We start from the raw sequence: 56506 nt of genomic DNA on the forward strand, positions 1-56506 counted from the left end.
CCGGGACCCGCCGGCTGCGCCGTACGTCTCTTCCGTACGCCCCACGGCAGCCGCACCGCCGTCGGCTTCTCCACCCGGCGGCGGCTCGCCGCGGTCCTCGGTGCCCGGCAGCCGTGGATCCGGCTCGGCGAATCCGCGCTGCGCGCCCTCGCCGAGCCGCTCGGCGCCACCTCGCTCACCGTGGACCCGCGCCTCGCGGTCCGCGACATCGCACCGCCGGCGTCGGAGCTCCGCCACGCCGCCACACCCGCAGTCGCGCCCCCGGCGCCACCGCACCGCCGCGACGCCACGCTCGGAGGGGCCTTCGGCGCCGTACCGGTGGCGGGGGCCGCCACCCCCGTCGGGCTCCTCAGCCCATCGCTCGGCTGAGGGAGGACGCCATGGCCACGCTACTGATCCCGGGCACCGCACACCCCGCACCCCACACACCCCACACCCCACCCCGCGACGGCGCCCTGTCCGTCTGGCCCGCCTCCACCGTCCCGCTCGCCGACGGCGACCTGGCCGTCGGCGGAGTGTCGCTCACCGAGCTCGCGGACCGCTTCGGCACCCCGGTGTACCTCCTCGACGAGGCCGAGGTGCGGGCCCGCTGCCGCGCCTACCGTGAGGCGTTCCCGGAGGCCGCCGTCCTCTACGCCGCCAAGGCGTTCCTGTGCCGCGCGATGGCGCACTGGGCGGCGGAGGAGGGCCTGGGCCTGGACGTGTGCTCGGCCGGCGAGCTGGAGCTCGCGGTCACCACCGGTTTCCCGCCCGAGCACATCGTGCTGCACGGCAACGCCAAGAGCCCGTACGACCTCCAGGCCGCCCTGCGCCTCGGGGTCGGGCGCATCGTCATCGACAGCCCCTCGGAGATCGCCCGGCTGGCCGTCGCCGTGCCCGAGGGCAGCCGTCAGAAGGTCATGGTCCGGGTCGCGCCGGGCATCGCCGCGGGCGGCCACGCCAAGGTCCGTACCGGCACCGACGACCAGAAGTTCGGCCTGTCGCTCACCGACGGCTCGGCGCACCACGCCATCGCCCGGATCCTCGACCAGCCGCACCTGGAACTGGTGGGCCTGCACTGCCACCTGGGCTCCCAGATCACCTCCGCCAAGCCCTATCTGGCGGCGGTACGGCGCATGGTCGGGCTGTTGGCCAGGGTCCGGGAGCAGCACGGGGTCACCCTCCCCGAGCTGGATCTGGGCGGTGGGCACGGCATCGCCTACCGCCCCGGCGAGCCCGTCCTCGACATCGCCGCGCTCGGCCCCCGGCTGCGCGCCGAACTGGCCGACAGCTGCGCCGCGGCCGGGCTGCCCGTGCCACGGCTGATCGTCGAACCGGGCCGCGCCGTCGTCGGACCGGCCGGAGTCGCGCTCTACCGGGTCCTGGCCATCAAGCGCACCGGACACCGCACCTTCGTGGCCGTGGACGGCGGGATGAGCGACAACCCCCGCCCGGCGCTGTACGGAGTGCGCTACGCGCCCCGGCTCGTGGGCCGCGCCACCACCGCGCCGCCGACCACCACCACCGTGGCCGGACGCCACTGCGAGGCCGGGGACGTGCTGGCGGGCGAGGCGGAGCTGCCGGGCGACATCCGCCCCGGCGATCTGCTCGCGGTGCCGGTGGCGGGCGCGTACCACCTGTCCATGGCGTCCGGCTACAACCTGGTCGGCCGCCCACCGGTGGTCGCCGTGGCGGACGGCAGGGCGCGGCTGCTGATCCGGCGTGAGTCGCTGGACGACATCCGCGGCCGCGACGTCGGTCTGTAGCCGGCGCAGCGCCCGGGGAGGGGCGGCGATCCCGTCGCCCCTCCCCCGGGCCGGGCGCGGCTGACCGCCGAGGGGCGCGCCCTGTTGCGGCACGCCGTGGTCGCGCTGGACGCGCTCGACGCGGCCGACCGGGAGTTGCGCGGGGGCGAGGCGGCGGACGGCCCGGTCCGGCTCGGCTTCTTCCCCACCGCCGGAGCGGTGATCGTGGCCCGCGCCCTGGCGACCCTGCGCCGGGAGCACCCCCGGATCCGGGTGAGCACACGCGAAGGCACCACCCCGTCGCTGGTACGGGCGCTACGCACCGGCACGCTCGATGTCGCCCTGCTGTCCTCCAGGCCACCCCACCGCTCCCCCCGACACCGACGCCCCGCCGCTGCGCGTGGAGCCGCTGTTCGAGACCCGGCTGACCGTGGCGGTGGCGGCGAGCGGCCGGTTCGCCGGGCGCGACAGCGTCACGGCCGAGGAGATCGCGGGCGAGCCGTGGATCGCCGGCCCGGCCGCCGCGGAGGAGCCACTGCTCGGCGTCTGGCCGGGGCTGCCGGGACGGCCCCGGGTCCGCCACACCGTCCGTGACTGGCTGACGAAGCTTCACCTGGTGGCGGCCGGGGCGGGCATCACCACGGCCCCACCCGCACTGCTTCCCGCCGTCCCGCCAGGTGTGCGTCTGATCGCCGTCGAGGGCGTGGCGGAGGAGTGGCGGCGCGTCAGCCTCGTACACGCGCCGAGCCCCGCCACGGCGTCGGCGAACGCGGTGGCGCACGCCCTGCGACAGGAAGCCGCCGAACTGGTCGACGACTCCGGCTGACGGCCTCGGCCGACGGCGCGCGGCTTACGGCTTACGGCTTACGGCTTACGGCGGCCCAGGCTTACGGCGGCTCAACCTCACGACGGCCTTGACCGCGCGAGCTCCATACGCAGGACCTTCGAGCGGCGCGCACGGCCGTCCGGAGGCGGGGCGGTGGTCCCGCCGTCGGTGATCAGGTAGGCCACGCGTCCGTACTCACCGGGGCCGCGGCCCCAGGCGATGCTCGACGGCCCCAGGAGCCGCAGGTCCAGGGGGTCGCCGAGGACGATGTCCCGGGGCTGGTCCGGCGGCCCGTCCAGCCGGACGCGGTCGAGGGTGTTCTGACGGTGCGTCGTGACGTAGGCGACGCCCGCGTCCTCGTCGAGGCAGAAGTCGTCGGCCATCGTGCCACCGCCGACATGCTCCGGCGCCCCGGCCGGATCGAAGGTGTCGGGGTCGACCGGCACCCGCATGAACAACCGCTGCGCCGTGGAGGTGTAGTACAGGTGATGGGTCCGCTCCGCGTAGCGCACCCCGTTGACGCCCGGCTGCGGCGGCCTCATGGTGCTGCGCGGGTCGTGCTCCATGCTCGGGTGGGCGAGCCAGACGTCGGCGGTCGCCGGGCCACCGGTGGCGGAGAGATCGACCCGCCAGACGAAGCCGCCGAAGCAGTCGGCCAGCAGCAGGACGCCCGGGGCGATCCGACAGCCCCCGTTCAGGGCCCGCACCCGGGAGTCGAAGGTGAGGACCGTCTCGATCGCGGGGGCGGCGCCGGGTGACCGGCCACGCAGATCGACCCGGCTCAGATACGACGCGTGTGTGGTGTAGCCGTCGCTGAGGGCCACGTGGAACACATCCGGCTCGGTCTCCACGACCGCCGAGACGAGGTGGTCGTAGGTGTGCAGGAGGATCGGCTCGACCGGGGTGTCCGTCGTACCGGCAGCCGGGATCAGCCACAGCTGCTTGTGGTTGAGCGACGTCACGACGATCGAGTTGTCGCTGCGCACCGCGAGATTCTCCAGGAAGGAGTGCTCGGGGAACTCGGCGACGGTGTGCAGGGTTGCGGATTCCATGGTCGTCCTTCCTCCGGTTCTCACTGGTCCAGGCCGACCGCGTTCGACGGCACGTCGAAGGCGGCGAGGGTCAGCGACACACCGGTGAACCAGCCCATCAGCACGGTGACGTCGACGATGCCCGTGTCGCCGATCGTCTCCTTGGCCCGGCGGTACAGCCCGACGGGAATGACACGCCGCCCCACCAGCGATGACGCGAGTTCGTACACGAGTTGCTGTCGTGGGTCGTCGAAGGAGGCGGGAAGGCCCGCGACGATGGCCGCCGCCTTCCGCGGGTCGAGACCGCCCAGCGCCACGCCGATCTTCTCGTGCTCATAGGCGGCGTAGGCCGAGCGCCAGTGGCCGGTGACGACGTTCGTGACGATCTCGATCTCCGCCTTGGACAGCGACGAGTCCGTCTGGAAGTACGCACCGGTGGGCACGATCGCCGTCAGCAGCCGGGGGTTGGCCAGCCAGATCTTGTGCGGGCCGGGCACCAGGCCGCGCAGCCGCCGCGTGTACGCGTACGCGCGGCGCATCTCCGGTGGCATGGCGTCGACCGGTGTCTCCACGTAGCGGCCGAACGTCCCGAAGTCCCCGGGATCCTCGAACGTGGGATTTCTCCTCCTTACGGGTTACGGGTTACGGGGTCACGGGGTCACGGGGTTGCTTCCGTGGGACCGGGGCTTCCCGCCGGTACGTCGTACGCGTTGAGGACGACTCCCGGGGCTCCCCCGCCCGCCACGCGCAACGCCTGGGCGACGAGCTCCCCGGCACGGTCCGCCCGTGTGACCCGTGCCTGCCATTTCGTCACCGACTGGAACATGGGCGGCTGGTCGAGCTCCTGGTACTCGTACTTGTACTCGACCCGCGTCGAGACGGTGCTGGTGAGTGCCACGAGCGGGCTGTGGGCCCATCGGGCGTCCGCGAGCGCGGCGGCGACGTTCGCCGCTCCCGGCCCCCACTGCCCGTATACGACGGCGGGCCTGCCGGTGACCCGGGCGTAGGCGTCGGCCATCACCACGGACGCGGCCTCGCTGCGGGCCAGGCACATCTCGATGCCGTGATCGCGCAGGGCGCGCCAGAGCCACAGATCGCCACCGGTGATCAGGAAGACCCGGTCGACGCCGCTGTCCTTCAGCGCGCGAGCAACGTCATGCGCAACCCGGGGCACGACTCCACTGGCTGTCGCCACAAGCGTTCTCCTGCCAAAAAAACGAATGACCGTTCTCTTATTTCTCCACACTGCCTCGCTCGTCACCCACCGTCAAGGAGAAGATGAACGATCGATCGCTTTTGATGTAGCCTGGCGCCATGCCGAAGGTGAGCCAGGAGTACCTCGACGCCCGCAGAGCGGAGATCCTGACCGCGGCGCGGCGCTGCTTCGTCCGGGACGGCTTCCATGAGACGTCGATGCAGGATCTGCTCGCCGAGGCCGGGGTGTCCTCGGGGTCGCTCTACCGGTATTTCTCCAGCAAGCAGGACATGATCATCGCAATCGCCGAGGAGAACCTGGCCGAGGTGGTGCAACAGGCCCGCCGCCAGGCCGAGCGCAGGCCCGCCGCCGGAGTCGGCGAGGCGATCGCCGATCTCTTCGAGGTCATCAGGGCGAAGCACACGGAGAGCGGCTTCGCCGCCATCGCGCTGCTGACCTGGTCCGAATCCCTGCGCAACCCGACGCTCGCCGACCGGCTCAAGACCGCGCTCACCGAGGCGACGGCGGACCTCGCCGCCATCGTGCGGGAGCATCAGGACGTCCGCCAGCTGCCCGCGGACGCCGCGACGGACTCACTCGCCCAACTGATCACTTCCACGGTGCCCGGCTACATCCTCCAGCTCGCCACGCTCGGCCCGGACGCGGTCGACGGCCTGCCCGACGCCGCCCGGGCGCTCTGGCCGGCACCCGAAATGCAATAGACTGGACCAGTCAGTCCAGTCGAGAGGGGCGCACCATGCGCAAGGAGCTGACGGCGAAGGGGAAGGCCACCCGGAGCCGGATCGTCGAGGGCGCGGCCGCGGTGCTGCGCGAGAAGGACGTGTCGGTGGCCACGCTCGACGACGTCATGGCGCGCACACGCACCAGCAAGAGCCAGCTGTTCCACTACTTCCCCGAGGGGAAGGACGAGCTGCTGCTGGCGGTCGCGCGCCACGAGGCAGACCAGGTCCTGGCGGACCAGCAGCCGTATCTGGGCTGCCTGGACTCCTGGGAGGCGTGGCAGCGGTGGCGCGATCAGGTGGTCAAGCGCTATGCGGAGCAGGGCGAGGAGTGCCCGCTGGGCTCGCTCGTCCTCCATCTGGGCCGCTCCACCCCGGGGGCCCGGGATGTCGTCGTGACGTTGATGCGGCAGTGGCAGGAGTCCCTGGCCACCGGCATCCGGGCCCTCCAGAAGGCCGGGCAGCTGCCCGCGGAGCTGGATGTCGAGCACCGCGCGGCCGCGCTGCTGGCGGGCATCCAGGGTGGTGTGCTGATTCTCCAGTCGACCGGCCGAGCCGACCATCTGCGGGCCGCGCTCGATCAGGGCATCGGGGATCTGCGGCGCGCCGCGGCGGCCTGAGCGCCACGGACAAGCGCGCCGCGGCGGCCTGAGCGCCACGGGACGGAAAGGCGCGCCACCGCGGCCCTGAGCGACCCCGGATAGTGGACTTGCAAGTCCATTTTTTTCTTCGCACAGTGGCATGGCCCCGGCGGACCCGCGGGGCATCCACGGTGCGGAGAACGAGCGTGCGGGAGTGCGTGATGAGTGGACGGTTGCAGGACAAGAGGGCGCTGGTCACCGGTGCGACGAGCAACATCGGGCGGGCGATCGCGGAGCGGTTCGCCGCCGAGGGCGCGCATGTGGTGGTGTCCGGGCGCAGCGCCGAGCGGGGCACGGAGGTGGTCGCCGCCATCCGTGCGCGGGGCGGCCGGGCCGACTTCGTACGGGCGGATCTGGACGGAAGCGCGGAGGCCTCACGCGCCCTGGCCGATGAGGCGGCGTCCGTTCTGGGCGGAGGCATCGACGTCCTGGTCAACAACGCCGGGGTCTACCCCGGTGACAGCACCGCGGACACCGACGAGAAGTCCTTCGACCACGTCTACGCGGTGAATGTGAAGGCGCCGTTCTTCCTGACCGCCGCGATCGCTCCGGCGATGGCCGAGGCCGGCGGCGGGGCGATCGTCAACCTGGGGTCGTGGATCGCCCGGCTGGGCATTCCCATCGGCGCGCTCTACAGCTCCAGCAAGGGCGCGATGGAGACCCTGACACGGGCCTGGGCCGCCGAGTTCGGCCCGCGGGGTGTGCGAGTGAACGCGATCTCTCCGGGAGTGGTCCACACACCCGTACCCGGCGAGGTGCACCCGGGCGAGGCCATGATGAACGGCACCCCGGCCGGGGGCGTCGGAAGTCCGGAGGCCATCGCGCACGCGGCGGTCTATCTCGCGGGCGACGAGGCCGCGTTCGTCCACGGCATCGTGCTGGACGTCGACGGCGGCCGCACCACGGCGGCCGTCATCGCGGCGTAGCGATCATGTGGCGGGGCAGCCGTGGACATGGCCGTCCACCAAGCCCCCCGCGACGCGCTCTTCAGCCGGTGCCGAACGTGCCGGGCATAACCTCGGCCGCGTCCGGCAGATGCCATGAGTAGGGTGCGATCAGTTCGCTGACGGCCGGTTCGGGGCCCCAGGAGCCGGGGGCGTAAGGGCGGACCGGCGGGGGGTTCTCCAGGAGGGGGGTCGACGCGGCCCAGATGCGTTCGATGCCACCTGCCCGGGTGAACAGCGACTGGTCGCCCAGCATGGCGTCCAGGATGAGGCGTTCATAGCCCTCGAGCCCGTTCTCCTCGCAGAACGACCCGGCGTAGCCGAAGGTCATCGTGGCCGGTTCGAGCCGCATGGCGGGGCCGGGCTCCTTGGCGAGGAAGCGGGCGGCGATCCACCCGGGGTCCCCGAAGTCGATCACGATCTTGTTGGCCCGGTTCCGCTCCTGGTCGGCGAGGTCGGCCGGGAACATCCGCAGGGGCGGCTCGCGCAGTCCGAGGGTGATCACCTGGCGGCCCTGTGCGAGGTTCTTGCCGGAGCGCAGATGGAACGGGACCCCGGCCCACCGCCAGTTGTCCACCTCCACCCGCAGCGCGGCGAACGTCTCGGTCGTCGAGTCGGGGGCCACCCCGGGTTCGTCGCGGTAGCCCTCGTACTGGCCGCGCACGACGTCCTCGGGCCCGATGGGGCGCAGCGCCTCGAAGACCTTGTCCTTCTCGTCGCGCAACGGCCCGGCGGCGAGCGAGACCGGTGGTTCCATCGCCACGATGCCGAGCACCTGGATCAGATGGGTGACGATCATGTCCCGGAAGGCCCCGGTGCCCTCGTAGAAGTGGGCACGGCCCTCCAGGCCGAGCGTCTCGGGCACATCGATCTGCACATATCTGATGTGGTCCCGGTTCCAGTTGGGCTCGAACATGCCGTTGGCGAAGCGGAGGGCGAGGATGTTGTCCACCGACTCCTTGCCGAGGAAGTGGTCGATGCGGAAGACCCGGGACTCGTCGAAGACGGCGTTGATCGTCTCGTTGAGCGCCCGCGCCGACGCCAGATCGGTGCCGAACGGCTTCTCCACGATCACCTTCGCGTTCTCCGCCGCCAGGCCCGTGTCGCCGAGCATGCCGATGGTGGACGCGAACGCCGAGGGCGGAATGGCCAGGTGGAACAGTCTGCGGGACGGCCCGCCGAGGGAGTCCTCCGCCGCCCGTACGGCCGCGAGCAGCGCCCCGGGGTCCTGGGGGTCGGCCGCGCCGAAGGACAGCGACTCCTCGAAGGACTTCCACACCGGCCCGGTCGGCTTGGACCGTCCGAAGGTGGCGACCGCGTCATGGGCGTGGGTGCGGAACGCGTCGTCGCTCATCGCGGAGCGGGTCGGGGCCGAGCCCACGACGCGGTAGCCGTCGGGGAGGAGTCCCGCGGCGGCGAGGTGGAACAGCCCGGGGAGCAGCTTGCGCCTGGCGAGGTCGCCGGTGGCGCCGAAGAGCACGATCACATGGTCGTCCGGCGCCGTCATCGCCCGCTCCTCTTCTCGGCGTGTCCGCCGAACTCGCTGCGCATGGCGGACAGCACCCGGTCGGCGAACTCGCCGAGGCCCCGGGACTGGAAGCGGTCGGTGAGCGCCGTGCTGATCACGGCGGCCGGCACGCCTTCGTCGATCGCGGCCCGTACCGTCCAGCGCCCTTCGCCGGAGTCCGAGACGCGCCCGGTGAACTCGTCCAGCTTCGGCGACCGGGCCAGCGCGTCGGCGGTGAGATCGACGAGCCAGGAGCCCACGACCGAGCCGCGGCGCCACACCTCGGCCACCTCGCCGACGTCGATCTCGTACTGGTACGCCTCCGGTTCGCGCAGCGGAGTGGTCTCCGCGTCCGCGGCGCGCTTGCGCAAGCCGGCGTCCGCGTGGTGGATGATGCTGAGCCCCTCGGCGATCGCGGCCATCATGCCGTACTCGACCCCGTTGTGGACCATCTTCACGAAGTGGCCGGCTCCGCTGGGGCCGCAGTGGAGATAGCCCTCCGGTGCCGTTCCGTCGGCGTGTCTGTTCGGTGTCGGCTCGGCGGAGCCGGTGCCGGGCGCGATGGTGCGGAAGATGGGGTCGAGCCGGGTGACGGGCCCGTCCTCACCGCCGATCATCAGGCAGTAGCCGCGCTCAAGACCCCAGACCCCGCCGGAGGTTCCGCAGTCCAGGTAGTGGACGCGGTGCGGGGCGAGCTGTGCCGCGCGGGTGATGTCGTCGCGGTAGTAGGAGTTGCCACCGTCGATGACCGCGTCGTCCGGGTCGAGGAGCCCGGTGAGCTGGTCGAGGGTGGGCTGTACGACGGCGGCGGGCAGCATGAGCCAGACGGCCCGTGGCCGCTCCAGCTTCGCCACCAGGTCGCCGAGCGAGCGGGCGGCGACGGCGCCCTCGCCCTCCATCTCCTGTACGGCGCTTTCGCTGACGTCGTAGACCACACAGCGGTGGCCGTCGCGCATCAGCCGGCGCACGAGGTTCGCGCCCATCCGGCCGAGCCCGATCATGCCGAGCTGCATAGGGGTGTCGGTAGCCATGTGCTCTCCTGTCGCGTCATCGTCCGCTCAGCCCGGGGCCACCAGCTCGCGCGCCACCTGCGCGACGCGCTCGGGGGTGAATCCGAACTTCGTGAGCAGCTGTTTGAGGGGTGCGGAGGCGCCGAAGGTGTGCATGCCGACGACGGCCCCGTCCGCGCCGACATACCGGTCCCAGCCGAACGTGGAGCCCTCCTCCACCGCGACCCTGCGCGTGACCGAGGGCGGCAGCACCTGGTCGCGGTACTCGCGCGGCTGACGGTCGAACAGCTCCCAGCACGGCATGCTCACCACGCGGGACGCGATGCCCTCGGCGGTGAGCTCCTCGTGCGCGGCCAGGGCCAGTGCCACCTCGGAGCCGGTGGCGAGCAGGATCACCTCGGGCTCGCCCCGGTCCGCGTCCGCCAGGACGTAGGCGCCCCACGCGACACCGGTGGCCGCGCCGAGCCGGGTGCGGTCGAAGGTGGGCAGCGGCTGGCGGGAGAGGACCAGCGCGGCCGGGGCCCGGCGGAGACCGGCGACCACCCGCCACGTCTCGGCGACCTCGTTCGCGTCGGCGGGGCGGAACACCAGCAGCCCGGGCGTGGCGCGCAACCCCGCGAGCTGCTCGACGGGCTGGTGGGTGGGTCCGTCCTCGCCGACCCCGATGGAGTCGTGGGTGAAGATGTGCACGGTGGGGATCTCCATCAGCGCGGAGAGGCGAATGGCCGCCTTGGCGTAGTCGGAGAAGATCAGGAACCCGGACCAGTACGGACGGAGCTTCGTCAGCGCCATTCCGTTGGCCACCGCGGCAGCCGCGTGCTCCCGTACGCCGAAGTGCAGATTGCGCCCGGCGTGGTCATACGGCTGGAAGTCGCCCGCACCGCCGAAGGTGAGGCGGGTCTTGGTCGACGGCGCCAGGTCGGCGGAGCCGCCGAGCACCCAGGGCACCGCCTTGGCCACCGCGTTCAGCACCTGGCCCGAGGAGTCGCGGCTGGCCAGGCCCTGCGGATCGGCCGGGAAGGCGGGCAGCGCGGTCTCCCAGCCGTCCGGCAGCTCACGGCGCTGGATCCGCTCCAACTCGTCGGCGAGCTCGGGATACGCGCCGCGGTAGGCGTCGAACGTCTTCTCCCAGTGGCTGCGCAACTGCCCGCCACGCGCGCCGATCCCCCGTGCGAACCAGTCGGGCACACCGTCGGGGATGTGGAAGTCGGCGTCGGGCGGCAGGCCGAGGGCGCGCTTGGTGGCCTTGACCCCCTCCGGCCCGAAGGGCGCCCCGTGTGCCCTCGGTGAGTCCTCGACCGGCGAGCCGTACCCGATGTGGCTGTGGACGAGGATCAGGGTCGGACGCGCGCTCTCGGCGCGGAAGGAGTGGAAGGCGCGGCCGATCCGGCCGAGGTCGTTGGCGTCGGCCACGGTGGTCACGTTCCAGCCGTAGGCCAGGAAGCGCGCGGCGAGTTCCTCGGTGAAGGTGATGTCGGTGTGGCCCTCGATGGTGACCCGGTTGGAGTCGTAGATCCAGCACAGATTGGACAGCCGCAGGTGTCCGGCGAGCGAGGCGGCCTCGGAGGAGACGCCCTCCATCATGCAGCCGTCCCCGGCGAGCGCGTACACATCGAAGTCGAAGAGCGTGAAGTCGTCGCGGTTGTACCTGGCCGCCAGCCACTGGCCGGCGATCGCCATGCCGACGGAGGTGGCGACGCCCTGGCCGAGCGGTCCTGTGGTCGTCTCGACGCCGCTCGTCCAGCGGTACTCGGGGTGGCCGGGGCAGCGCGAGTCGAGCTGCCGGAAGGACTTCAGATCGTCGAGGGTCACCGCCGGACGCCCCAGCACCTCGTACTCGGGGTCGACCGTGCGCACACCGGTCAGATGCAGCAGCGACCAGAGCAGGGCGGAGGCATGGCCCTCGGAGAGCACGAAGCGGTCGCGGTTCGGCCAGATGGGATCGGCGGGGTCGAAGCGCAGAAACCGCTGCCACAGTGTGTACGCGACGGGCGCCATCCCCATGGGCGTTCCGGGGTGCCCCGAATGCGCCTTCTGGACCGCGTCCATGCACAGTCCGCGGATCGTGTTCACCGACAGCGTGTCCAGGTCGGTCATGGCGACGCCGCCCTCCGTGCGCTCGATGGTTGTCTGTTGCGCCCTGCTAGGTGTCGGCTCTGACGATCGTCGCGAGGACGTCGTTGAAGGCCTCGGTGGAGGTGGGGTGGGTGTAGACGGCGTTGCGGAGCTCGGCCGCCCGGATGCCGTGGCGCATGGCGAGCGCGACGGTGTTGATGATTTCCTGCGCGTCCACGCTGAGCAGCGCGGCGCCCAGGATCTCGTCGGTCTCGGCGTCGAGCACGAACTTCATCACCCCACGGGTGTCCTCGACGATGTACGCACGCGGCATGGCGACGATCTCGGCGACCGGCTGGCTCGCGATCCTCACCCGGTGCCCGGCCGCCCGGGCCTGCTTCTCGGTGAGCCCGACGGTGGCCAGCGGCGGGGTGATGAAGACGGTGTGCGGGATGGCGACCCGGTCGTCGGTGGAGCGCTTGCCCTCGCCGAGCAGCTGATCGAGGACGATACGGCTGTCGTCGAGGGATATGTAGGTGAACTGCGGCCCGCCGTTGACGTCTCCGAGGGCGAAGATATGCGGCCGGCTGGTGCGCAGATGCTCATCGACCTCGACCGCGCCGCGCTCATTGGTGCGCACACCGGCGGCGTCCAGCCCCAGACCGCGGGTGGCCGGTGCGCGGCCGGTGGCGGCGAGGACGGCGTCGGCCTCCAGCGTGTGCTGCCGGCCGTCCGTCTCGTAGACGACGGTCGCGGAGGTCTCGCCGTCCCGGATCTCCGTGACGGCGGCCCCCGTGACGATCTGGATGCGCTCCTCCACCAGGATGTTCTCGGCGACGGCGGCAACGTCGTCGTCCACCAGGCCGAACACCTTCGGGGCCGCCTCGAGCACGGTGACCTCGGAGCCGAACTGCCCGTAGATGGAGGCGAATTCGAGGCCGAGATAGCCGCCGCCGATGATCGCCAGCCGTTCCGGGAGGATGGTGGTGTCGATCAGTTCGGTGCTGGTGACAGTGTACTGGCTGGTCCGCAGGCCGGGGATGTCGAGGACGATCGGCTCCGATCCGGTGTTGATGAGGATCGTCTCGGCGGTGACCGTCAGGGGGCCGTCGGCGGTCTCGACGCGCACGGTGTGCGGATCGGTGAACGCGGCGGTCCCGGTGATCACCGAGACGGTGTCCATGTCGTTCAGCCCGTCGTAGTTGCCACCGCGGAACAGCTTCGTCAGCGCCTGCACCTCGCCCACCGAGCGCTCGTACCACTCCTGGGGCACATCCTCCGGCCGGCGCTTGCGGGAGTGGTGGACCAGTGCCTTGGTCGGCACACAGCCGACGTTCGGGCAGGTGCCGCCGTACATCCGCGCCGACCGCTCGACCAGCACCACGCGCTTGCCGAGCCCGCCCATCGTGGCGGCCACCGTCTTGCCGCCCTTGCCGAAACCGAGCACGAGCAGGTCGGCTCGCAGGCCGCGGTCGGTGGTGCCCATGGTCGCTCCCCTCCTCAGTCCTCCAGGGGGTGCTGCCTCCGTCATTTCCACCGCACCACCAACACCGCGGCCCCGCAACTGGCCGCCCCCGGTCCCACCACGCACCCTGGAAGCAGGCGGAACCGGAGGAGAACGTGTGATGGCCGGACCGATAGCGGCACTCTTCGACATCGACGAAACCCTGATCCACACCGGAGGCTCGGGAGCCCGGAGTTGGGCCTGGGCCTTCGACCGGCTGCACGGCGTGGCCGCCGACATCGGAGAACACACCTCGGCCGGGGAGACGGATCCGCAGGTCGGCCGGGAGACGTTCCGGGCCGTGCTCGGCCGCGAGCCCAGTCACGATGAGATGGCCCGCCTGTACGCGGCGTATCTGTGGCATCTCGCGGAGGACATCCGGACCTCGGAGGGGTATCGCGTCATGGACGGCGTCGAAGACACCCTGCGACGGATCACGGACGCGGGGATCATCCTCGGGCTCATCTCCGGCGCGATGGAGGGCGCGGCCCGGATCAAGATGGAACCGGGCGGGCTGGGCCGCTATTTCGTGTTCGGCGCCTACGGCTCGGACTCCCCGGACCGGGCGGAGATCACCCGGCTGGCGATGGCGAAGGCCGCCCGGCTGCACGGGCACGAGCTGGGCCGCTCCGATGTCTACGTGGTCGGGGACACCCCTCGCGACATCGAGGCCGCACGCGCGGCGAACGCGACGGCGGTGGGGGTCGCGAGCGGCCACTACTCCGCGGAGGAGCTGCGTGCCGCCGAGGCCGACCATGTGCTGACATCGCTGACCGAGCCGTTCCCGCACACCTGAGAACGGCCGGGGGCCGAGTCAGCCCTGTGCGGCGGCGTCCCGCTCCCGGTCGTAGGCGGCCCGCGCCTCCAGCACCTCGTCCATGTGCCGCATCGACCAGTTCTTCAGCGCCACCAACGGCTCGCGCAGCGTGGCGCCCAGTTCGGTGATCTCGTACTCGACCCGGGGCGGGATCTCCGGATGGACGGTCCGCCGGACCAGCCCGTCCCGCTCCAGCGCGCGCAGCGTCTGCGTGAGCATCTTCTCGCTCACCCCGTCCAGCTTCCGGCGCAGCGCCGTGTAGCGCTTGGTGCCGGATTCCGCGAGTTCGCCGAGGACGAGGACGGTCCACTTGTCGCCGATGCGGTCCAGGACCTCACGGGACGGACAGCCGCCGGCGTACGGGTCCCAGTCGGTGCGCGATGCCTTCGCCATGCCCGTGCTCTCCCTACTCTCCATTGGAGAGTAGCCTAACCGAAAAGTGGTCACTTCCCAACGGGGAGTCACTCCGGTGTACTTCTGACGGGGCGTTCGAGCCCCCCGCGAACCATGTGAAGCACGTGAAACACGTACCAGAAGCAGGAGTACAGACATGTCCATCGCCGTTACCGGAGCCACCGGCCAGCTCGGCCGCCTCGTCGTGGAGGACCTGCTGCGCCGCGGAGTGGCGGCACCCGACATCATCGCCACCGGGCGGAGCGCCGACCGGCTGGCCGAGCTGGCCGAGCGCGGCGTCCAGGTGCGGCAGGCCGACTTCACCGACGCCACCGGCCTCACCGAGGCGTTCAAGGGGGCGCGGAAGGTCCTGCTGGTGTCGACGACCACCGTCAGTGAGCGGTTCGACAACCACGCCCGCGCCATCGACGCGGCCGCGCGGGCCGGTGCCGAGCTGATCGCCTACACCAGCACCCTCAACGCGCACACCGCGAGCATGATCCTCGCCGACGCCCATGCGAAGACCGAGCGGTATCTGCGCGACAGCGGGGTGCCCGGGGTCGTCCTGCGCAACGGCTGGTACCTGGAGAACTACACCTCGCAGATCCCGCTCTATCTGCGGTCCGGAGTCGTGCCCGGCAGTGCCGGTGCCGGGCGGGTCAGCGCGGCGTCGCGACGCGACTACGCGGAGGCCGCGGCCACCGTCCTGACCACCGAAGGGCATGCGGGCTCCGTGTACGAGCTGGGCGGGGACACCGCCTTCTCCCTCGCGGAGCTGGCCACCGCGCTGTCCGCCGCCACCGGCCAGGAGGTGGTCTACGGCGACCTCCCCGCCGAGCGGTTCCGCGATGCGCTGCTCGACGCCGGGCTGCCCGCCGAACTGGCCGAGGTGCTCGCCGACTCGGACCTCGGGCTCAAGCGCGGTGAGCTCTTCACCGACTCCTCGGATCTGAGCCGTCTGATCGGCCGGCCCACGACCACCCTCACCGACGCGCTCACCGACGCGCTCACCGGGGATCTCGGCTCCTGACCGCGGTGCCACCGCGGCGGCGGTCGCCGGTGCCGCGCCGGTCCGGTGTGGAGACACGGGCCATGTCGATGCTTTGATCTGTTCCTCGAACGGACGCGTTCGACCACCGCGGAACAGAGGTACGCATGGTAGGCAACGACGGACTGTCCGGGGAAACGCCATCCGGGGAGGCGCCATGAGGCTGTCCACCCGCATCGCGCTCGCGGTCGGCGTGAGCGTGCCGCTGCTGGTGCTGGCCTCCGGCTGGCTGCTGCTGCATCTGGTCGGCGACGATCTGCGCGCCCACCAGAACTCCCAGTTGCGCGCTCGCGCCACGGTCGTCGCCAAGAACGCCAAGTCGTTCCTCGATGTCGCCGGGACCGACCGCCCGGTCATGGAGCAGGCCCGGAAGCGACGGCTGGTCAACTCCGCGCGGGACGTGGGCGTCCGGCTGACCGCGCCCGGGGACACGATCTCGGCCGGACCGCAGCCCGATCCGTTGCCCTCGCTGCCCCGCGACGCCCAGAAGCCGGTCACCGTGACCTCCGGTGACACGGACTGGCTGGTCCTGTCGCTGCGTGTCGGGGCCGCGAAAGGGGGCACCACGCCGAATCTGTGGCTGTTCTCGCCGGACACCGCCGAGGAGGAGCTGGCGCTGGTGCGCCAACGGGTGCTGTTCGGGGCGCTGGTGGCCGCGCCCCTGGCCGGGGCCACCACCTGGGCCATCGCGGCCCGGGCGGTCCTGCCGCTGCGGCGGTTGCAGCGGCGCACCAGCGGCCTGGACCCCAGGACCAGCGCCGTACGCCTGGAGCACACGCCGACGCGTATCGGCGAGGTCGACGACCTCGCGTACACGGTGCAGACCGTGCTCGCCCGCTACGACGAGCAGGTCGAACGCACCGGGGAGGCGCTGGCCACCGCCCGCGCGTTCGCCGCGACCGCGTCCCACGAGCTGCGCACCCCGCTGATGAGCATGCGCACCAATATCGACATCCTCGCCGACCACCCCGACCTGGACCCGGTGGACCGCGCGGAAGTGCTCGACGACCTGGGCCGCGAACACACCCGGTTGCTGGGGCTGCTGGTGATGCTCAGGGCGCTCGCGCAGGGCGATCTGGTCGAGGCGGACGCGTTCACGTCGCTGGATCTCGCCGAGGTGCTGGACGCGTCCGTCTCCGACCTGCGGCGCACCCATCCGGACGCCGAGGTGTCGGTGCGCACCACCCCGGGGCTGCTGGTGCACGGCTGGGAGGAGGGGCTGCGCTCGGCGGTGGACAACCTGCTGACCAACGCCTGGACCCATGGCCGCGCCACCGACGGCACGGCCCATGTCGAGGTGACCCTGCGCCACTCCGGCGACCCGGGGCAGCCGCTCGCCGTGCTCACCGTGGACGACCACGGCCCCGGCATCCCGCCCGAGCGCCGCGAGGAGGTCTTCCAGCGCTTCCGGCGCGGCCCGGACAGCCCCGGCTCCGGCCTCGGCCTGACCCTGGTCGCCCAGCAGATCACCCTGCACCGAGGCCGGATCACCGTACTGGACCGGCCCGACGGACGCCCCGGCACCCGCTTCGAGGTGCGGCTGCCGGTCACCGGCGTCCGGGACGTGGAGAGCACCCTGCCGCTGATGCGCCGGGACTGGCTGACCGGCCGCCACGCACTGCCTCGCTGAACGACCGCGCCTCGCGGCACTTCTCGCGGAACGCTCAGGCCGCGCGGACGGTGGCCAACGCGGTGCTCCAGCTGACGACCTGGTCGAGCAGGGTGTTCACGGCCTCCGTCTGGTGCTCGGCGGGGGTGAACGCGCTGAAGTTCTCGAAGTCGGTGAACAGGGACAGGGCGACCTGCGCGCGCACATCGGCCACTTGGAGCTCGGCCATGACCAGGCGCAGATGCTCGACCGCGCGGGTGCCACCGGCGCTGCCGTAGCCGACGAAGCCGGCGGCCTTGTTGTTCCACTCGGCGTACAGGAAGTCGATGGCGTTCTTCAGGGCGCCGGAGGTGGAGTGGTTGTACTCGGGGGTGATGAACACATAGCCGTCGAAGGAAGCGATCTTCTCCGCCCAGCTCCTGGTGTGCGGCTGCGAGTACTGGCCGAGCGACGGCGGGACCGCCTCGTCCAGGAGCGGGAGCCGGTAGTCGTCGATGTCGACGAGCTCGTACTCCGCGTCGGTGCGCCGCCGGGCGATGTCGAAGACCCACTGGGCGACGGCCGCGCCGTTGCGGCCGGGGCGGGTGCTGCCGAGGATGATGGCGATCTTGGGCATTGCGTAGTCCTTTCCGTTCCGTGGCGCGTTCCCAGAGTCGGGCCGGTAACTCGTCCGGTCGGACCGCCGTCCCCCGTCGCCCGCCCCCGCACACGGCTCAACGGCACCGGTCGGGTCATCGGGACTCGTCTGGTGGTTCGGTCGTCCTCGATGCGCCGGTCCCGTCGGCAGGCGTCGTGAGGGCGGGGCGGCCCGATCCCGTCGGCCGCGTCAGGCTTCCGTGGGCGCGATGTCCAGCGCCGTGAGGAAGGCGGTCGCCGCCGGTGTGCGGCTGAAGCGGCTCCAGATGACGTACTCGACGCGGGCCGGTGCGTCGGCGACCTCGATGGTGACGACGCCCGCGAGCTGGGGCGCGTAGGCGGTGGGGAGCATCGCCACGCCGAGGCCCGGTCCGACGAGCCGGGCGATGAAGTCCGCGCTGGTCACTTCGAAGGCCACGTCACGGGTGAGTCCGGCGGCCTCGAAGGCCAGGTCGGACTGGGCGCGTCCGGCGGTCCCTGCCGGGAGGTCCACGAACACCTCGGAGGAGAGCCTGCGCAGGTCGACCCGTGACTCCCCGGCGAGGGGATGGTCCGGCGCGACCACGGCGACGAGCCGGTCCCGCGCGAGTTCATGGGCGGCGACACCCCGTGGGCGGGCGGTGGTCGGCAGGCCGAGGAACGCCACGTCGAGGGCGCCCTCCTTGACCTGCTCGACGAGCTCGTCGCTCGCGCCCACCCGCAGGCTGATACGCACCCCCGGGTACCGCTCGCGGAAGTCGCGCAGCGCGCCCGGGATGTCGACCGCGGTGACGGTGGGGATCAGGCCCACGGCGAGCCGTCCGCGTACCTCCCCGACGGCCGCCGCGACCTCGGCGGCCGCGCGCTCGGCGGCGTCCAGACACTGGCGGGCGGCCGGGAGGAAGGCCGCGCCGGCCGGTGTCAGCCGCACCCGGCGGCTGGTGCGCTCGAAGAGTCTCGCGCCCAACTCCTTCTCCAGGCGGGCGATTTGGTGGCTGAGGGCGGACTGGACGACCAGACACCGCTCCGCGGCGCGCGTGAAGCTGTTCGTCTCGGCGACGGCGACGACGTACCGCATCTGCTGAAGCTCCATGGATCCATCGTGGATCGAGATCGATGAGGTGGCAAACATGTGTTGGACTCATCAATGGCCCCGAGGTGAGACTTCGAGGCATGACACGGCACACCACACAAGTGGCTTCCGGCGGGGCCGGCGGTGTCCGCCACGGAAACCTGCCACGCACCGCCCTGACGGCGCTCGCTCCCTCGGTGTGGGGCACGACGTATGTCGTCACCACCGAACTGCTCCCCGAGGGGCATCCGCTCTTCGCGGGGTTCCTGCGCGCGTTGCCCGCCGGCCTGATCGCGCTGGCCCTCACCCGGACGCTGCCGCGTGGCGCCTGGTGGGGGAAGGCCGCGGCGCTCGGCGTGCTGAACATCGGGCTGTTCCTCCCGCTGCTGTTCTTCGCGGCCGAACGGCTGCCGGGTGGCGTGGCCGCCACCCTGGCGGCGGCCCAGCCGCTGGTCGTGGCCGTCCTGGCCGTCACCGTGCTCCATGAGCGCCTTTCGCTATGGCGCCTCCTGTGGGGTGTGACGGGCGTCGTCGGCGTCGGTCTCGTGGTGATCGGGCCGAACGCGGCGCTCGACACCGTCGGGGTCGTGGCGGGCCTCGCGGGCGCGGTCACGATGGCGCTCGGCGTGACGCTCACCAAGCGGTGGGGGCGCCCCGCCGGGGTCGGGGCCACCACCTTCGCCGGGTGGCAACTCACCGCGGGCGGGCTCTTCCTGCTGCCCCTCACCTTCCTCGCCGAGGGGGCACCTCCCGCGATCGACCTGCCCGCCGCGCTCGGCTATCTCTGGCTGGGGCTGGTCGGGGGTCTGATCACCTACGCGCTGTGGTTCCAGGGCATCACCAGCCTGCCCGTGGCCTCGGTCGCGGTTCTCGCCCTGCTCTCACCGCTGGTGGCCGCGGTTCTCGGCGTCATCGTGCTCGACCAGACGCTCGGGCCGATCCAGCTCGTGGGATTCGCGCTCTCGCTCGCCGCGATCGTCGCGGGACAGCTTCCGCCGCGTACGCGCGCACGCACACGCACCCGCACCCGCACCCGCACACGTGCCCGGCCGCGGACGCCCGGGCACGACTCCGTCTCCACCCCCACCCCCAGCCCGGAAGGGACACCCAGATGAAGATCGCCGTTGTCGGAGCCGCCGGTATGGTCGGCTCGCGTGTCGTCGACGAAGCCGTGAGCCGGGGCCATGACCTCGTCGCGGTGTTCCGCAAGGAGCCGGCGGTCGCCCCGCCGGTCGGGGTGATCGCCGTGCACGGCGACGCGAACGACCCCGGCCGGATGAGCCGGCTGTTCGCCGGCACCGACGCGGTCGTGGCCGCGACCCGGCCCGCGCCCGGACACGAGGACACCGCCGTCAGGACCACGGAGGCGCTGCTCACCGCGGCCGAGGCGGCCGGGGCACGCATCCTTGTCGTCGGTGGCGCCGCGCCCCTGCGGAATCCGGGGCACCCCGGGCGGCTCGTCCTGGACAGCCCGGAGTACGTCCCGGCGCCCTTCCGTGCCATCGCCGCGGCCAGCGCCGCGCAACTGGATGTCTGCCGGGCGCATTCGGCGGACTGGGTCTACCTCAGCCCGCCCGCTCTCCTCGAGCCCGGGGACCGCACCGGGGGGTACCGGCGCGGTACCACGACGCTCATCGCCATGGCCGATGGCACGTCGCGGGTCTCGGCGGAGGATCTTGCCGTGGCGGTCCTCGATGAGTTGGAGAATCCCGGCGAGGACACGCACTTCACTGTGGGGTACTAGGGGTGTCCGGCGGGGGGCGCGTACGCCTGCGGCGGGCTGCTTTCCCCTACCCGCCCCTTCCCGCAACTGGGGCTCCGCCCCAGACCCCGCTCCTCAAGCGCCGGAGGGGCTGGAAGGCCAAACGCCGGAGGGGCTGGAGGGCAGGGTTCCCTCCCCCGGCACATGGCTAGCGGCGCCGCTCCCAGACGGCCCGAGCCGGTTCAGGCGGTAGCCGAGCTCCACCACGGCGGGGCTGTGGTCGGCCAGGGGGCGGAACTCGAACCAGCCCAGGAAGGTTCCGGTGGCCTTGCCCTCGGCGGCCCAGTAGCTCCGGGTGCCGAGGCCCGGGTGGTCGTGGAGGAAGCGTGGCAGGGTCTTCGTACGGATCGTCTCCCGGCTCGTCGGCTTGCCGCCGGTGAGGAACCGCATGACCTCGTGGTCGTTGTCGAGCGCGAAGAGGTGTTCGGCGTCGGCGTCGGTGAACGGGCGCAGCACCAGCCGTTCGGTCTCCAGGAAGACATCCATGCCGCGATCCTCATCACCGGACGGCCGGGCCCGCCACCGGATATTCGCGGCGGCGCGAGGGCGGCCGGGGCCACGGCTCGATGTCCAGGATGGCGTGCGGTTCAGGCCACCCGGTACGGCCGCGCCCGCTCGCCGTTCAGCGTGAGCCCCAGCCCGGGCGCTCCGTCATGGCCCGGGGTGAGGCTGCCACCGTCGGGCGCGAGGGCGCCGTCGAAGAGAAGACGCTCGATGCGCACATGGTCGTGGAACCACTCCAGGTGGCGCAGATTGGGCACGGACGCGGCGGCGTGGGCGTGGGCGTGTGGGGCGCAGTGGCCGGAGATCTCGAGGCCCCGGCCGTGGGCGAGGGCGGCGGCGCGCAGCCAGACGGTGATGCCGCCGCAGCGGGTGACATCGGCCTGGAGGCAGTCCACGGCACCGGCGGCGAGCATATGCGCGAAGTAGGGCAGGGTGTAGCCGTATTCACCGGCCGTCACCTCCATGGGGACCCGGTCGCGGACGGTGGCGAGCGTGGTGAGGTGGTCCGAGGAGACGGGCTCCTCGAACCAGGTCACACCGTGGTCGGCGAGTGTGTCGGCCATGCGGATGGCCTGTTTGGCGCGGTAGCCGCCGTTGGCGTCCACGTACAGGTCGGTGGTGTCGCCGATGCTCGTACGGGCCTCGGCGAGGCGCTTCCGGTCGCGTTCCGCGCACCGCCCCCAGGACTCCCCGATTTTGATTTTGACGCGCGGGATGCCCTCTTCCTCGGTCCAGCCGCGCAGTTGCCGGTCCTGGCGCTCGGCGTCGTACGTGGTGAAGCCGCCGCTGCCGTACACGGGCACCTCGTCGCGCGCCCTGCCCAGGAGGTGGACCAGGGGCAGGTCGAGCAGGCGGGCCTTGCAGTCCCACAGGGCGATGTCCACGGCGGCGATGGCCTGGGCGGCCACGCCGGGCAGTCCGGCGTTGCGCACGGCGCGGTGCATGGCCTCGTTCGCGCGTGGCACATCGAGGGCCGGGGTGCCGGTGACGACGTCGGCGAGCAGATCGTCGATGACCAGGGCCGTGGCGGCGGGGGCGTAGGTGTAGCCGAGTCCGGTGACCTGGCCGCAGCGGACGGTGGCGAGGACGAGGGTGGTGCTGTCCCAGCCGAGGGTGGCGTCGGCCTCGGGGGCGTCGGTGGGCACCGTGTAGACGGCGCTGTCCACCGCCTCCACGACGCGCTCGCCCGCGCCTCCCGCCACGACGCGACTCGTCACCACCGCGCGGTCACCCTCCCCCGCGGCGCGTGCGCCGCGAGGCGGCGCGGCCGACGCCCGCCGCGGCCCCCGCCACGGCCGTCGCCGTGAGGGCGGCGGCACCGGCGGTGGTCGCCCAGCGGGCCGTGCGCGAGGGCGGGGCCGCGCGCTGTGCCAGGCGTTCTGGCCGCTCGCTGGGCAGGGTGGTGTCAAGGCCCAGGGCCAGCGCCTCGGCCAGGTGGAGGGCCCCGCGGCCGGTGTCGCCCTGTTCGATCTGGGTGCGGCAGCTGAAGCCGTCCGCGAGCAGCAGACTGCCGGGGGCGGCCGCGCGCACGGCGGGCAGCACGCCCTGTTCCGCGATGGCCATCGAGACCTCGTGGTGGCCGCGTTCGAAGCCGAAGTTTCCGGCCAGGCCGCAGCAGCCCTCGTCCAGCACATCGGTGACGAGGTGGGCGCGGCGCATCAGTTCGCGGTCCGCGTCGTCCTTCATGATGGCGTGCTGGTGGCAGTGGGTCTGGACGACGGCCTGCCGGCCGAGCGCGGGTGGCCGCCAGCCGTCGGGGGCGTGGTGGACGAGGTGTTCGGCGAAGGTGCGGAGCTGCCCGGCCAGCCGCCCCACGTCCTGGTCGGCGGGCATCAGTTCGGGTGCGTCGGCCCGGAACACCGCGGTGCAGGAGGGTTCGAGGCCGATGACCGGGGTGCCCGCCTCGAGATAGGGCCGCAGCACCCGCAGCGTACACCGCAACACCCTTTTCGCCGTGGCCAGTTGCCCGGTGGAGATCCAGGTCAGACCGCAGCACACGGGCTCGGTCGGTACGGCGACCCGGAAGCCGGCGTCCTCCAGCACCCGGACGGCCGAGATGGCGACCGAGGGGTGGAAGTAGGTGCTGAAGGTGTCGGGCCACACCACCACGGTCCGCGGGTCGGCCGGGTCCGGCTCCTCGGCGGCGCGGGCGCGCCACCACTGGAGGAAGGACCGCGGTGCGAACACGGGCGCCTGGCGCACGCCGTCCACCCCGGCCAGCCGCTTGCCGAGACCGGCCACCCCCGGCGCCCGGGCCACGGTGTTGACCAGCGAGGGCGCGATACGGGACAGCCGGGCCCACACCGGCAGCCAGCCCATGGAGTAGTGCGCCGCCGGGCGCGGGCGGCCCGCGTAGTGGTGGGCGAGGAACTCGGCCTTGATCGTCGCCATGTCGACACCGGTCGGGCAGTCGGACTTGCAGCCCTTGCACGCCAGGCACAGGTCCAGGGCGTCATGGACCTCGGTCGAGCGCCAGCCGTCGGTGACGGCGGAGTCCGGGTGGCCGTCGAGCATCTCGAACAGCAGCCGGGCCCGGCCGCGGGTGGAGTGCTCCTCCTCCTCGGTGGCCCGGTACGACGGGCACATCACGGCGCCGTGGTGGGCGCGGCAGTTGCCGATGCCGACACAGCGCATGACCGCGCGGGTGAAGGAGTGGTCGTCGTCGGGGTAGCCGAAGTGGGTGTCGGGGGTGTCCGGCCGCCACCCCGGGCCCAGGCGCAACTGGCCGTCGACCGGGTTCGGGCCGGTGGCCTCGCCGGGGCCGGTGGCCCTGCCGGGGCCGGTGGCCGTCCGAGAGCTCGGGCCGGTGACCGTCCCAGGGTTCGGGCCGGTGACCTTGCCCGGGTTCATCCGGTTCCCCGGGTCGAACACCGCCTTCATCTCGCCGAACGCGGCCACCAGACGCTCACCGAACATCCGGGTGAGCAGTTCGCCCCGCGCCTGCCCGTCCCCGTGCTCACCGGACAGCGAGCCGCCGTACGAGACCACCAGGTCGGCGGCGCGCTCCAGGAAGCGGCGGAAGTCGGCCACGCCGTCGGCGGTCTTCATCCCGAACGGGATGCGGGTGTGCACACAGCCCTGTCCGAAGTGGCCGTACAGCGAGGGATGGTCGTAGCCGAACTCCCCGAACAGGTCCTTCAGATCACGCAGATAGTCCCCCAGGCGCTCGGGCGGGACGGCGGAGTCCTCCCAGCCCTCCCAGGTCTCCCGGTCGTCCGGCGGGCGCGCGGTCACCCCGAGGCCCGCCTCGCGGGCCCTGAGCATCCGCTGCTCGCGCCGGGGGTCGTCGGAGAAGGCCACCGTGGCGTCCTTCTCGTCCCGCCCCACCGAGCGCAGCAGCGCGTGCGCCTGCTCGTCGACGTCCTCCTGGGTGTCCCCGTTGAACTGCACCATCAGCCAACTTCCGCCCTCGGGCAGGGAGTTGAGGGATTCGAGGTAGGCGTGCTCCTCGCGCATCAGCTGGGCCATCCGCCCGTCGAGGGCCTCCAGTTCGCCGGGTGTGCAGTGCTCCAGGAGCCGGGGCACATCGTCGGCGGCGGTACAGATGTCGTCGTAGCCGAGCACCAGCAGCGACTGGTACGGCGGTACGGGCACCAGGTCCACCTCGGCGCGCACCACCGTCACCAGCGTGCCCTCGCTGCCCACCAGGGCCCGGGCCACGTCGAAGCCGTTCTCCGGCAGCAGCGAGTCCAGGTTGTAGCCGGAGACCCGGCGCGGGATCTTGGGGTAGCCGCGCCGGATGTCCGCGAGGTACTCGCCGACGACGCGGTCCAGCCCGTCGTAGATCTCGGCCCGGCGACCGCCCTCCGCCGCGATCCGCGCCCGCTCGGCCTTGGACGTCGGCCCCACCCACATGCGCACGCCGTCGTAGGTGAGGACCTCCAGACGGCGCACGTTGTCCACGGTCTTGCCGTATGCCTGCGCCGAGGCGCCGCACGAGTTGTTGCCGATCATGCCGCCCAGCGCGCAGTGGCTGTGCGTGGACGGCTTGGGCCCGAACTGTAGCTTGTGGTGGGCCAGTTGGCGGTTGAGCTCGTCCAGCACCAGCCCCGGCTCCACCACACAGGTGCGCGCCTCGGGATCCACCGGCACCAGGGCGTGGCAGTACTTGCTCCAGTCGATCACCACGGCGGTGTTCGTGCACTGACCGGCCAGACTGGTGCCGCCGCCCCGCGACAGGACGGGCGCGCCGAAGCGGGCGCACACCTCCACCGCCCGCGCCCCCGCCTCCACAGTGCGCGGGACGACGACGCCGATGGGCACCTGGCGGTAGTTGGAGCCGTCCGTGGCGTACGCGCCCCGGCTGCCCGCGTCAAACCTGACCTCGGCGTCCACCTCCGCACGCAGCGCCCCCTCCAGTCCGCTCGCGGTACGCATGCCGCGCTCCCCCCTTCTCTCAGGCGTGCCCGCGTCCCGGCAGGCGCTCGGCGTACTGGGCGACCTTCTGCCGGATGCCCCGGTGGGCGACCCCGGCCAGCTCGGGGTCGTGCAGCGCGGCCTTCACGGTCTTCTTCGCCATGGGGACCATGAGATGGGGCGGGATCGGGGCGATCTCCTGGTCGACCATGAACTCCAGGACGACCGGCCGGTCACTGGCCAGCGCCTCGTCCCAGGCCCTGCCGACCTTCTTCGGGGACGCGCAGCGGATCCCGCGCAGCCCCAGCAGCTCGGCGTACGCGCCGTAGGGGATGTCGGGGATGACCTGGGAGGCGGGGTACTTCGGGTCCCCGGCCATGGCGCGCTGCTCCCAGGTGACCTGGTTGAGGTCCTGGTTGTTGAAGACGCAGAAGACGAGCGGCGGGCCGTCCGCCAGCCGGTCCATATACCGCTTGACGGTGATCATCTCGTTCATGCCGTTCATCTGGAAGGCGCCGTCTCCCACGAAGGCGATCACCGGGCGGGCGGGATGGGCGAACCGGGCCGCGATCGCGTACGGCACCCCGGGGCCCATGGTGGCCAGCGTGCCGGACAGCGAGGCGTCCATTCCGTCGCGCAGCCTCAGATGACGCGCCCACCAGTTGGTGGCCGATCCGGAGTCGGCGGTGAGGATCGCCCGGTCCGGCAGCCGTGAGGAGAGCTCGGCGGCCACCGACTGGGGGTTGATGGTGTCCCCGAAGTGCTGGCCGGCCCAGGTGTCGCAGATGGTGAGCCACTCCCGCACATCCTTCTCGACCTTCTTCCGCCAGGCCCGCTTCTCCTTGCGCCGCAGCAGCGGGAGGAGCGCCTTGAGGGTCTCCTTCGCGTCGCCCACCAGATGGGCGTCCATGGGGTAGCGCATCCCGATCATGCGGCCGTCGATGTCGATCTCGACGCCCCGGGCCTGCCCCTCGTCCGGCAGCCACTCGGAGTACGGAAAGCTGGTGCCGATCAGGAAGAGGGTGTCGCACTCCTTGATCATCTTGTCGCTTGCGGTGCTGCCCAGCAGCCCGATCGGCCCGGTCACATAGGGCAGGTCGTCGGGGAGGACATCCCGGCCCAGCAGCGCCTTGGCCACCCCGGCGCCCAGCAGCTCGGCCACTCCGACGACCTCGCCCGCGGCATCGGCCGCGCCCTGGCCGACGAGGATGGCGACTCTCTCGCCCTCGTTGAGGACATCGGCGGCGCGGCGGAGCTCATCGGGGTCGGGCAGGACGCGGGGGCGGCTCCAGCCCACGCTGGAGAACACCGATCCGTGCGCCTTGGGCGGGGAGGGCTGGGCGTCCTCCTCCTGGATGTCGTTGGGGATCACGATCGTCGCCACGCCCCGGGTGGTCAGCGCGGTCTTGAAGGCGCGGTCGATGACATGCCGTGCCTGGCCGGGGTGGACGACCGTCTCGCAGTACTCGGAGACATCGGCGAAGAGCCGGTCCAGATGGATTTCCTGCTGATAGTGGCTGCCGAGGCTGAGCCGCTTCTGCTGGCCCACGATGGCGACCACCGGCTGGTGGTCCAGCTTGGCGTCGTACAGGCCGTTGAGCAGGTGGACCGCGCCGGGCCCCGAGGTGGCGACGCAGACTCCGGCCTCGCCGGTGAACTTGGCGTGGCCGCAGGCCATGAACGCGGCCATCTCCTCGTGCCGGACCTGGATGAACTCGGGGTCGCCCGTGGCGCGGTCGAACGCCCCGAGCAGCCCGTTGATCCCGTCGCCCGGATAGCCGAAGACCCGCGCCACCCCCCACTCCCGCAGCCGAGCCAGCACGAAATCCGATACCTGAGCCACGGCGCCTCCTCGGTAGTGCGGCACGAAGCACCTCACAGGAGTAGCCGTCGACCGGGCCGGTAAACGTGGCGCGCACCGGGAGACGTGGCACGCACCGGTAGACGCGGCGCGCATGGGGCACGGCCGGCCGGGGCACCCGGCCGCCGGTCGCCCGACGTAGACGCCCAGGAGGAGAGCCAGGGCGAAGGCTCAGGGACGGGCGGCCACCAGTAGGTCCACCAGATACGTCTCCTCCACCCTCTCGTCCGGGAAGAGCTCGCGCAGCCGGCCGCGCTCGGCGGCGAGAAACGCCTGGGTACCGGGCTCGCCGAGGACGAGGAACGCCGAGTGACTGGTGATGTTGGCCAGGTGGGTGTCGAGGGAGACGACACGGCTCCAGCGCACATGGCGGCGGGTGACGCGGAGGCCGGAGAGGCCCGCGAGCCGGACGGCGCGGCTGTCGTCGGGGCCCACATGAGGGGTCGACGTCACACCGGAGTGGGCCGCGACACGCTCGGCCTGGGCGGCGATCCACGGCACGTCGAAGGCGGTGGTGTTCCACCAGACCGCCAGCGCGCCACCCGGGCGCAGCACGCGCAGCGCCTCCGGAACGGACCGGTCGGTGTCGGTCCAGTGCCAGGACTGCGCATACGTGATCAGGTCGCGGGAGGCGTCGGCGAGGGGCAGGGCGTTGCCGTCGCCCCGGACGATCGGCACGTCCGGAAGCGCCCGGCGGAACTCGGCGGCCATGCCCGCGCCCGGCTCGACGGCGATCACATCGGCGCCGCGCCCGCGCAGCACGGCGGTGGCGATTCCGGTGCCCGCGCCGACGTCGGCGACGCGGGCGCCCGCGAGGGGGCGTCCGGCGAGCTCCTCGACGGCGTCGAAGAGTGCGGGCGGGTAGGAGGGACGGTTCGCCGCGTACTGGGCGGCGGCCGCGTTGAACGAATGGGCACGCGAGGTCGTGGTCATCCGCCCATCCTCACCCGTTCGGCCCCTTCTGCCGAGCCCCCGGATTTCGCCGCGCTCCTGGTGGCCCGGCCGCGCCCCCGTCGACGCGCCCGACCTTGGTCCAGCCGGTCCAGCCCCGCTGCCTCAACAGCTCGATCAGCCGGCGGGCCGACGGCATGGTGTCGAACGCGAGGGTGTCCATCACCCTCACCAGCGGTGGCTCGATCTCGGCGTCGTCGATGTAGTCCTCGCCCCGCTCCTCGGCCATCTCCGTGAGGTAGCCGGCCAGCTCATCGGCCAGCCCGTCCAGCCGTGGGTCGTCGTCGGCGCGGTCGAGCGCCCGGCCCAGGGTGCGGTAGAAGCCGATGCACCGCGGGTCGGCGAGCTGCTCCCGCTTGCGCGCCAGCCACTCCGGGACCCGCTCGGGTGCGTGCGCGGCCAGCGGGATCCAGCCGTCGCGCTCCACCTGGACGATCCGCTCGTCGACCCCGAGCGCCCGCAGCCGGTCGAGAAACTCCACCACCTCCGGGGGCAGCGCCAGGCCGTCCCCGGCGGCCAGGCGGGCGATCCGCGCCCGGTGCCGCTGCCGCTCCCGGATCTCCGCCCGCAGCCGCTGGTCGATTTCCGCGACCGCCGCGGCGAACTCCTCCTCACCGGCCCGGAGCAGCTCCCGTACGCGCGCCAGCGGAACCCCGGCCCCGGCGAGGGTCCGGATCCTGATCAGCTCGACGACGGCGTCGGCGCCGTACCGCCGATAGCCGGAGTGGTCCCGCTCCGGCTCCGGCAGCAGCCCCTTGGCGTGGTAGTGGCGTATCGCACGCACCGTCACTCCGGCGTACGACGCCAGCTCGCCGATGGTCAGCATCGGACCAGTCTCCTGGAAGTCGTTTACGAAGCCACCGCGTCGGCCGGGTGGCGCCGGATGATCTCCGCGATCTCCCTGGCGTGGGTGAAGACCAGCCGGTGGCCGGTGTCGAGCCAGGTCACGGAGGTGTCCGGCCGCTCGCGCACCAGCCGGTCGATGCCCGCGCGCCAGAGCCGGTTGTGCCGGGGCGCACGCCCCTCGGCGCTGTCGCCCGCGATCGCGGCCGACATGATCATGTGGATCGGGCGGTCGATCTTCCGGTACCGGTCGAGGATTCCGGCCCGCACCACATCCATCTCGAGCTGTAGATCGAGGATGTCCCGCGGGCTGAGCAGCACCTGACGCGCGGTGCCCCTGACCCGCCCGAGCTCCCGCCACATGGCCGGGTCCTCCGCCATCGCGCGGAACTCCGGCAGGTCGGCGTCGGTGATGAACGGTTCGGGCAGCGGGTTCGCCCCGTCGATGAGGACCAGCCCGGCGACGGCCTCAGGGCGCTCGGAGGCGTAGTGCACGGCCAGGTCCGCGCCCAGCGAGTAGCCCACGAGCACGGGTGGCGAGTGCAGGCCGAGGCGCCGCGGCTCCGCCAGCACGGCGAAGAGATCGCCCCGGAACGCGTCGAAGGAGTACCGGTCGGCGACGGAGGCGAGGCCATGGCCCCGGAGGTCGAAGGTCACCACCTCGTGGTCGCGCCGCAGGAGTTCGATCAGCTCGTGCAGCTCGGCCCGGGTGGAGTTGAGTCCGGGGCACAGGACCAGCGGCCGTCCCCGGCCGCCCCGGGACACCGGGATCGTGACACCGTCGTGGTGAACGGTGAAGTGGCGCGTCGTCGTCATGCCGGCCATGCTGCGAGGCTGCCCCCGCGTCAGGGTCAACCGCAGCCACGACGGCGCCGCAGTCGGCCGACGACGCATCGCAACACTTCCAGCGGAGCGCTCAGCGCGCCCGGTACGGGTTCTTCCACAGGTACACCTTGTGGTGCTTGGTGTCATTGCCCGCGATGAGCCGGCCGTCCCTGCTGAAGGCCACGTCCCGGACCGTGCTCTCCGGCCCCTGCGCACCGGTCGACAGGATGGCGCGTGGTTTGCGTGTGGCCACGTTCCACAGCATCAGTCCATGTCCGGCGGGGGCGGCGAGCGTCTTGCCGTCCGGGCTGAACGCCAGGTGGTCGACCGTCGCCTGGTAGGAGTCGCTGAGGGCGGCTCGCTGACGGCCGGTCTTCACATCCCACAACCGCACCTTGTCGTAGCTGCCGGTGGCGATTGTCTTGCCGTCCGGACTGAAGGCCAGGCTCAGGATCCCTTGCGCGGGGGAGATGGTGACCCGTGGACCGTGTTGGCCATAAGGATCCGGATCGCGGTGTGCCACGTCCCACAGCCGCACCGAGTGTTCCGGGGTGAGGTTGCTGTCGGAGTCGTCGCTCGCGGAGGCCAGCGTCCGGCCGTCCGGGCTGAAGGCCACACCCGTGACTTTGGCGTCCTGGTCGTAGTAGGCGAGTATCTCGTCCTTCTTGCGGCTGTTGATGTCCCACAGGAACACCGAGCCGGACTGACTGCCGGTGGCGAACAGCTTGCCATCCGGGCTGAAGGCCACCCTGTCGCCGCCGTTGACGCCGTCAAGGACGCGAATCTGCCGGTGCTCGGCCACGTCCCACATGGTTACCCAGCCGGTCGTATTGGTGGCGGCGACGAGCTTGCCATTGGTGCTGAACGTCACCTCGCGCGTCGGAAACCCGTTGTTGCCGACGCCGTCGCGTTGGGTGAAGGTGGCGCGTGGCTTGCGGTCGGCGACATTCCACGTTCGCACCTTGCCCTCGTCGCTGCCCGTGGCCAGCGTCTTGCCGTCCGGGCTGAACGCCATGCCTTCGGTGTCCCCGGACTGCCCGGTGGGGCCGATGGCGGCCGTCGGCTCGAACGAGCGATAGGGGAGGCTGGGGCCGCGGTCGGGAGAGGAGCCGGGGAGGTAGACGGCGATCAGGACGACGGCGAGGACGAGGATCCCGACCCCGCTGAGCAGGACGGGCAGCCCCGGGGCGGGCGTGGTGAGCGGATCCGGGACCGGCGGGTCCGGCGGGGTGTCGGCGCCCGGCGGGGTCGCGGGACCACCGGAGGCGGCGCCCCGTGCCGGGTCGTGCGCGGCCGGAGCGGACGGCGGCGGTACGGGGGCGGCGGGCCCGGATCCGCGTGGCGACGGCGATGTGCGTGTCTCGGCGTCGGGCGAGCCGGGAGTGCTGGGCGATCCAGGGGCGCCCCGCGGACCGGGAGTTCCGGGCCCGGGCCCTGACGGCGACACCACCGTGCGGGTGTGGGCGTCGGCGACGGCGTCCGCGGCGCCCGTCGTGCCGGCCCGGCCGCACTCCTCGACGACCTGGGCCGGGGTCGGCCGCCGCGCCGGGTCCTTCTCCAGGCAGCGGGAGGCGATGGCCCGGAGGGGCTCGGGGCAGCCGTCGAGGTCGGGATCCTGCTCCAGGATGCGGTAGATGACGCTGTGGTCGGAGCCGCCGCCGAAGGCGAGCCGTCCGGTGGCGGCGAAACTGGCGATCACGCCGAGGGCGAACACATCACCGGCCCCGGTGACGTCCTGCCCCCTGATGTATTCGGGCGCCATGTAGGCGGGCGTTCCGGTGCGCATCCCGGTGGCGGTCACCGCGGTGACGTCCGCGGCCCGGGCGATACCGAAGTCGATGACCTTGGGTCCCTCGGCGGTGAGGATGATGTTGGAGGGCTTCAGGTCACGGTGGATCACATCGGCGGCGTGGATGGACTGCAAGGCCTCGGCCACCCTGGCGATCAGCCCCAGCGCCGCGTCGGCCGACAGCGGCCCGCTCTCGGCGACCGCGTGCTGGAGGGACGGCCCGGGCACGTACGCCGTGGCCAGCCAGGGCTCTTCGGCCCGCAGATCCGCGTCCACGACGGGCACGGTGTAGAGACCCTGGACCCGCCGGGCCGCGGCCACTTCCTGCTCGAAGCGCTTGCGGAACGACGCGTCGCCCGCGTATTCGCGGTGGACGACCTTGACCGCCACCGCGCTGCCGGCCGGCGTACGCGCCAGGTAGACGCGGCCCATTCCCCCCGCGCCCAGCACCGCCTCCAGCCGGTACGGACCGGCCGTGGCGGGATCGGCGGCCCCCAAGGGGCGGTGTGGTGGCGGAGCCGTCGGCCACCCAGGTTGCTGCGGTCGGGACATGCTCCCCGTCACCCCGTCTCTCGCCGTTCGAGCGAGCGACAGCGTAAACGAACCCACCACCCCGTAACAGCTCCCCCCTTGCGAACACACGAAGACCGGTGGGCCGTTCGCTGTGGCGTCGGGCCCACCGGTCTCGCGGGGCGGGCAGGGCGGTGGCTCCCGCCCGCCTCACGTCACCGCGGGTTCAGCCGCCAGTCTGGCCGCCACCGCTCTGGTGGCCGCCCTTCTGACCGGCCTCCGCGGCACGTTGCGGGTCATTCGCGAAGTTGCCGCCGCTCTCGTGGCCGCCCTTCTGGCCGGCCTCGGAGGCGCGCTGCCGATCGTTCGCGAAGTTGCCGCCGCTCTCGTGGCCACCGCGCTGACCCGCGTCCGACGCGCGCTCCCGGTCGTTGGCGAAGTTGCCACCACTCTGGTGGCCGCCCTTCTGACCGGCTTCCGCCGCACGCCGCGGGTCATTGGCGAAGTTGCCGCCACTCTCGTGACCGCCCCGCTGACCGGCCTCCGAAGCCCGCTTCGGGTCGTTGGCGAAGTTACCGGGGTTGTCAGCCATGACTGGTTCCTCCTTATTCGCGGAGATTCCATCGTTCTGGGGCGGCGGGTACCCGAGATGCGGACGCTAAACAGGGTGTTCTCGCATCGAATCGCACCGGATGTCCCGTCAGGATTGGCGGCCCGCAGGCGGGTACTCAGGACGCCGGAAAACGTCGGCGCAGGAGGGAACACGCCCGTGGACGAGAAGAACATCTTTGTGATCGGCCTGGACGAGGCCAATGTGCCCATCCTGGAAAGTGGGCCCGGTGCCGGCCGGTACCGGTTCCACCGCCTGCTCACGGTCGAGGATCTCCAGAGCGGCGAGGTGTCCGTGGCGGACCTCATCGCGAAGGCGGAAGGTGTTCTGGACGCCTTCGAGGGCGATATCGACGCGATCGTCGGCTACTGGGACTTCCCGGTGAGCACACTCGTGCCGATCCTCAGCGAGCGCTACGGCACGCGCAGCACCAGCCTGGAGTCGGTGGTCAAGTGCGAGCACAAGTACTGGAGCCGGCTGGAGCAGCGGAAGGTGATCGAGGAGCATCCGCGGTTCGGCCGGGTGGATCTGGAGGCGCGGGACCCGCGGCCGCCGGAGGGCGTCCGCTTCCCGATGTGGCTCAAGCCCGCCCTCGCGTACTCGTCCGAGCTGGCCTTCTCCGTCAAGGACGAGGAGGAGTTCGGCGCGGCGGTGAGCCGGATCCGTGAGGGTATCGGCCGCGTGGGCAAGCCCTTCGACGCCGTACTCGAACGGCTGGAGCTCCCGCCGGAGATGGCGGGTGTGGGCGGCCAGGTGTGCCTCGCGGAGGAGGCGCTGAGCGGGGTGCAGGTCGCCGTGGAGGGGTACGTCCACCGGGGCGAGGTCACCGTCTACGGCGTGCTGGACTCCATCGACTACCCCGACAGCTCGTCCTTTCTGCGCCACCAGTACCCCTCCGCGCTGCCCGAGCCCGTGATCCGGCGGCTGCATGACGTCTCGCGGCGGGTGATGCGGCAGATCGGCATGGACGGGGCCACGTTCAGCATCGAGTACTTCTACGACGCCGCCAAGGACGAGATCAATCTCCTGGAGATCAACCCCCGGCACTCCCAGTCGCACGCCGAACTCTTCGCCTATGTCGACGGGGTGCCCAACCACCACTGCATGGTCAGCCTCGCCCTCGGCGAGGACCCCGTCCTGCCGTACCGGGAGGGCCCCTACGCGATGGCCGCCAAGTGGTACTACCGGTGGTTCGCCGACGGTGTGGTCCATGACGCCCCCGTCGACGAGGAGATCGAGCGCATCGAGCGGGAGATCCCGGGCGTACGGATCGATGTGGTGCCCGAGGAGGGACAGCGGCTGTCGCAGCTGGAGCAGCAGGACAGCTACAGCTTCGAACTCGCCCACATCTTCACCGGCGGGGACAGCGAGGACGACCTGCGCGAGAAGTACGACCGCTGTGTCGCCGCCCTGAACCTCCTCTTCGACGCCGGCGCCCCGGGCGCCCGGCGGGAGCGGCGGCCGGAGCGTAAGACGCGGGAGCCGCACGGCTGAGCCCCGGCCGCCGGTGTGCCGGTGTGCCGGTGTGCCGGTCGCGTCCGTGGGAACCCGTGCGCCCCTGTCACCAGGGCCGCCACCACGGCCACCACCAAGGCCACCGCCAGGGAAGGAGCAAGTCGGCCTATGCGCCTCGTGAGCAATCTGCCGTGCGCCACGAAGGAAGAGGAACACATCACGATCCCGATGTCCGACGGCGTTCGCCTGTCGGCGCGTATCTGGCGTCCCACGTCCTCGGACGAGGAGCCGGTGCCCGCGGTGCTGGAGTACATCCCCTACCGCAAACGGGATCTGACCTCCGTGCGCGACTCCATTCACCACCCCTATATCGCCGGTCACGGCTACGCGTGCGTCCGCGTCGATCTGCGGGGCACCGGGGAGTCGGAGGGGGTGCTGACGGACGAATACCTGGGGCAGGAGCAGGCGGACGCCGAGGAGATCCTGGCGTGGCTGGCCGAGCGGCCCTGGTGTGACGGCGCCACCGGCATGATGGGCATCTCCTGGGGCGCGTTCGCCGCCCTCCAGGTGGCCGCCCGGCGGCCACCGAGCCTGCGCGCCATCGTCATCGCGTCCTTCACCGACGACCGGTACGCCGATGACATGCACTACATGGGCGGTGCGCTGCTGTCCGACAACCTCGCCGAGGCGGGCACGATGTTCGCCTACGCCACCTGCCCGCCGGACCCGGCGGTGGTCGGCGAGCGCTGGCGCGGGATGTGGCACGAGCGGCTGGAGAACGCCCGCCCCTGGGTGGTCGAGTGGCTGCGCCACCAGCGCCGCGACGACTACTGGCGGCATGCCTCGGTGTGCGAGAACTACCAGGCCGTGCGGTGCCCCGTGCTGGCCTCCAGCGGCTGGGCGGACGGCTACTCCAACGCCGTGACCCGGCTGCTGGGCAATCTGGACGTACCGCGCAAGGGCCTGATCGGGCCGTGGTCGCACAAGTACCCGCATCTGGGCGAGCCGGGCCCGGCCATCGGCTACCTCCAGGAGGTGGTCCGGTGGTGGGACCACTGGCTGAAGGGCGTGGACAACGGCGTCATGGACGGGCCCATGCTGTGGACGTGGATGCAGGACAGCGTGCCACCGTCCACCGCCTACGAGGAGCGGCCCGGCCGCTGGACCGCCGAGCCCCGGTGGCCCTCCCCCAACGTCGAGCCGGTGGTGCACCCGCTCACCGGCCACCGCATCGCCGACCCCGGTGACACACCTCCCGGGAAGGATGCGCCGGGCGAGCCGCCGACCGTCCAGTCACCGCTGTCCGTGGGCCAGTTCGCGGGCAAGTGGGCCTCGTACAACGCGCCTCCGGACCTGCCGTACGACCAGCGGGAGGAGGACGGCGGTTCGCTGGTGTTCCAGACCGATCCGCTCACCGAGCGGGTGGAGATCCTCGGCTCGCCCTCCGTCGAACTGGAGCTGTCGGTCAGTGAACCGATCGCCATGGTCGCCGCCCGGCTCTCCGACGTGGCTCCGGACGGCAGCGCCACCCGGATCACCTACGGTCTGCTCAACATCGCCCACCGCGAGACCATCGGCGATCCCGAACCGCTGGAGCCCGGCCGCCGCTACCGCGCCCGGGTGCGGCTCAACGGGGTGGCCCAGGCGTTTCCGCCCGGCCACCGCATCCGGCTGTCGCTGTCCACGTCGTACTGGCCGCTCGCCTGGCCCCCGCCCCGGCCGGCGCTGCTGACCGTGTACGAGTCCGACAGCGCCCTCACCCTGCCGTTGCGCCGGGAGTCCGCGGACGAGGACCGGCCCCCGTGCCCGTTCGGGGAGCCGGAGGGCACGCCGCCCGCCGCCACCACCCGGATCACGCCTCACGAGGAGCGCTGGGACGTCAAGCGCGACCTGGTGGGCTACGGGTCCGAGCTGGAGATCGTCAAGGACGCGGGCACCCTGCGCTTCGACGACATCGGTCTCGACGTCGGCCGCCGGGCGTACGAGCGCTATACGGCGGTCGCGGACGACTTCACCTCGGTCGGTGGCGAGTCGACCTGGACCATGCGCTTCCACCGCGACGACTGGGATGTGCGGGTGGTGACGAGCACGGTGCTGCGCTCGAGCGAAACGGAGTTCTTCGTGGACGCCACGCTGGACGGCTACGAGGGCGACCGGCGGGTCTTCTCCCGCACCTGGAACGAGACGCTGCCCCGGGACTGCCTGTGACCCTTCCCGGACATCGCACGCGCACATCACGCTCCGCCGGGGGTACTCGCCGCTGATGGTGTTCAAGACGCCTCCAGGTGTGTACGCCCCGCAGGACGACACATGGCTGTTGTCCGAGGCCCTGCTGCGCGAGGACATCACGGCCGACACGGCGGTACTGGACGTGGGGACCGGCAGCGGGGCCCTGGCCCTCGCCGCGGCCGGGCGTGGCGCGGCCCAGGTGACCGCGGTCGATGTCTCACCGCTCGCCGTGGGCGCCACCTGGCTGCGCGCCCGCCTCAAAGGGCTGCCGGTGCGTGTCCTCCAGGGCGATCTGCTGACACCGGTCGCCGACCGCGGGTTCGATCTCATCGTGGCCAATCCGCCGTATGTGCCGGTGGCGGGGCGGCGGATCCGCCGGGGCCGTGGCGTGGCCTGGCGGGCCGGGGCCGACGGGCGGGCGGTGGTCGACCGGATCTGCCGCGACGCGCCACCGCTGCTGCGCCCCGGCGGGGTGCTGCTCCTGGTGCACTCGGGGCTGTGCGGCCCGGATCGTACGGTGGAGCAGTTGGAGTCGGCGGGGGCGGGGCTGCGGGCGGCCGTGGCCGACCGCCGCACGATCCCCTTCGGGCCGGTGCTGCGCGAGCAGGCCCCCTGGCTGGAGGCCCATGGGCTGATCGCCCCGGGCGAGACGAAGGAAGAGCTGGTGGTGATCCGTGCCGAACGACACATGTGACCACGCGGTGAGCGTGCGGCTGGGGACCGACGGCCCGATGCTGATCGAGGGACCGGTCGAGATCACCCTGCCCGATGGCAGCGTGGTGCGCTCGGACCGCTTCATGGCGGCCGTGTGCCTGTGCGGCCGCAGCGCGCGCTACCCGTGGTGCGACACCAGCCACCGCCGCAGGCCGCCGAGGTCACGGCGCGGGGCGGGCCCGGAGTAACCGCGGGGCGGGCCCGGCGCGGCCCGAAGGCGCGGAACACAGCCGGTTCTCCGGACAGTACGCGATCATCCGACGTCTGGAACATGTCAGGCAGGGGCACTCATCACGGATGCGCTGTGGAGTGCTCGACATCGGATCCCGTACCGTCCACCTCAAGATCGCCGACCTGTTCCCGGGCAGCCCCCCGGAGCCGGTGACCTCGTGGAAACAGCCGGTCCGGCTGGCCGACGCGACCGATCGCCAGGGGGTGATCGCCCGCGAGGCGATCCGGTCCCTGGTCGGCGCCGTCACCGCGAGTGTCGCGGCCGCGTCCGCCCACCACGTCGACCGCCTGATCCCCTTCGCCACCTCGGCGGTGCGGGACGCGACCAACCGGGACGCGGTGCTCGACGAGATCGAGGCCGCCACCGGTATCCGCGTGGGTTTCATGAGCGGCGTGGAGGAGGCACGGCTGACGTTCCGGGCGGTGCGCGGCTGGCTCGGCTGGTCGGCGGGGCGGATACTGCTCCTCGACATCGGCGGTGGCTCCCTGGAGATCGCCTGCGGAAACGGCACGTACCCCGCCCTCGCCATCTCCCTGCCGCTGGGAGCCGACCGGCTCACCCGCCACCATCTGCCCGATGCCACACCGGTGCGGAAGCGGGACGTGAAGGCGTTGCGCCGACACGTACGCGCCGCCCTCGGACAGGCCACCGCCGAACTGCGCGCACAGCCCGCGCCCCTCTCCTGCGTCGCCACGTCCAGGACGTTCGCCCAGCTGGCCCGCCTCGCCGGAACCCCGCGCCCCGGCGACGGTCCGCCCGCGGTCCACAGTCTCAGCCGTAAGGAGCTGGTGCCCTGGGTGTCACGGCTGGCGGTCAGAACCGACGGGCAGCGAGCGAAGCTGCGTGGCATCTCCGCCTCCAGGGCGCATCAATGCCTGGCCGGTGCCGTCGTCGCGGAGGCCGCCATGGACGTCATGGCGGTGAAACGGCTCACCACCTGCCCATGGGCCCTGCGCGAGGGCGTGCTGCTCGACCATCTCTCCCGCCTCGATGGCGACCATTCGGAGTTCATGACCACGCCGCGCGCCACGGCGCGCTGCTGATATCGCCGGTAGAATTTCCATACGGCGAAGGTGGGCATTCCGGACACAGTACGCGGTGTGGCATCGGACCTCTACGAGCTGTTGGAGGGTCGCAAGTGATCAGCCACCATGCCTATGCCGTCGAGCCGTGGTGTCTGCGCGAGACCGAGCTCAACCTGGACGTTCTGGCCCAGAGCGAATCCGTCTTCTCGGTGTCCAACGGGCATGTCGGCTGGCGCGGCAACCTCGACGAGGGCGAGCCGCACGCCCTGCCCGGCAGCTATCTCAACGGTGTGCACGAGCAGCATCCGCTGCCGTACGCGGAGGGCGGTTACGGCTTCCCCGAGTCCGGCCAGACGGTCATCAACGTGACCAACGGCAAGCTCATCCGGCTGCTGGTCGACGACGAACCGTTCGACCTGCGCTACGGGCGGTTGCGCTCCCATGAGCGGGTGCTCGATCTGCGCACCGGGCTGCTCCACCGCGTCTGCGAGTGGACCTCGCCGGTGGGCAAGACGGTCCGGGTGCGCTCCACCAGGATGATCTCCTTCAGCCAGCGCGCCATCGCCGCGGTGGCCTACGAAGTGGAGCCGCTGGACGACCGGACGAACGTGGTCGTGCAGTCGGAGCTCGTCGCCAATGAGCAACTGCCCACGCTCGGCGGCGATCCCCGGGTGGGCGCCGCGCTGGAGTCCTGTCTGCTGCCCGAGGAGAATTTCGCGCTCGACCTGCGGCTGCGCCTTGTGCACCGTACGGCGGCGAGCGGGCAGCGGGTCGCGGCAGCCGCCGACCATGTGGTGCGGGGCCCCGGATCCACCCGCACCGCGGGCGAGAGCACGGACGACGTGGGCCGTGTCACCGTCACCGCCGTACTCGACCCCGGTGAGCGGCTGCGCGTCGAGAAGTTCGTGGCGTACGGCTGGTCCGGATTCCGTTCGCTGCCGGCCGTACGCGACCAGGTCGAGGCCGCGCTCAGCGGTGCGCGCAACACCGGCTGGCAGGGCCTGGTCGATCAGCAGCGGGAGTTCCTCGACGGCTTCTGGCACCACTCCGACATCGAGGTCGACGGCGACGCGGAGATCCAGCAGGCCGTGCGCTTCGCCCTCTTCCACGTGCTCCAGGCGGGCACCCGGGCCGAACAGCGGGCGATCCCGGCCAAGGGCCTGACCGGCTCCGGCTACGACGGACACGCCTTCTGGGACACCGAGGCGTTCGTGCTGCCCCTGCTCACCTACGCCTCGCCGAACTGCGTCGCCGAGGCCCTGCACTGGCGGCAGAACACCCTGCCCGCGGCGCGGGAGCGGGCCCGGCAGCTCGGACTGCGGGGCGCGGCCTTCCCGTGGCGCACGATCGACGGCGCGGAGTGCTCCGGGTACTGGCCGGCCGGAACCGCGGCCTTCCACATCAACGCGGACATCGCCGCGGCCACCGTGCGCTACGTCCGGGCCTCGGGCGACACCGACTTCGAGCGGCGGACCGGGGTGGAACTGCTGGTGGAGACGGCCCGGCTGTGGCATTCCCTCGGCCATCACGACTCCGGGGGCCGCTTCCACATCGACGGCGTCACCGGCCCCGACGAGTACAGCGCGCTCGCGAACGACAACGCGTACACCAACCTCATGGCCCGGGCGAATCTGCGGGCCGCCGCCGACGTGGCCGAGCGCCACCCGGCGGAGGCCGCGGCGCTCGGCGTCGACGAGGCGGAGACCGCCGCGTGGCGCGATGCCGCCAGGGCGATGTCCGTGCCGTACGTCGACGCGCTGGGCATCCATGAGCAGTCGGCGGGCTACACCGGGCTCGACGTATGGGACTTCAAGGGCACACCCCCCGAGCGCTATCCGCTGATGCTGCACTTCCCGTACTTCGATCTGTACCGCAAGCAGGTGGTCAAGCAGGCGGACCTGGTGCTGGCGATGTTCCTGTGCGGCGATGCCTTCGAACGCGACCAGAAGGCGCGGAACTTCGCCTACTACGAGCCGCTGACCGTCCGGGACTCCTCGCTGTCGGCCTGTGTGCAGTGTGTGATGGCCGCCGAAGTGGGCCATCTGCGCCTGGCCTACGACTACTTGGGCGAGGCCGCGCTGATGGACCTGGCGGACCTGGAGAAGAACACCCGCGACGGTCTGCACATCGCCTCCCTCGCGGGCACCTGGATCGGGCTGGTCGCCGGTTTCGGCGGCCTGCGCGACCACGGGGACGTCCTGTACTTCGCGCCCCGGCTTCCCGAGAGTCTCCACCGGCTGGCCTTCTCGCTGCGGGTCCGGCAGAGCTGTCTGCGCGTCGACATCACGGGCTCGCGGGTCACCTATGCGCTGTGGCAGGGCGACCCCGTCCGGATCAGCCACGGCGGCGAGGTCATCACCCTCTCCGAGGACGCCCCGCAGACCCGGCCGCTCGCCCCGCCCACCGCCCTCCCCGAACCCGCCCAACCGCCGGGCCGGCGGCCCGGGCCACGCCGCTGACACCCGAACCACGCCGCTGACGCCCGGCCACGCCGCTGACGCCCGGACCGCACCCGACAACGCCGCGTCCGCACCGCCTCGAATGCGCCGGGGACCGATCACAGGGTGAGCAGTTCCTCGTGGAACCCGCCGAACCCCCGCTCCCGGTCGATGAGGTGGATCTCCAGGATCCAGTGGCAGCGGCGCCCGGTCTTGTCGGTGCGCCGCAGCGGTGTGCCGTTGGCGGGCGTGATGTACGACTCCACGTCCGCGCCGTCGATCGTCTCGTGCGGGAACTCCCCGACCAGGTGCCCCGCGTGCCAGCCGCCCAGCCCCCAGCCGGCCTCGGCGGCCAGCCGGCCGACCTCGGCGTGCAACCGCTCGCCGGTGATCTCAGGGTCGCCCTCGAAGAAGGCCTTCCCGGCGGCGAACACCCTGGGCAGATCGTCCCGCAGCCGGCGCTTGACCGGATCGTCGCCGAGGACGAACGTCCTGCCGAAGTCGGCCTCGTACTCTTCGAAGATCGGTCCGAAGTCGGCGAACGCGATGTCGTCCGTACCGATCACCCGGTCCGGCGGATTCTCCCGGTACGGCAGGAGGGTGTTCGGCCCCGAGCGCACGATCCGTTTGTGCCAGTGCCGGGTCGTACCGAACATCTCGTTCGCCAGGTCCCGGATCCGGTCACTGACCGCCCGCTCCCCCTCCCCTGGCGCCACCAGCCCGCGCTCCTCGATCTCCGCGAAGAGCCGCGCGGCCTTCGCCTGGGCATCCACCAACCGTGCCGCGCGGGTGCGTTCGTCGTCCGCCATATCCGCCGTTTCCGCCATGGGGCCGTACGTAGTCATCTGGATCACTTCCCTCAACGCGATGCGTGCTCACCAGCCGCCGCTGTGCGAATGTGCTCGCTCACGGGTGCAATGTGCTCGCTCACACGGGTTCCACGGAACACAAAGTGGTACTCGCACGGTCGTAAGTGGCCATGCCGCGTCGTCCGACACCGGCGTCAGGCGGTGGTCGCCCCGGAGGTGGCCCCTCGGACTTGGATTCCGTTGCCCCGGTGGCACGTCACGATGCCGACTGAAAGGCTGCGGGCCTTGTGAAGGGATCCCCATGAGCGTCGACGACGCGTACGACGGCAGCGACATCACGCAGTGGCTGCTGGAAACCGACTCACTCGAAGACTTCCTCCAGACACTGGCCGACGGGGCCCTGGCGCTGTCCCGCGCCCAGGGCGCCGGCCTCACCCTGCAACGGGATGGCCGGCCCCTGACCGTGGTCAGCTCTGGTACCGCGGCACCGGAGCTGGACGAGAAGCAGTACGGCCAGGACGACGGCCCCTGTCTGCAAGCCCTGCGCACCGGAGAGGAACTCCTCATCGACGACATGCTCGCGGAGACCAGGTGGGGCGACTACCCCGCCTACGCCGTCGCCTGCGGAATGCGTTCGTCCCTCTCCCTGCCGATAGCCCCGCGCACCCACACCACCGGGGCCCTCAACCTGTACGCCGCCCCGCCGGAGGCGTACGCACAGGCCGATCTCACCTCCCTGCGCTCACTCGCCGCTCAGGCGACCGGCGCCATCGCTCTGGCCCAGCGCATCGCCGACACACAGGAATTCGCCGGTCAGCTGCAAGACGCCATGGCCCACCGCAGCGTCATCGACCAGGCCCTCGGCGTCATCATGGGCCAGCGCCGGTGCACCGCGCAGGAGGCGTTCGGCATCCTGCGCTCCGCCTCCCAGCACCGCAACATCAAGCTCCGCGAGCTGTGCACCGAGCTGATCACCAACCTCACCGGCCGGCCCCCCACCGCACCCGAGCTGCGCCGACGCCCCTGAGCCGGCGGGCGTGGCAGCCCCGGCTGTGCGGCTACCCGCGGTCCAGTGACGCCCAGAAGCGGGTGAGAACCTCGGCACCACGGCGCGGGTCATGCGTCATCCACCAGTGGCCCAGCCCGTCGAGGACCTCCACCCGGGCACCGGCCCGGCGCGCGCCGCGGCGTCGCTGCTCGACGGTCCCCACCACGTGGTCCTCGGTGGCGAGCACCACGAGCCCCGGCCGCTGGGCCGCGTTCTCCAGATCCCGGCCGAGTTCGGTCATCACCGGCCGCGTGGCGGAGGTGTAGAGCGCGATCACGGCCCGGCCCATCGCCTCGTTCTGGCCCTCGGCGACCCGCTCGGCCACCGCCTCGCCCATCCCCCGCTCGACGAGCGTCGCGATCCGCCGCTCGAGGGGCGCCCCGAAGCGTTCGGCCACATCGGCCTCGCCGACTCCTGGTGTCTGCCACCGCTGGGCGAGCTCATGCCAGACGTAGTCGGGATCGTAGACCCCGATCGTGTCGCTGGCCCAACTGCGTACGAGGTCCGGGCGGCTCATCACCGCGTTGAGGACGTGTCCGCCGCCCCAGTCGTGGCCCACCAGGTCGACGGGCTCGGCGAAACGTGTCAGCTCCCCGATCAGCCAGTCGCGATACTCGTGGACGGTCGCCCCGAATCCGTCCGGCAGCGGAGCGCCGAACCCGGGCGGGGACAGCCGGATCAGGTCGGCCGGGGCCGCACCGGCGGCCTCCAGTTCGGCCACCAGCAGATCCCAGACGGCCGCCGTCTCGGGATTGCCGTGCACGAAGACCGCGGGCATCAGGCCACACCGCCCTGGAGCGGCACGGTGGGTTGCAGGACCGATTCCACCAGCGCCTCGGCGCGGAGATGGGCCACCGCCCGATAGTCGGGGTCTCGGACCATGTCGACGAACGCCTGGCGGCTGGGGTAGCGCACCAGGAGCACCGTGTCCCACGCCTGCCCGTCCTCGGCGACCAGGGCACGACCGCCGTCCCCCAGGTACTCCACCCGCAGTCCGTACCGCGCGTGGATCTCCCGCCCCAGCGCCTCCGTGTAGCGCTGGTAGCTCTCGCGTCCACCGTCCGGGCGGAACCGCAGCAGGTTCAGCATCACCACGGGGCCGCCGGGGTCCTCGGCCAGCAGGGTGTCGAGGGCGCGCTCATCCATATCGATCATCAAAGCCTCCTTCTGGATGAGGAGCAGCGTATAAACTTGTTAGCCAACACGCAAGTTAGTTAGCCCGGAGCCACCCACCACCTCCGCCCCCGCCCCCGACCCGCGCGGACGGGTCACACCCTCACCTCGGATCTACTGCCCGCCGCCTGCGCGGTCCTGGCCGGTGCTCGCTCCTATCCGGCCATCGGGCAGTGGGCCCGCCATGCACCCCAGGACGCCCTCGCTCGCCCGGGGTTCCACGCCCGCGGACCGCTCGGCGTGCGCGGTGCACCACGTGAGAGACACGACGTTCGCTTCGGACCGCCCTGATCTGCAACGCGACCTGATCAATCTGACGTTGAATCAGCCCTGCCCTACCGGTACGGTCGGCCCCAAGGATCGGGGTACCGGATTCCCTGATGCGTTCGACCGCACGCAGGGTTAGGGCATTTCAGTGTTTCGGATGCAGGATCCGGAGATGGCCACTCATAGCCGCAGTAGGCGCAGGAGAGCGTATATGCCGGATGCGGTGTCGGCACGGTTTTCCTTCGAGGTCTCGCCGTGGACTCATCCGGGTCACGCAGGCGACATACCCATGCCCAAAATTCCCATATCAGCAGCACCCCGAAAATGACGCCCAATACGATCCAGGCGACGGTATCCCCTGCCATGGCTCAGTCCCTTCTCTGTCACCTCTCGTTTTGAGGGGCTGACCAGCTCAGACGCCAGGAGGCGGAGTACTTGTGGATATCCAGGAATTGCAGCGATCACACCGCCGCGCATAGGGCTGGGCGCTGACATCGGCTATCGGCCCAGCCAGATCCTCCCGGCTCAGACCGAGGTTCGCGGCGATGTCGCACAAGCCCCGCTCCCCCATCGGGTCGGGACGCAAGTCCTCAGGATCGATGTATCGTCGGCAACTCACACATCTCGTATGCGGTTCAATTTCTTGCCTCTCCCGCGGAACCATCGCATGGGCGGATAGTAGTGGCGGGGATCGGGACCCCTCCCGAAGCTGGGATAGGGCGTTCAGCGCGCACGTGGCTCAGGGGTCCCACCAGCCCCACGCGCGGCCGGGGCCCGGGGCCGCGGTCGACGGAGGTGCGGACTTCGAGTTCGACCAATGGCGGTCATCACGCAGCGGGTCCTCGTCGACCCTGGCATTCAGGGTTTGGCGTTTTCCGTGACGTACTCTTCCAGCCTTGGTACGTAGTCCGATGTCGAAGGCACGGTGATGACATCGTGACTCTTCGTTCCCTCCAAGACCGTACTTTCGCACTTCAACTTGTCCGGGCCGGAAAGCCGGAATTCGTCGACCGGGCGACCGGTTCTCGCCTCGTACACGGTAACGTCCACCTTGCCCGGGTATTGATCGATGGTGACGCTCCCGCCAAAGCCGGAAGAGTCGGTTTCGCCGCCGACGTATGTACAGGACTCGCTCACTCTGTCCGACGCGCGGGCGGGACGCGAGGCACACGCGACCAACTGCACGTCCTTCGGGGTCGGTTCCCCGTTCTGGCCGTCAGTGGCGTGAGCGGGAAGGTCCGTGCCCCCGGCAAAGAGGACCAGTGGATGTGGTCCGCCCCCACCATAGGGTGCCGCTTCGCCAAATCCCTCATGATTCTTACCGCAAAGGCGATGTAAATCCGACAGCTCTTGCAGCCCCTCGTCATCATCGAGGACCGACCACACCAGCACCCCCAAACCACCGAGCACGACCACTGGTACGGCCAGCACCATGATCCAAACGCCCAAGAGGGCCAGCCAATCGACTACCGCTTTCCGCATGCCAAGGAGGTTAGCCGGTGGACACAGCCGACCCTGGGCCAAGTTCCTTCCCGAGAAGGCGGTTGGCAGGTGCGCGAGGGCGGCCGGTGAACGGAATCTACTCGTGTGGTGCGTGGACGGCTGGACCCGAGCGGCCCGGCTCGACTCTCGTCGCCGAGTGGACCGCCGAGGTCCAGGCTCACCGCGCCGCAAAACAGCTCGTGCGGGCCGAGGCAACGCTCGACCCGCACAAGTTGGGGATATGGTCCGTGTCCGAGGGGGGACTTGAACCCCCACGCCCGATAAAGGGCACTAGCACCTCAAGCTAGCGCGTCTGCCATTCCGCCACCCGGACCAGGTGTGCTCCGCGGCTCGGCCGCGGCGACATGGACCACGATACCAAGGTTTCGGAGTGCGTTTCACCTGCGTATGCCGGGCGCCCGCCCCCGCGCCGACCTGGGGGGACGCGGGGGTGGGCACGGAGGGTGGTCAGTCGGGCATCAGGTGGTAGTCGGGGAAGTTGCCGGGGAGGCGCTCGGGGGCCGGGCCCTCGGTGACGGCGCGGACCAGGAGGTCGCCGCCGACGAAAGCGCCGCGCCAGGAGGCGCCGAAGCCGCCGAAGAGCTCGTCGCGGTCGCCGCGGGAGCGGGGCTTGCCGTGGCCGGTCTTGAAGGCGCGGATCTGGGGGGCCAGGCGGTCGTAGGTGGCGGGGTCGTCGCAGGAGAGGGTGGCGACGAGGGCGCCGTTGCTGGCGTTCATGGCGGCGAGCAGTTCGGCCTCGGTGTCGACCAGGACGAGGGTGTCGACCGGGCCGAAGGGCTCGGCGTGGTGGAGCGGGGAGGTCGAGGGCGGGTTGAGGAGGGTGACGGGGGCCATGTAGGCGGAGAGGTCCTGGCCGGGGAGGAAGTGGCCGTCGGCGAGGTCGCCGCGGTGGAGGGGGACGGCGCCGCGGTCGATGGCCTCGGACACCTGGTCGGCGAGTTCCTTGGCCTTGGCCGCGTTGATCAGGGGGCCGAAGTCCAGGTCGGGGAGGTGGTCGGAGGGGTTCTCCACCGCCAGGGGGTGGCCCACGCGGATGGAGCGTACCGCCGGGAGGTAGACGGAGAGGAAGGCGTCGAAGGACGAGCGCTGGACGACGAAGCGCGGATAGGCGGTGCAGCGCTGCTTGCCGTAGTCGAAGGTCTTGCGGATCAGCGGGGCGAGGGCGTCCCAGTCGGTGAAGTTCCAGATGCCCCAGGCGTTGAGCCCCTCCTGCTCGAGGATGTGGCGCTTGCCGAGGTCGGCGACGGCGGTGGCGACCCGGGCGCCGGTGTCGCGGCCGCCGACGAAGGAGACGCAGCCGATCTCGGGCGAGCGGACCAGGGCCTCGGAGAGCTCACCGCCGCTGCCGCTGAGGAGGGTGACCGGGATGCCCTCGCGGGTGGCGAGCGCGCAGGCGAGGGTGAGGCAGGCCAGCCCGCCGTCGGTGGGCGTCTTGGCGATGACGGCGTTGCCGGCCAGCGCCTGGACGAGCATGGCGTGGGCGAGGACGCTCATCGGGTAGTTCCAGCTGGCGATGTTGGAGACCGGGCCGGGCAGCGGGGTGCGGCCCTCGGCCATGCGGTCGATCTCGTCGACGTACCAGCGGACGCCGTCGATGGCCCGGTCCACATCGGCCTGGGCCAGCCGCCAGGGCTTGCCGATCTCCCAGACCAGGAGCAGGGCGAGCAGCTCGCGGTGCTCGCAGAGCGCGTCGAGGGTGGCGGACACCCGCGCCCGGCGCTCCGCGAGTGCGATGTGGCGCCAGCCGCGGTGCTGGTCGAGGGAGGCGCGTACGGCCTGGTGGGCGGTGGTGGCGTCGAGCCGTGGCGGGCCCGCGATGGGGGTGCCGTCCACGGGGGTGGTGGCGGGGAGGGCCCGGCCGTCGCGGTGCCAGGTGCCGTCCCAGAGGTTGAGGACTCGGTCGTCCTGGAACGCCTCGGGGGCGACGGCCAGGCAGCGCTGCCAGGCGTCGCCCCAGGCGGTTCCGGGCTTGAGGGTGAGGGTGGGTGCCATCGGTGATCTCCGCTCTCGTTGCACAGGCGGGGCGGGATGTGGCGGGCCGTACGGCGGCGGCGGCGTACGGCATGGATGTGCGTACGACGCCCGTACAGCATGGGTGTGCGTACGGGGAGCAAGGTAGTGGCACGGAGCGTGACCATGACCCGGTCTCGGACCGGGTATGGCTCACATCACGCGAGGTTGCCGGGTGTTTCGGCCAGAAGGGCCAATACCAGCCCGGCGGTCTCGGTGGGGGTCGCTCCGACGCTCACGCCCGCCGCCTCCAGCGCCGCCTTCTTGGCCGCCGCGGTGCCCGAGGAGCCGGAGACGATGGCGCCCGCGTGGCCCATGGTCCTGCCCTCGGGGGCGGTGAAGCCCGCGATGTAGCCGACGACCGGCTTGGTGACGTGGTCGGCGATGTACCGCGCGGCCCGCTCCTCCGCGTCGCCGCCGATCTCGCCGATCATCACGATGAGGTCGGTTTCGGGGTCGGCCTCGAAGGCGGCGAGCGCGTCGATGTGGGTGGTGCCGATGACCGGGTCGCCGCCGATGCCCACGCAGGTGGAGAAGCCGATGTCGCGCAGCTCGTACATCAGTTGGTAGGTGAGGGTGCCGGACTTGGACACCAGCCCGATCCGGCCCGGTTTGGTGATGTCGGCGGGGATGATCCCGGCATTGGACTGGCCCGGGGAGATCAGCCCGGGGCAGTTCGGGCCGATGACCCGGGTGGCGCGGGCCCGGGCGTACGCCTGGAAGGCGACCGCGTCATGGACCGGGATGCCCTCGGTGATGACGACGGCTGGCGGGATCCGGGCGTCGGCGGCCTCGGTGACGGCGGCCTTGGCGTGCGGCGGCGGGACGAAGAGGACGCTCACATCGGCGCCGGTGGTGTCCATGGCCTCGCGTACGGAGCCGAAGACGGGCACCGTACGGCCGTCGATGTCGACCCGGGTCCCGGCCTTGCGCGGATTGACACCGCCGACGACATCGGTGCCCGCGGCGAGCATCCGCCGGGTGTGCTTCATGCCTTCCGCGCCGGTCATGCCCTGGACGATGACCTTGCTGTCCTTGGTGAGGAAGATGGCCATGCGAGGAGCCCCCTTATGCGGCGGACGCGGCGGACGCCGCGAGTTCGGCGGCGCGCGCTGCGGCGCCGTCCATGGTGGCGGCCTGGTGGACGAGTGGATGAGCCAATTGGCCAATGATCGCCCGGCCACGTGCGGCGTTGTTGCCGTCGAGCCGGACCACCAGCGGTTTGGTGAGGGGCACGGTGTCCAGGGCGCGCACGATGCCGTCGGCCACCGTGTCACATGCGGTGATGCCGCCGAAGACATTGACCAGGACGGAGCGCACATCCGGGTCGTCGAGGACGAGGGAGAGACCGTCGGCCATCACCTGGGCGGAGGCGCCGCCGCCGATGTCGAGGAAGTCGGCGGGGCGGGCGCCACAGCCCGCGACGACGTCCAGGGTGGACATCACCAGGCCAGCGCCGTTGCCGATGACGCCCACCCGGCCGTCCAGCTTGACGTAGCCGAGCCCGGCGGCCGCGGCCCGGGCCTCCAGCGGGTCCCGAGCGCGGTCGTCGGCGGCGTCCCATGACGGCTGCCGGAAGCGGGCGTTGTCGTCCAGGGTGACCTTTCCGTCCAGGGCCACGATCGCGCCGTCGCGGGTCACCACCAGCGGGTTGACCTCGACCAGGAGGGCGTCGTGCGTGGTCAGGACGGTCCACAGCCGGCGGATGGTCCCGGTCGTCTCGGGCGGCAGTCCCCCGGCGACAGCGATCTCGGCGGCCTTCGCCTCGGTCACCCCTTCGGCCGGGTCGATGGCGATCCGGGCCACCGCCTCGGGGCGGCACGCCGCGACCTCCTCGATCTCCATACCGCCCTCGGCGGAGGCGATGGCCAGGAAGCGGCCCGCGGCCCGGTCCAGGGTGAAGCCGAGGTACATCTCCCGTGCCACCTCGACGGGTTCGGCGACCATCACCCGGTGGACGGTGTGGCCCTTGATGTCCATGCCGAGGATCCGGCGTGCGGTCAGCTCGGCCGCCGCCGGGTCGTCGGCGAGCCTCACCCCGCCCGCCTTGCCCCGGCCGCCGGTCTTCACCTGGGCCTTGATGACGACGCGTCCGCCGAGCCGTTCGGCGGCCGCGCGGGCGGCCTCGGCCGTGTCCACGACCTCCGCCCTCGGCACCAGGACACCGTTGTCGTGGAGGAGTTCCCGTGCCTGATGTTCGTACAGGTCCATTGCCAGCTCCCTGTGCTCCCTGATGGCCCGTCAACAATGCTTGATCCAGCGCTGGATGGAACGAGTGGCGCACGCCCCCTGGACATCGCTCGGCCGATGGTGGGATAACAAAGTTCATACAGGATAACGTCGACTGTATGCAATCCAGCGATATGCAATCCCACGATCCATCCGCGAGGCACGCACCGACCCCTACGAAGGGACGCGATTCGCCATGCCCGACGACAGCCAGGACCTCATCTCCGGCGGGCACTTGGTCGCCAAAGCACTCAAGGCAGAAGGCGTCGAGGTCATCTACACCCTCTGCGGCGGCCACATCATCGACATCTACGACGGCTGCGTCGACGAGGGCATCGATGTCATCGATGTGCGCCACGAACAGGTCGCCGCCCACGCCGCCGACGGCTACGCCAGGATCACCGGCAAACCCGGCTGCGCCGTCGTCACCGCCGGCCCCGGGACCACCGACGCGGTCACCGGTGTCGCCAACGCCTTCCGCGCCGAGTCACCCATGCTGCTCATCGGCGGCCAGGGCGCCCACAACCAGCACAAGATGGGCTCCCTCCAGGACCTTCCGCACGTGGACATGATGGCGCCGATCACCAAGTTCGCCGCCACCGTCCCGGACACCGCCCGCGCCGCCGACATGGTCTCGATGGCCTTCCGCGAGTGCTTCCACGGCGCCCCCGGCCCCTCCTTCCTGGAGATCCCGCGCGATGTGCTGGACGCCAAGGTGCCGGTGGACAAGGCCCGCGTCCCGCAGGCCGGGCACTACCGCGCCTCCACCCGCGGCGCCGGCGACCCCGAGTCCGTCCAGAAGCTGGCCGATCTGCTGGTCCAGGCCGAGAAGCCGGCGATCCTGCTGGGCAGTCAGGTGTGGACCACCCGCGCCACCGGCGCGGCCACCGAGCTGGTGCGCACCCTCAACGTGCCCGCGTACATGAACGGCGCGGGGCGCGGCACCCTGCCACCCGGCGATCCGCACCACTTCCAGCTCTCCCGCCGCTACGCCTTCTCCAATGCCGACCTCATCGTCATCGTCGGCACGCCCTTCGACTTCCGGATGGGCTACGGCAAGCGGCTCTCCCCCGACGCCACCGTGGTCCAGATCGACCTCGACTACCGCACGGTCGGCAAGAACCGGGACATCGACCTCGGCATCGTGGGCGACGCGGGGCTGATCCTCTCCGCCGTCACCCAGGCCGCCTCCGGGCTAGGGGGGTTTGGGGGGGTACCCCCCATAAGGCACAGTAACGGCGGGGCGAGCAAGCGCAAGGAGTGGCTGGACGAGCTGCGCGCCGCCGAGCAGGCGGCGATCGAGAAGCGGCTGCCCAGCCTCCGCTCCGACGCCTCCCCCATCCACCCCTACCGCCTGGTCAGCGAGATCAACGACTTCCTCACCGAGGACTCGATCTACATCGGCGACGGCGGCGACATCGTCACCTTCTCCGGTCAGGTGGTCCAGCCCAAGTCGCCCGGCCACTGGATGGACCCGGGCCCGCTGGGGACGCTCGGCGTCGGGGTGCCGTTCGTGATGGCCGCCAAGCAGGCCCGCCCGGACAAGGAGGTGGTGGCGCTCTTCGGCGACGGCGCGTTCTCCCTGACCGGCTGGGACTTCGAGACGCTGGTCCGCTTCGACCTGCCGTTCGTCGGCATCGTCGGCAACAACTCCTCGATGAACCAGATCCGTTACGGCCAGAAGGCCAAGTACGGCGAGGAGCGCGAGCGGGTTGGCAACACCCTCGGCGATGTGCCCTACGACCAGTTCGCGCGGATGCTCGGCGGCCACGGCGAGGAGGTCCGCGACCCGGCGGACATCGGCCCGGCGCTGCGCCGCGCCCGGGAGTCCGGCAAGCCGTCGCTGATCAACGTCTGGGTGGACCCGGACGCGTACGCCCCCGGAACCATGAACCAGACCATGTACAAGTAGGGAGGCGCCACCATGTCCCAGGCTCTCGAGGCCCATCAGGCCCTGTCGGGCATCCGCGTCCTCGACATGACGCATGTGCAGTCCGGTCCCTCCGCCACCCAGCTGCTCGCCTGGCTCGGCGCGGATGTGATCAAGCTGGAGAACGTCACCGGCGACATCACCCGCAAGCAGCTGCGCGACCTCCCGGATGTGGACTCGCTCTACTTCACGATGCTCAACTGCAACAAGCGGAGCATCACCCTGAACACCAAGAGCGAGCGCGGCAAGGAGCTCCTGACCGAGCTGATCCGCCGCAGCGACGTCCTGGTGGAGAACTTCGGTCCGGGCGCGGTGGACCGCATGGGGTTCTCCTGGGAGCGCATCCAGGAGATCAACCCCCGGCTGGTCTACGCCTCGATCAAGGGGTTCGGCGACGGCCCGTACACCAAGTTCAAGGCATACGAGGTGGTCGCGCAGGCCATGGGCGGCTCGATGTCCACGACCGGCTTCGAGGACGGCCCGCCGCTGGCCACCGGCGCCCAGATCGGCGACTCCGGCACCGGGGTGCACTGTGTGGCGGGCATCCTCGCCGCGCTCTACCAGCGCACCCACACCGGACGCGGTCAGCGGGTCAATGTGGCGATGCAGCACGCGGTGCTCAATCTGTGCCGGGTGAAACTGCGCGACCAGCAGCGGCTGGCCCATGGGCCGCTCGCCGAATACCCGAACGAGGACTTCGGCGACGAGGTGCCGCGCAGTGGCAACGCCAGCGGCGGCGGCCAGCCCGGCTGGGCGGTCAAGTGCGCGCCCGGCGGTCCCAACGACTACGTCTACGTCATCGTGCAGCCGGTCGGCTGGGAGCCGATCACCCGGCTGATCGGCCGCCCCGAGCTGGCCGACGACCCGGAGTGGGCCTCGCCCGAGGCGCGGCTGCCGAAGCTGGCCAAGATGTTCCAGCTGATCGAGGAGTGGTCCAGCACGCTGCCGAAGTGGGAGGTGCTGGAGCAGCTCACGGCGCACAACATCCCGTGCGGTCCGATCCTGTCCACCAAGGAGATCGTCGAGGACGCGTCGCTCGCGGCCAACGAGATGATCGTCGAGGTCGACCACCCCGAGCGCGGCTCCTTCACCACGGTCGGCTCCCCGCTGAAGCTCTCCGACTCCCCGGTCCGGGTCGAGCGCTCCCCGCTGCTGGGTGAGCACAACGAAGAGGTGTACGTCGGGGAGCTGGGCCTCGGCGACGAGGAAGTGCGGCTGCTCAAGACGAACGGAGTGATCTGACGGTGACGTATGACAACGATGCCGTGCGCGCGGTGCTGGACGCCGCCCGCGCCGAGGGGCGCACGGCGCTGACCGCCCCCGAGGGGAAACGGATCACCGACGCGTACGGTATCCCCACCCCGGCCGAGGGACTGGCGGAGTCCGCCGACGAGGCGGTGGCGCTCGCCGACCGGATCGGCTTCCCCGTCGTCCTCAAGATCGTGTCCCCGGACATCCTGCACAAGACCGACGCGGGCGGGGTCCGGGTGGGGCTGACCTCCTGCGCCGAGGTGCGGAGCGCGTTCACCACGATCGTCGACAACGCCCGTGGCTACGACGCGAAGGCCCGGATCCTGGGCGTCCAGGTGCAGCAGATGATCCCGGACGGCGGCCAGGAGGTCATCGTCGGCGCGGTCACCGACCCCACCTTCGGCAAGGTCGTGGCGTTCGGGCTCGGCGGGGTGCTGGTGGAGGTGCTGAAGGACATCACCTTCCGGCTGGCCCCGGCCACGAGGGACGAGGCGCTGTCGATGCTGGACGGGATCCGCGCCGCCGAGGTGCTGCGCGGGGTGCGCGGCGGCGAGGCGGTGGACCGCGCGGCGCTCGCCGATCTGATCGTGCGGGTCTCCCGGCTGGTGGCGGACTTCCCCGAGATCACGGAGGTCGATCTCAACCCGGTGTTCGCCACCGCGAGCGGGGTGCTCGCCGCCGATGTGCGGCTGCTGATCGGGGACCCGGCCCCGCGGACGCGCCGCCGCTACTCGCGCGAGGAGATCCTGGCCTCGATGCGCCGGCTGATGCAGCCGCGCTCGGTGGCGGTGGTCGGCGCCTCCAACGAGCCGGGGAAGATCGGCAATTCGGTGATGCGCAACCTCATCGACGGCGGCTTCCCCGGGGAGATCCACCCGGTGAACCCCAAGGCCGACGACATCCTGGGCCGCAAGGCGTACAAGACCGTCACGGACGTCCCCGGCGAGGTGGACGTGGCGGTCTTCGCGATCCCCGCGAAGTTCGTGCCCGCCGCGCTGGAGGAGGTCGGCCGCAAGGGCATCCCGAACGCGGTGCTGATCCCGTCCGGCTTCGCCGAGACCGGTGAACACGAGCTCCAGGACCGGATCGTGGCCATCGCCGAGGAGCACGGGGTGCGGCTGCTGGGGCCCAACATCTACGGCTACTACTCCACCTGGCAGGACCTGTGCGCCACCTTCTGCACCCCGTACGACGTCAAGGGGCCGGTGGCGCTCACCTCGCAGTCCGGTGGCATCGGGATGGCCATCCTCGGCTTCGCCCGGACGACCAGGACAGGTGTCTCGGCGATCGTCGGCCTCGGCAACAAGTCGGACCTGGACGAGGACGACCTGCTCACCTGGTTCGGCGAGGACGACCGCACCCAGTGCATCGCGATGCACCTGGAGGACCTCAAGGACGGCCGGGCCTTCGTGGAGGCGGCACGGGCCACGGTGCCCCGGAAGCCGGTGGTGGTCCTCAAGGCGGGCCGTACGGCGGCGGGCGCCAGGGCGGCCGGGTCCCACACCGGCGCGCTGGCCGGGGACGACGCGGTCTACGACGACATCCTGCGGCAGGCCGGGGTGATCCGGGCGCCCGGCCTCAACGAGATGCTGGAGTACGCGCGGGCGCTGCCCGTGCTGCCCGCACCCCAGGGTGACAACGTCGTCATCATCACCGGCGCCGGGGGCTCCGGGGTGCTGCTGTCGGACGCGATCGTCGACAACGGACTGTCGCTGATGGAGATCCCCGACGACCTGGACGCCGCCTTCCGCCGCTTCATCCCGCCGTTCGGCGCGGCCGGGAACCCGGTGGACATCACCGGCGGCGAACCGCCGTCCACCTACGAGGCGACCATCCGGCTGGGTCTGGAGGATCCGCGGATCCACGCGCTGGTCCTGGGCTACTGGCACACCATCGTCACCCCGCCGATGGTGTTCGCCGAGCTGACCGCGCGGGTCGTCGAGGAGTTCCGCGCGCGGGGCATCGCCAAACCGGTGGTGGCCTCGCTCGCGGGCGACACCGAGGTCGAGGAGGCGTGCGCGTACCTCTTCGAGCGCGGGGTCGTGGCTTATCCGTACACCACCGAGAAGCCGGTGGCCGTCCTGGGCGCCAAGTACCGGTGGGCCCGTTCGGCGGGGTTGCTCAGGTAGCCACCCACGTTTCCCGGAGCACGAAGAGTTTGGACAGGGGGCGCTGGCCGGGTTCCTTCGAAGCCAAGGGGACGACATGAGCGCAGCAGAACAGCCGGAAGGGGTCCTCCCCTTCCGTGAAGTGCGGGACAGCAAGGGACGTACGTATCGCATCGGCGAGACCGACCGCGACATCCTGGGCCACAGCCGGAAGCTGATGGTCTATCTGCCGTGGATCGCGATGATGGCCATCAGCGTGTCCGAGTACGCGTACGGCTCGGCGGAGGACACGCTCTCGGAGGCGCACGGCTGGACCCAGAGCAACACCTTCTGGATCCTGAGCGTCTGGGTGTTCTTCCAGGCGGGCATCGCCTTCCCGGCCGGATGGCTGCGGGAGAAGGGGATCCTGACCGCCCGCAGGGCGATGTTCCTGGGTGCGGGGCTGTGTCTGATCGGCTTCCTGGCCCTCTCCCACCTCGACAACGTCTTCGCGGCGATCGTCGGCTTCGGTGTCATCGGCGGGCTCGGCTCCGGGTTCGTCTACGCCACCTGCATCAATATGGTGGGCAAGTGGTTCCCGGAGCGGCGCGGGGCGAAGACGGGGTTCGTCAATGGAGGGTTCGCCTACGGCGCGCTGCCGTTCATCTTCATCTTCAACTACTGGTTCGACACCGGGAACTTCGACGAGGTCCTGGACCTCATCGGGGTCTATGTACTGATCGTCGTGGCGATCTGCGCCTGGTTCTTCAAGGACCCGCCGAAGAACTGGTGGCCCGCCGACATCGACCCGCTGAACTACGCCGGGAACGCCAAGAGCGCGGCGAGCCTGGCGAAGAACCCGCCGGCGGTGCGGCAGTACACGCCCAAGGAGGCCATCAAGTCCGGCATGCTGCCGCTGATGTGGCTGTCCCTGGTGCTCACCGCGGGAGTGTCCATCTTCGGGATCTCCTTCCAGGTCGACTACGCCAAGGAGGTGGGCTTCGGCCCGCTGGTGGCGGCCTCGTCCATGGGCATCATGTCCGTCGTCAACGGGGTCGGACGCGGGGTGGTCGGCTGGCTCTCAGACCTGTGGGGGCGGAAGACGACGCTGGTCTTCGTCATCGTGGTGCTGGGCCTCGCCCAGTTCGGCGTGATCTGGGCCGGCAACATCCACAACCAGGTGCTGTTCCTGTTCTTCGCCTTCCTCTCCGGGTTCGGCGGCGGCGCCTTCTACCCGATGTTCGCGGCGCTGACCCCGGACTACTTCGGGGAGAACTACAACGCCACCAACTACGGCCTGGTGTACAGCGGAAAGCTGGTCAGCGGGCTGTTCGGCGGCGGCCTGGGCTCGATGGTGGTCGACT

At 71.3% G+C, this 56506-nt stretch carries 48 protein-coding genes, 1 tRNA gene and 1 pseudogene (1 of these 50 cut by a window edge); 23 read left to right on the forward strand and 27 right to left on the reverse strand.

Annotation, left to right across the window (positions count from 1 at the left end; genetic code table 11):
- From ACT2CW_RS38135 to ACT2CW_RS38150, 4 genes and pseudogenes are all read left to right on the forward strand, one after another.
- A partial coding sequence (locus ACT2CW_RS38135) for an SAV_915 family protein (RefSeq protein ID WP_445519903.1) occupies window positions 1–369 on the forward strand: 369 nt, incomplete at its 5' end.
- 11 nt (window positions 370–380) lie between these two features.
- On the forward strand, window positions 381–1745 hold the full coding sequence (gene lysA, locus ACT2CW_RS38140) for a diaminopimelate decarboxylase (RefSeq protein WP_445519904.1): 1365 nt from the start codon (window positions 381–383) through the stop codon (window positions 1743–1745).
- A 204-nt stretch (window positions 1746–1949) separates the two neighbouring features.
- A pseudogene (locus ACT2CW_RS38145) lies at window positions 1950–2021 on the forward strand (hypothetical protein); the annotation flags it as partial.
- A 37-nt stretch (window positions 2022–2058) separates the two neighbouring features.
- On the forward strand, window positions 2059–2550 hold the full coding sequence (locus ACT2CW_RS38150) for a LysR substrate-binding domain-containing protein (RefSeq protein WP_445519905.1): 492 nt from the start codon (window positions 2059–2061) through the stop codon (window positions 2548–2550).
- Between the two features lie 77 nt (window positions 2551–2627).
- On the opposite strand, the gene ACT2CW_RS38155 is transcribed toward ACT2CW_RS38150, so the two are convergent.
- The 3 genes from ACT2CW_RS38155 to ACT2CW_RS38165 all read right to left on the reverse strand — a co-directional run bounded on the left by ACT2CW_RS38155 (window position 2628) and on the right by ACT2CW_RS38165 (window position 4776).
- The gene (locus ACT2CW_RS38155) at window positions 2628–3602 is read right to left on the reverse strand and encodes a hypothetical protein (RefSeq protein WP_445519906.1); all 975 of its coding nucleotides are present in this window, start codon (window positions 3600–3602) and stop codon (window positions 2628–2630) included.
- 20 nt (window positions 3603–3622) lie between these two features.
- Window positions 3623–4153, reverse strand: coding sequence for a carboxymuconolactone decarboxylase family protein (locus ACT2CW_RS38160; RefSeq protein ID WP_445519907.1), 531 nt, complete (start codon window positions 4151–4153; stop codon window positions 3623–3625).
- Window positions 4154–4239: 86 nt separating this feature from the next.
- Window positions 4240–4776, reverse strand: a complete 537-nt coding sequence (locus ACT2CW_RS38165) for a thiamine pyrophosphate-binding protein (protein WP_445519908.1) — start codon at window positions 4774–4776, stop codon at window positions 4240–4242.
- Between the two features lie 119 nt (window positions 4777–4895).
- On the opposite strand from ACT2CW_RS38165, the gene ACT2CW_RS38170 reads away from it, so the two are divergent.
- The 3 genes from ACT2CW_RS38170 to ACT2CW_RS38180 all read left to right on the forward strand — a co-directional run bounded on the left by ACT2CW_RS38170 (window position 4896) and on the right by ACT2CW_RS38180 (window position 7083).
- Window positions 4896–5498 carry a TetR/AcrR family transcriptional regulator gene (locus ACT2CW_RS38170; protein ID WP_445519909.1) on the forward strand — a complete coding sequence of 201 codons (603 nt, stop codon included), beginning with the start codon at window positions 4896–4898 and terminating at the stop codon, window positions 5496–5498.
- Between the two features lie 35 nt (window positions 5499–5533).
- Window positions 5534–6136 (forward strand): TetR/AcrR family transcriptional regulator, encoded by a 603-nt coding sequence (locus ACT2CW_RS38175; protein ID WP_445519910.1) that lies wholly within the window; start codon window positions 5534–5536, stop codon window positions 6134–6136.
- Window positions 6137–6318: 182 nt separating this feature from the next.
- Complete coding sequence (locus ACT2CW_RS38180) at window positions 6319–7083, forward strand: SDR family NAD(P)-dependent oxidoreductase (RefSeq protein WP_445519911.1); 765 nt, start codon at window positions 6319–6321, stop codon at window positions 7081–7083.
- A gap of 61 nt (window positions 7084–7144) precedes the next feature.
- Here the strand turns inward: ACT2CW_RS38180 and zwf are convergent, their stop codons facing one another.
- The 4 genes from zwf to ACT2CW_RS38200 are packed head-to-tail and all read right to left on the reverse strand — an operon-like array spanning window position 7145 to window position 13159.
- Window positions 7145–8608, reverse strand: coding sequence for a glucose-6-phosphate dehydrogenase (zwf, locus tag ACT2CW_RS38185; RefSeq protein ID WP_445519912.1), 1464 nt, complete (start codon window positions 8606–8608; stop codon window positions 7145–7147).
- Window positions 8605–9639, reverse strand: coding sequence for a phosphogluconate dehydrogenase (NAD(+)-dependent, decarboxylating) (gene gnd / locus ACT2CW_RS38190; RefSeq protein ID WP_445519913.1), 1035 nt, complete (start codon window positions 9637–9639; stop codon window positions 8605–8607). Before gnd ends, zwf begins: the two co-directional genes overlap by 4 nt.
- Window positions 9640–9666: 27 nt before the next feature.
- Entirely contained in the window at window positions 9667–11715 is a 2049-nt protein-coding gene (gene tkt / locus ACT2CW_RS38195; protein ID WP_445519914.1) for a transketolase, read from the reverse strand.
- Between the two features lie 46 nt (window positions 11716–11761).
- Window positions 11762–13159, reverse strand: a complete 1398-nt coding sequence (locus ACT2CW_RS38200; RefSeq protein WP_445519915.1) for an FAD-dependent oxidoreductase — start codon at window positions 13157–13159, stop codon at window positions 11762–11764.
- 139 nt (window positions 13160–13298) lie between these two features.
- On the opposite strand from ACT2CW_RS38200, the gene ACT2CW_RS38205 reads away from it, so the two are divergent.
- Window positions 13299–13973, forward strand: coding sequence for an HAD family hydrolase (locus ACT2CW_RS38205; RefSeq protein WP_414080935.1), 675 nt, complete (start codon window positions 13299–13301; stop codon window positions 13971–13973).
- An 18-nt stretch (window positions 13974–13991) separates the two neighbouring features.
- Here the strand turns inward: ACT2CW_RS38205 and ACT2CW_RS38210 are convergent, their stop codons facing one another.
- A complete protein-coding gene (locus tag ACT2CW_RS38210) occupies window positions 13992–14387 on the reverse strand; it encodes a winged helix-turn-helix transcriptional regulator (RefSeq protein ID WP_445519916.1) in 396 nt (131 codons plus the stop codon).
- A 157-nt stretch (window positions 14388–14544) separates the two neighbouring features.
- On the opposite strand from ACT2CW_RS38210, the gene ACT2CW_RS38215 reads away from it, so the two are divergent.
- A complete protein-coding gene (locus ACT2CW_RS38215) occupies window positions 14545–15417 on the forward strand; it encodes an SDR family oxidoreductase (protein WP_445519917.1) in 873 nt (290 codons plus the stop codon).
- 175 nt (window positions 15418–15592) lie between these two features.
- A complete protein-coding gene (locus ACT2CW_RS38220) occupies window positions 15593–17065 on the forward strand; it encodes a sensor histidine kinase (protein WP_445519918.1) in 1473 nt (490 codons plus the stop codon).
- Window positions 17066–17099: 34 nt separating this feature from the next.
- Here ACT2CW_RS38220 and ACT2CW_RS38225 read toward each other — a convergent pair whose 3' ends face one another.
- Window positions 17100–17660, reverse strand: a complete 561-nt coding sequence (locus ACT2CW_RS38225) for an NADPH-dependent FMN reductase (RefSeq protein WP_445519919.1) — start codon at window positions 17658–17660, stop codon at window positions 17100–17102.
- Between the two features lie 210 nt (window positions 17661–17870).
- Window positions 17871–18752, reverse strand: a complete 882-nt coding sequence (locus ACT2CW_RS38230) for a LysR family transcriptional regulator (protein ID WP_164432835.1) — start codon at window positions 18750–18752, stop codon at window positions 17871–17873.
- A gap of 80 nt (window positions 18753–18832) precedes the next feature.
- On the opposite strand from ACT2CW_RS38230, the gene ACT2CW_RS38235 reads away from it, so the two are divergent.
- Both ACT2CW_RS38235 and ACT2CW_RS38240 read left to right on the forward strand, forming a co-directional pair.
- Window positions 18833–19846, forward strand: a complete 1014-nt coding sequence (locus ACT2CW_RS38235) for an EamA family transporter (RefSeq protein WP_445519920.1) — start codon at window positions 18833–18835, stop codon at window positions 19844–19846.
- Window positions 19843–20475, forward strand: coding sequence for an NAD(P)-dependent oxidoreductase (locus ACT2CW_RS38240; protein WP_445519921.1), 633 nt, complete (start codon window positions 19843–19845; stop codon window positions 20473–20475). The genes ACT2CW_RS38235 and ACT2CW_RS38240 overlap by 4 nt, the downstream gene beginning before the upstream one ends.
- A 93-nt stretch (window positions 20476–20568) precedes the next feature.
- Here ACT2CW_RS38240 and ACT2CW_RS38245 read toward each other — a convergent pair whose 3' ends face one another.
- The 9 genes from ACT2CW_RS38245 to ACT2CW_RS38285 form a co-directional block, all read right to left on the reverse strand.
- Window positions 20569–20979, reverse strand: coding sequence for a GNAT family N-acetyltransferase (locus ACT2CW_RS38245; RefSeq protein WP_445519922.1), 411 nt, complete (start codon window positions 20977–20979; stop codon window positions 20569–20571).
- 101 nt (window positions 20980–21080) lie between these two features.
- Window positions 21081–22214 (reverse strand): enolase C-terminal domain-like protein, encoded by a 1134-nt coding sequence (locus ACT2CW_RS38250; protein WP_445519923.1) that lies wholly within the window; start codon window positions 22212–22214, stop codon window positions 21081–21083.
- Between the two features lie 10 nt (window positions 22215–22224).
- Window positions 22225–25374, reverse strand: a complete 3150-nt coding sequence (locus ACT2CW_RS38255; protein WP_445519924.1) for an FAD-binding and (Fe-S)-binding domain-containing protein — start codon at window positions 25372–25374, stop codon at window positions 22225–22227.
- A gap of 19 nt (window positions 25375–25393) precedes the next feature.
- A complete protein-coding gene (locus tag ACT2CW_RS38260) occupies window positions 25394–27196 on the reverse strand; it encodes a thiamine pyrophosphate-requiring protein (protein ID WP_445519925.1) in 1803 nt (600 codons plus the stop codon).
- Between the two features lie 189 nt (window positions 27197–27385).
- Window positions 27386–28147, reverse strand: coding sequence for a class I SAM-dependent methyltransferase (locus ACT2CW_RS38265; protein ID WP_445519926.1), 762 nt, complete (start codon window positions 28145–28147; stop codon window positions 27386–27388).
- A 10-nt stretch (window positions 28148–28157) separates the two neighbouring features.
- Window positions 28158–28991 carry a MerR family transcriptional regulator gene (locus ACT2CW_RS38270; protein WP_445519927.1) on the reverse strand — a complete coding sequence of 278 codons (834 nt, stop codon included), beginning with the start codon at window positions 28989–28991 and terminating at the stop codon, window positions 28158–28160.
- Between the two features lie 23 nt (window positions 28992–29014).
- Window positions 29015–29824, reverse strand: a complete 810-nt coding sequence (locus ACT2CW_RS38275) for an alpha/beta fold hydrolase (protein WP_445519928.1) — start codon at window positions 29822–29824, stop codon at window positions 29015–29017.
- 100 nt (window positions 29825–29924) lie between these two features.
- A complete protein-coding gene (locus ACT2CW_RS38280; protein WP_445519929.1) occupies window positions 29925–32174 on the reverse strand; it encodes a WD40 repeat domain-containing serine/threonine protein kinase in 2250 nt (749 codons plus the stop codon).
- A gap of 184 nt (window positions 32175–32358) precedes the next feature.
- Window positions 32359–32724: a general stress protein gene (locus tag ACT2CW_RS38285; protein ID WP_445519930.1), complete on the reverse strand. Its 366-nt coding sequence runs from the start codon at window positions 32722–32724 to the stop codon at window positions 32359–32361.
- A 177-nt stretch (window positions 32725–32901) separates the two neighbouring features.
- Between ACT2CW_RS38285 and ACT2CW_RS38290 the strand changes: the two genes are divergently transcribed.
- The 6 genes from ACT2CW_RS38290 to ACT2CW_RS38315 all read left to right on the forward strand — a co-directional run bounded on the left by ACT2CW_RS38290 (window position 32902) and on the right by ACT2CW_RS38315 (window position 40856).
- Window positions 32902–34236, forward strand: coding sequence for an ATP-grasp domain-containing protein (locus ACT2CW_RS38290; protein ID WP_445519931.1), 1335 nt, complete (start codon window positions 32902–32904; stop codon window positions 34234–34236).
- Window positions 34237–34365: 129 nt separating this feature from the next.
- Window positions 34366–36405 (forward strand): CocE/NonD family hydrolase, encoded by a 2040-nt coding sequence (locus ACT2CW_RS38295; protein ID WP_445519932.1) that lies wholly within the window; start codon window positions 34366–34368, stop codon window positions 36403–36405.
- Between the two features lie 55 nt (window positions 36406–36460).
- Window positions 36461–37120, forward strand: coding sequence for a HemK2/MTQ2 family protein methyltransferase (locus ACT2CW_RS38300; RefSeq protein WP_164432859.1), 660 nt, complete (start codon window positions 36461–36463; stop codon window positions 37118–37120).
- Window positions 37101–37328: a CDGSH iron-sulfur domain-containing protein gene (locus tag ACT2CW_RS38305; RefSeq protein WP_445519933.1), complete on the forward strand. Its 228-nt coding sequence runs from the start codon at window positions 37101–37103 to the stop codon at window positions 37326–37328. The genes ACT2CW_RS38300 and ACT2CW_RS38305 overlap by 20 nt, the downstream gene beginning before the upstream one ends.
- A gap of 109 nt (window positions 37329–37437) precedes the next feature.
- Window positions 37438–38415 carry a Ppx/GppA phosphatase family protein gene (locus tag ACT2CW_RS38310; RefSeq protein ID WP_445519934.1) on the forward strand — a complete coding sequence of 326 codons (978 nt, stop codon included), beginning with the start codon at window positions 37438–37440 and terminating at the stop codon, window positions 38413–38415.
- Between the two features lie 95 nt (window positions 38416–38510).
- Window positions 38511–40856 (forward strand): glycoside hydrolase family 65 protein, encoded by a 2346-nt coding sequence (locus ACT2CW_RS38315; RefSeq protein ID WP_445519935.1) that lies wholly within the window; start codon window positions 38511–38513, stop codon window positions 40854–40856.
- A gap of 98 nt (window positions 40857–40954) precedes the next feature.
- Here the strand turns inward: ACT2CW_RS38315 and ACT2CW_RS38320 are convergent, their stop codons facing one another.
- Window positions 40955–41644, reverse strand: coding sequence for a M24 family metallopeptidase (locus ACT2CW_RS38320; RefSeq protein WP_445520045.1), 690 nt, complete (start codon window positions 41642–41644; stop codon window positions 40955–40957).
- 301 nt (window positions 41645–41945) lie between these two features.
- On the opposite strand from ACT2CW_RS38320, the gene ACT2CW_RS38325 reads away from it, so the two are divergent.
- Complete coding sequence (locus ACT2CW_RS38325) at window positions 41946–42671, forward strand: GAF and ANTAR domain-containing protein (protein ID WP_164432866.1); 726 nt, start codon at window positions 41946–41948, stop codon at window positions 42669–42671.
- Window positions 42672–42702: 31 nt separating this feature from the next.
- On the opposite strand, the gene ACT2CW_RS38330 is transcribed toward ACT2CW_RS38325, so the two are convergent.
- The 7 genes from ACT2CW_RS38330 to sucC all read right to left on the reverse strand — a co-directional run bounded on the left by ACT2CW_RS38330 (window position 42703) and on the right by sucC (window position 49856).
- Window positions 42703–43470, reverse strand: a complete 768-nt coding sequence (locus ACT2CW_RS38330; RefSeq protein ID WP_414080916.1) for an alpha/beta fold hydrolase — start codon at window positions 43468–43470, stop codon at window positions 42703–42705.
- The gene (locus tag ACT2CW_RS38335) at window positions 43470–43847 is read right to left on the reverse strand and encodes a DUF1330 domain-containing protein (RefSeq protein WP_164432870.1); all 378 of its coding nucleotides are present in this window, start codon (window positions 43845–43847) and stop codon (window positions 43470–43472) included. The genes ACT2CW_RS38330 and ACT2CW_RS38335 overlap by 1 nt, the downstream gene beginning before the upstream one ends.
- Window positions 43848–44990: 1143 nt before the next feature.
- Window positions 44991–45614, reverse strand: a complete 624-nt coding sequence (locus ACT2CW_RS38340; protein WP_445519936.1) for a hypothetical protein — start codon at window positions 45612–45614, stop codon at window positions 44991–44993.
- A gap of 249 nt (window positions 45615–45863) precedes the next feature.
- Window positions 45864–45948, reverse strand: a tRNA-Leu gene (locus ACT2CW_RS38345).
- 134 nt (window positions 45949–46082) lie between these two features.
- On the reverse strand, window positions 46083–47627 hold the full coding sequence (locus ACT2CW_RS38350; RefSeq protein ID WP_445519937.1) for an aldehyde dehydrogenase family protein: 1545 nt from the start codon (window positions 47625–47627) through the stop codon (window positions 46083–46085).
- A gap of 176 nt (window positions 47628–47803) precedes the next feature.
- Complete coding sequence (gene sucD, locus ACT2CW_RS38355) at window positions 47804–48700, reverse strand: succinate--CoA ligase subunit alpha (protein WP_445519938.1); 897 nt, start codon at window positions 48698–48700, stop codon at window positions 47804–47806.
- Window positions 48701–48713: 13 nt separating this feature from the next.
- Entirely contained in the window at window positions 48714–49856 is a 1143-nt protein-coding gene (gene sucC, locus ACT2CW_RS38360) for an ADP-forming succinate--CoA ligase subunit beta (protein ID WP_445519939.1), read from the reverse strand.
- Window positions 49857–50070: 214 nt separating this feature from the next.
- On the opposite strand from sucC, the gene ACT2CW_RS38365 reads away from it, so the two are divergent.
- The 4 genes from ACT2CW_RS38365 to ACT2CW_RS38380 form a co-directional block, all read left to right on the forward strand.
- Window positions 50071–51786 (forward strand): thiamine pyrophosphate-binding protein, encoded by a 1716-nt coding sequence (locus ACT2CW_RS38365; RefSeq protein WP_445519940.1) that lies wholly within the window; start codon window positions 50071–50073, stop codon window positions 51784–51786.
- Window positions 51787–51798: 12 nt separating this feature from the next.
- Window positions 51799–53046: a formyl-CoA transferase gene (gene frc, locus ACT2CW_RS38370; protein WP_138916798.1), complete on the forward strand. Its 1248-nt coding sequence runs from the start codon at window positions 51799–51801 to the stop codon at window positions 53044–53046.
- Between the two features lie 2 nt (window positions 53047–53048).
- Window positions 53049–55184 (forward strand): acetate--CoA ligase family protein, encoded by a 2136-nt coding sequence (locus ACT2CW_RS38375; RefSeq protein WP_445519941.1) that lies wholly within the window; start codon window positions 53049–53051, stop codon window positions 55182–55184.
- A gap of 76 nt (window positions 55185–55260) precedes the next feature.
- Window positions 55261–56506, forward strand: partial view of an OFA family MFS transporter gene (locus tag ACT2CW_RS38380; RefSeq protein ID WP_445519942.1) — the 5' portion only. It continues 146 nt past the right edge of the window; the window shows 1246 of its 1392 coding nt (coding positions 1–1246); its start codon is at window positions 55261–55263; its stop codon lies beyond the right edge, outside the window.

Source organism: Streptomyces sp. NEAU-174 (assembly GCF_052665095.1).

What these genes read in the sequence shown, in the direction of transcription:
- tkt (WP_445519914.1), bottom strand. Translation starts at nt 11,715, where the DNA reads ATGACCGACCTGGACACGCTGTCGGTGAACACGATCCGCGGACTGTGC.
- ACT2CW_RS38270 (WP_445519927.1), bottom strand. Translation starts at nt 28,991, where the DNA reads ATGCTGACCATCGGCGAGCTGGCGTCGTACGCCGGAGTGACGGTGCGT.
- sucC (WP_445519939.1), bottom strand. Translation starts at nt 49,856, where the DNA reads ATGGACCTGTACGAACATCAGGCACGGGAACTCCTCCACGACAACGGT.
- ACT2CW_RS38295 (WP_445519932.1), top strand. Translation starts at nt 34,366, where the DNA reads ATGCGCCTCGTGAGCAATCTGCCGTGCGCCACGAAGGAAGAGGAACAC.
- ACT2CW_RS38230 (WP_164432835.1), bottom strand. Translation starts at nt 18,752, where the DNA reads ATGGAGCTTCAGCAGATGCGGTACGTCGTCGCCGTCGCCGAGACGAAC.
- zwf (WP_445519912.1), bottom strand. Translation starts at nt 8,608, where the DNA reads ATGACGGCGCCGGACGACCATGTGATCGTGCTCTTCGGCGCCACCGGC.
- ACT2CW_RS38310 (WP_445519934.1), top strand. Translation starts at nt 37,438, where the DNA reads ATGCGCTGTGGAGTGCTCGACATCGGATCCCGTACCGTCCACCTCAAG.
- ACT2CW_RS38255 (WP_445519924.1), bottom strand. Translation starts at nt 25,374, where the DNA reads ATGCGTACCGCGAGCGGACTGGAGGGGGCGCTGCGTGCGGAGGTGGAC.
- ACT2CW_RS38280 (WP_445519929.1), bottom strand. Translation starts at nt 32,174, where the DNA reads ATGTCCCGACCGCAGCAACCTGGGTGGCCGACGGCTCCGCCACCACAC.
- ACT2CW_RS38150 (WP_445519905.1), top strand. Translation starts at nt 2,059, where the DNA reads ATGTCGCCCTGCTGTCCTCCAGGCCACCCCACCGCTCCCCCCGACACC.
- gnd (WP_445519913.1), bottom strand. Translation starts at nt 9,639, where the DNA reads ATGGCTACCGACACCCCTATGCAGCTCGGCATGATCGGGCTCGGCCGG.
- ACT2CW_RS38325 (WP_164432866.1), top strand. Translation starts at nt 41,946, where the DNA reads ATGAGCGTCGACGACGCGTACGACGGCAGCGACATCACGCAGTGGCTG.
- ACT2CW_RS38275 (WP_445519928.1), bottom strand. Translation starts at nt 29,824, where the DNA reads ATGACGACGACGCGCCACTTCACCGTTCACCACGACGGTGTCACGATC.
- ACT2CW_RS38365 (WP_445519940.1), top strand. Translation starts at nt 50,071, where the DNA reads ATGCCCGACGACAGCCAGGACCTCATCTCCGGCGGGCACTTGGTCGCC.
- ACT2CW_RS38240 (WP_445519921.1), top strand. Translation starts at nt 19,843, where the DNA reads ATGAAGATCGCCGTTGTCGGAGCCGCCGGTATGGTCGGCTCGCGTGTC.
- ACT2CW_RS38320 (WP_445520045.1), bottom strand. Translation starts at nt 41,644, where the DNA reads ATGGCGGACGACGAACGCACCCGCGCGGCACGGTTGGTGGATGCCCAG.
- ACT2CW_RS38340 (WP_445519936.1), bottom strand. Translation starts at nt 45,614, where the DNA reads ATGCGGAAAGCGGTAGTCGATTGGCTGGCCCTCTTGGGCGTTTGGATC.
- frc (WP_138916798.1), top strand. Translation starts at nt 51,799, where the DNA reads ATGTCCCAGGCTCTCGAGGCCCATCAGGCCCTGTCGGGCATCCGCGTC.
- ACT2CW_RS38335 (WP_164432870.1), bottom strand. Translation starts at nt 43,847, where the DNA reads ATGATCGATATGGATGAGCGCGCCCTCGACACCCTGCTGGCCGAGGAC.
- ACT2CW_RS38300 (WP_164432859.1), top strand. Translation starts at nt 36,461, where the DNA reads ATGGTGTTCAAGACGCCTCCAGGTGTGTACGCCCCGCAGGACGACACA.
- ACT2CW_RS38200 (WP_445519915.1), bottom strand. Translation starts at nt 13,159, where the DNA reads ATGGGCACCACCGACCGCGGCCTGCGAGCCGACCTGCTCGTGCTCGGT.
- ACT2CW_RS38350 (WP_445519937.1), bottom strand. Translation starts at nt 47,627, where the DNA reads ATGGCACCCACCCTCACCCTCAAGCCCGGAACCGCCTGGGGCGACGCC.
- ACT2CW_RS38330 (WP_414080916.1), bottom strand. Translation starts at nt 43,470, where the DNA reads ATGCCCGCGGTCTTCGTGCACGGCAATCCCGAGACGGCGGCCGTCTGG.
- ACT2CW_RS38170 (WP_445519909.1), top strand. Translation starts at nt 4,896, where the DNA reads ATGCCGAAGGTGAGCCAGGAGTACCTCGACGCCCGCAGAGCGGAGATC.
- ACT2CW_RS38205 (WP_414080935.1), top strand. Translation starts at nt 13,299, where the DNA reads ATGGCCGGACCGATAGCGGCACTCTTCGACATCGACGAAACCCTGATC.
- ACT2CW_RS38210 (WP_445519916.1), bottom strand. Translation starts at nt 14,387, where the DNA reads ATGGCGAAGGCATCGCGCACCGACTGGGACCCGTACGCCGGCGGCTGT.
- sucD (WP_445519938.1), bottom strand. Translation starts at nt 48,700, where the DNA reads ATGGCCATCTTCCTCACCAAGGACAGCAAGGTCATCGTCCAGGGCATG.
- ACT2CW_RS38265 (WP_445519926.1), bottom strand. Translation starts at nt 28,147, where the DNA reads ATGACCACGACCTCGCGTGCCCATTCGTTCAACGCGGCCGCCGCCCAG.
- ACT2CW_RS38180 (WP_445519911.1), top strand. Translation starts at nt 6,319, where the DNA reads ATGAGTGGACGGTTGCAGGACAAGAGGGCGCTGGTCACCGGTGCGACG.
- ACT2CW_RS38245 (WP_445519922.1), bottom strand. Translation starts at nt 20,979, where the DNA reads ATGGATGTCTTCCTGGAGACCGAACGGCTGGTGCTGCGCCCGTTCACC.
- lysA (WP_445519904.1), top strand. Translation starts at nt 381, where the DNA reads ATGGCCACGCTACTGATCCCGGGCACCGCACACCCCGCACCCCACACA.
- ACT2CW_RS38215 (WP_445519917.1), top strand. Translation starts at nt 14,545, where the DNA reads ATGTCCATCGCCGTTACCGGAGCCACCGGCCAGCTCGGCCGCCTCGTC.
- ACT2CW_RS38175 (WP_445519910.1), top strand. Translation starts at nt 5,534, where the DNA reads ATGCGCAAGGAGCTGACGGCGAAGGGGAAGGCCACCCGGAGCCGGATC.
- ACT2CW_RS38155 (WP_445519906.1), bottom strand. Translation starts at nt 3,602, where the DNA reads ATGGAATCCGCAACCCTGCACACCGTCGCCGAGTTCCCCGAGCACTCC.
- ACT2CW_RS38235 (WP_445519920.1), top strand. Translation starts at nt 18,833, where the DNA reads ATGACACGGCACACCACACAAGTGGCTTCCGGCGGGGCCGGCGGTGTC.
- ACT2CW_RS38225 (WP_445519919.1), bottom strand. Translation starts at nt 17,660, where the DNA reads ATGCCCAAGATCGCCATCATCCTCGGCAGCACCCGCCCCGGCCGCAAC.
- ACT2CW_RS38285 (WP_445519930.1), bottom strand. Translation starts at nt 32,724, where the DNA reads ATGGCTGACAACCCCGGTAACTTCGCCAACGACCCGAAGCGGGCTTCG.
- ACT2CW_RS38220 (WP_445519918.1), top strand. Translation starts at nt 15,593, where the DNA reads ATGAGGCTGTCCACCCGCATCGCGCTCGCGGTCGGCGTGAGCGTGCCG.